The 57,671-nt window shown below is 29.5% G+C and carries 52 protein-coding genes, 3 tRNA genes and 2 riboswitches (1 of these 57 running past the window's edge); of the genes, 1 reads left to right on the top strand and 54 read right to left on the bottom strand.

Annotated features, from left to right (window positions below; all coding sequences use genetic code 11):
• From hpdB to metK, 24 genes are all read right to left on the bottom strand, one after another.
• Positions 1–1,243 carry the 5' portion of a 4-hydroxyphenylacetate decarboxylase large subunit gene (gene hpdB / locus IC213_RS11555; protein WP_227434570.1) on the bottom strand. Its footprint begins 1,466 nt before the window's first position, so 1,243 of the gene's 2,709 nt are visible here — the first part of the coding sequence; it begins with the start codon at positions 1,241–1,243; the stop codon falls past the left edge of the window.
• A gap of 272 nt (positions 1,244–1,515) precedes the next feature.
• The gene (gene tsaD / locus IC213_RS11550; RefSeq protein ID WP_227434569.1) at positions 1,516–2,532 is read right to left on the bottom strand and encodes a tRNA (adenosine(37)-N6)-threonylcarbamoyltransferase complex transferase subunit TsaD; all 1,017 of its coding nucleotides are present in this window, start codon (positions 2,530–2,532) and stop codon (positions 1,516–1,518) included.
• Between the two features lie 5 nt (positions 2,533–2,537).
• Positions 2,538–3,014: a ribosomal protein S18-alanine N-acetyltransferase gene (gene rimI / locus IC213_RS11545; RefSeq protein WP_227824877.1), complete on the bottom strand. Its 477-nt coding sequence runs from the start codon at positions 3,012–3,014 to the stop codon at positions 2,538–2,540.
• Positions 3,004–3,720, bottom strand: coding sequence for a tRNA (adenosine(37)-N6)-threonylcarbamoyltransferase complex dimerization subunit type 1 TsaB (tsaB, locus tag IC213_RS11540; RefSeq protein ID WP_227483550.1), 717 nt, complete (start codon positions 3,718–3,720; stop codon positions 3,004–3,006). Before tsaB ends, rimI begins: the two co-directional genes overlap by 11 nt.
• Positions 3,720–4,172, bottom strand: a complete 453-nt coding sequence (gene tsaE, locus IC213_RS11535; RefSeq protein WP_227434566.1) for a tRNA (adenosine(37)-N6)-threonylcarbamoyltransferase complex ATPase subunit type 1 TsaE — start codon at positions 4,170–4,172, stop codon at positions 3,720–3,722. Before tsaE ends, tsaB begins: the two co-directional genes overlap by 1 nt.
• Before the next feature lie 140 nt (positions 4,173–4,312).
• Entirely contained in the window at positions 4,313–5,353 is a 1,041-nt protein-coding gene (locus tag IC213_RS11530) for a DUF4116 domain-containing protein (RefSeq protein ID WP_227434565.1), read from the bottom strand.
• A 336-nt stretch (positions 5,354–5,689) separates the two neighbouring features.
• The gene (locus IC213_RS11525) at positions 5,690–6,295 is read right to left on the bottom strand and encodes an ECF transporter S component (protein ID WP_227863093.1); all 606 of its coding nucleotides are present in this window, start codon (positions 6,293–6,295) and stop codon (positions 5,690–5,692) included.
• A 125-nt stretch (positions 6,296–6,420) separates the two neighbouring features.
• A riboswitch (FMN riboswitch) is annotated at positions 6,421–6,538 on the bottom strand.
• 59 nt (positions 6,539–6,597) lie between these two features.
• Positions 6,598–7,764 carry an amidohydrolase gene (locus tag IC213_RS11520; protein WP_227846093.1) on the bottom strand — a complete coding sequence of 389 codons (1,167 nt, stop codon included), beginning with the start codon at positions 7,762–7,764 and terminating at the stop codon, positions 6,598–6,600.
• A gap of 147 nt (positions 7,765–7,911) precedes the next feature.
• Positions 7,912–10,053, bottom strand: coding sequence for a Tex family protein (locus IC213_RS11515; protein ID WP_227834966.1), 2,142 nt, complete (start codon positions 10,051–10,053; stop codon positions 7,912–7,914).
• Between the two features lie 146 nt (positions 10,054–10,199).
• Positions 10,200–11,307, bottom strand: a protein-coding gene (prfB, locus tag IC213_RS11510) for a peptide chain release factor 2 (RefSeq protein WP_227434561.1) whose coding sequence is annotated in 2 segments (ribosomal slippage) — positions 10,200–11,231 and positions 11,233–11,307 — 1,107 coding nt in all. Because the reading frame shifts where the segments join, the coding sequence is not laid out codon by codon here.
• 14 nt (positions 11,308–11,321) lie between these two features.
• Entirely contained in the window at positions 11,322–13,997 is a 2,676-nt protein-coding gene (gene secA / locus IC213_RS11505) for a preprotein translocase subunit SecA (RefSeq protein WP_227434560.1), read from the bottom strand.
• Positions 13,998–14,128: 131 nt separating this feature from the next.
• Entirely contained in the window at positions 14,129–14,680 is a 552-nt protein-coding gene (gene hpf / locus IC213_RS11500; RefSeq protein ID WP_227434559.1) for a ribosome hibernation-promoting factor, HPF/YfiA family, read from the bottom strand.
• 564 nt (positions 14,681–15,244) lie between these two features.
• Entirely contained in the window at positions 15,245–15,919 is a 675-nt protein-coding gene (locus IC213_RS11495; protein ID WP_227434558.1) for a copper homeostasis protein CutC, read from the bottom strand.
• 2 nt (positions 15,920–15,921) lie between these two features.
• Positions 15,922–16,974: a Sapep family Mn(2+)-dependent dipeptidase gene (locus IC213_RS11490; protein WP_227831453.1), complete on the bottom strand. Its 1,053-nt coding sequence runs from the start codon at positions 16,972–16,974 to the stop codon at positions 15,922–15,924.
• A gap of 53 nt (positions 16,975–17,027) precedes the next feature.
• Positions 17,028–17,987: a N(4)-(beta-N-acetylglucosaminyl)-L-asparaginase gene (locus IC213_RS11485; RefSeq protein ID WP_227831454.1), complete on the bottom strand. Its 960-nt coding sequence runs from the start codon at positions 17,985–17,987 to the stop codon at positions 17,028–17,030.
• A 93-nt stretch (positions 17,988–18,080) separates the two neighbouring features.
• Positions 18,081–18,599 (bottom strand): GrdB-related putative oxidoreductase, encoded by a 519-nt coding sequence (locus IC213_RS11480; RefSeq protein ID WP_227863092.1) that lies wholly within the window; start codon positions 18,597–18,599, stop codon positions 18,081–18,083.
• 10 nt (positions 18,600–18,609) lie between these two features.
• Positions 18,610–19,944 (bottom strand): PTS cellobiose transporter subunit IIC, encoded by a 1,335-nt coding sequence (celB, locus tag IC213_RS11475; RefSeq protein ID WP_227434554.1) that lies wholly within the window; start codon positions 19,942–19,944, stop codon positions 18,610–18,612.
• A 38-nt stretch (positions 19,945–19,982) separates the two neighbouring features.
• Entirely contained in the window at positions 19,983–20,309 is a 327-nt protein-coding gene (locus tag IC213_RS11470; RefSeq protein ID WP_227434553.1) for a PTS sugar transporter subunit IIB, read from the bottom strand.
• 26 nt (positions 20,310–20,335) lie between these two features.
• Positions 20,336–20,644 carry a PTS lactose/cellobiose transporter subunit IIA gene (locus IC213_RS11465; protein WP_227483559.1) on the bottom strand — a complete coding sequence of 103 codons (309 nt, stop codon included), beginning with the start codon at positions 20,642–20,644 and terminating at the stop codon, positions 20,336–20,338.
• A 139-nt stretch (positions 20,645–20,783) separates the two neighbouring features.
• The gene (locus IC213_RS11460) at positions 20,784–22,688 is read right to left on the bottom strand and encodes a BglG family transcription antiterminator (RefSeq protein WP_227863091.1); all 1,905 of its coding nucleotides are present in this window, start codon (positions 22,686–22,688) and stop codon (positions 20,784–20,786) included.
• A 343-nt stretch (positions 22,689–23,031) separates the two neighbouring features.
• Positions 23,032–23,814 (bottom strand): ComF family protein, encoded by a 783-nt coding sequence (locus tag IC213_RS11455; protein WP_227851676.1) that lies wholly within the window; start codon positions 23,812–23,814, stop codon positions 23,032–23,034.
• Positions 23,815–23,816: 2 nt separating this feature from the next.
• Positions 23,817–26,036, bottom strand: a complete 2,220-nt coding sequence (locus IC213_RS11450) for an ATP-dependent RecD-like DNA helicase (RefSeq protein ID WP_227434549.1) — start codon at positions 26,034–26,036, stop codon at positions 23,817–23,819.
• Positions 26,037–26,307: 271 nt separating this feature from the next.
• Entirely contained in the window at positions 26,308–27,405 is a 1,098-nt protein-coding gene (locus IC213_RS11445) for a hypothetical protein (protein ID WP_227434548.1), read from the bottom strand.
• Positions 27,406–27,739: 334 nt separating this feature from the next.
• Positions 27,740–28,933 (bottom strand): methionine adenosyltransferase, encoded by a 1,194-nt coding sequence (gene metK / locus IC213_RS11440; RefSeq protein WP_227434547.1) that lies wholly within the window; start codon positions 28,931–28,933, stop codon positions 27,740–27,742.
• 136 nt (positions 28,934–29,069) lie between these two features.
• Positions 29,070–29,173, bottom strand: a riboswitch (SAM riboswitch).
• 188 nt (positions 29,174–29,361) lie between these two features.
• Here metK and yyaC point away from each other — a divergent pair.
• A complete protein-coding gene (yyaC, locus tag IC213_RS11435) occupies positions 29,362–29,871 on the top strand; it encodes a spore protease YyaC (RefSeq protein WP_021382545.1) in 510 nt (169 codons plus the stop codon).
• A 148-nt stretch (positions 29,872–30,019) separates the two neighbouring features.
• On the opposite strand, the gene fabZ is transcribed toward yyaC, so the two are convergent.
• The 30 genes from fabZ to IC213_RS11285 all read right to left on the bottom strand — a co-directional run bounded on the left by fabZ (position 30,020) and on the right by IC213_RS11285 (position 57,623).
• A complete protein-coding gene (fabZ, locus tag IC213_RS11430; RefSeq protein WP_227483562.1) occupies positions 30,020–30,448 on the bottom strand; it encodes a 3-hydroxyacyl-ACP dehydratase FabZ in 429 nt (142 codons plus the stop codon).
• A gap of 15 nt (positions 30,449–30,463) precedes the next feature.
• Positions 30,464–31,483, bottom strand: a complete 1,020-nt coding sequence (locus IC213_RS11425; protein ID WP_227434545.1) for a rod shape-determining protein — start codon at positions 31,481–31,483, stop codon at positions 30,464–30,466.
• Between the two features lie 197 nt (positions 31,484–31,680).
• The gene (spoIIID, locus tag IC213_RS11420) at positions 31,681–31,941 is read right to left on the bottom strand and encodes a sporulation transcriptional regulator SpoIIID (RefSeq protein WP_044212029.1); all 261 of its coding nucleotides are present in this window, start codon (positions 31,939–31,941) and stop codon (positions 31,681–31,683) included.
• Between the two features lie 97 nt (positions 31,942–32,038).
• Positions 32,039–32,707: a M23 family metallopeptidase gene (locus tag IC213_RS11415; RefSeq protein ID WP_227434544.1), complete on the bottom strand. Its 669-nt coding sequence runs from the start codon at positions 32,705–32,707 to the stop codon at positions 32,039–32,041.
• A 65-nt stretch (positions 32,708–32,772) separates the two neighbouring features.
• A complete protein-coding gene (gene spoIID / locus IC213_RS11410; RefSeq protein WP_227434543.1) occupies positions 32,773–33,837 on the bottom strand; it encodes a stage II sporulation protein D in 1,065 nt (354 codons plus the stop codon).
• An 86-nt stretch (positions 33,838–33,923) separates the two neighbouring features.
• Positions 33,924–35,177 (bottom strand): UDP-N-acetylglucosamine 1-carboxyvinyltransferase, encoded by a 1,254-nt coding sequence (murA, locus tag IC213_RS11405; protein ID WP_227434542.1) that lies wholly within the window; start codon positions 35,175–35,177, stop codon positions 33,924–33,926.
• A 20-nt stretch (positions 35,178–35,197) separates the two neighbouring features.
• On the bottom strand, positions 35,198–35,935 hold the full coding sequence (locus IC213_RS11400) for a YwmB family TATA-box binding protein (RefSeq protein ID WP_227434541.1): 738 nt from the start codon (positions 35,933–35,935) through the stop codon (positions 35,198–35,200).
• A gap of 85 nt (positions 35,936–36,020) precedes the next feature.
• On the bottom strand, positions 36,021–36,890 hold the full coding sequence (locus IC213_RS11395; protein ID WP_227863090.1) for a 4Fe-4S binding protein: 870 nt from the start codon (positions 36,888–36,890) through the stop codon (positions 36,021–36,023).
• A 185-nt stretch (positions 36,891–37,075) separates the two neighbouring features.
• Entirely contained in the window at positions 37,076–38,377 is a 1,302-nt protein-coding gene (locus IC213_RS11390; RefSeq protein WP_227863089.1) for a rhodanese-like domain-containing protein, read from the bottom strand.
• Positions 38,378–38,420: 43 nt separating this feature from the next.
• Positions 38,421–39,161, bottom strand: a complete 741-nt coding sequence (locus IC213_RS11385) for a rhodanese-like domain-containing protein (protein ID WP_227863088.1) — start codon at positions 39,159–39,161, stop codon at positions 38,421–38,423.
• Between the two features lie 135 nt (positions 39,162–39,296).
• The gene (locus tag IC213_RS11380; protein ID WP_227434537.1) at positions 39,297–40,334 is read right to left on the bottom strand and encodes an ABC transporter ATP-binding protein; all 1,038 of its coding nucleotides are present in this window, start codon (positions 40,332–40,334) and stop codon (positions 39,297–39,299) included.
• 20 nt (positions 40,335–40,354) lie between these two features.
• Positions 40,355–41,149, bottom strand: a complete 795-nt coding sequence (locus tag IC213_RS11375; protein ID WP_227836204.1) for an ABC transporter permease subunit — start codon at positions 41,147–41,149, stop codon at positions 40,355–40,357.
• Between the two features lie 8 nt (positions 41,150–41,157).
• Positions 41,158–42,033 carry an ABC transporter permease subunit gene (locus IC213_RS11370; protein ID WP_227863087.1) on the bottom strand — a complete coding sequence of 292 codons (876 nt, stop codon included), beginning with the start codon at positions 42,031–42,033 and terminating at the stop codon, positions 41,158–41,160.
• The gene (locus IC213_RS11365; RefSeq protein ID WP_227863086.1) at positions 42,014–43,240 is read right to left on the bottom strand and encodes an ABC transporter substrate-binding protein; all 1,227 of its coding nucleotides are present in this window, start codon (positions 43,238–43,240) and stop codon (positions 42,014–42,016) included. Before IC213_RS11365 ends, IC213_RS11370 begins: the two co-directional genes overlap by 20 nt.
• A gap of 23 nt (positions 43,241–43,263) precedes the next feature.
• Complete coding sequence (locus tag IC213_RS11360) at positions 43,264–43,860, bottom strand: CDP-alcohol phosphatidyltransferase family protein (protein ID WP_227853332.1); 597 nt, start codon at positions 43,858–43,860, stop codon at positions 43,264–43,266.
• Between the two features lie 28 nt (positions 43,861–43,888).
• On the bottom strand, positions 43,889–44,965 hold the full coding sequence (locus IC213_RS11355) for a (Fe-S)-binding protein (protein ID WP_227853333.1): 1,077 nt from the start codon (positions 44,963–44,965) through the stop codon (positions 43,889–43,891).
• 186 nt (positions 44,966–45,151) lie between these two features.
• Entirely contained in the window at positions 45,152–46,984 is a 1,833-nt protein-coding gene (glmS, locus tag IC213_RS11350; RefSeq protein WP_227434532.1) for a glutamine--fructose-6-phosphate transaminase (isomerizing), read from the bottom strand.
• A gap of 267 nt (positions 46,985–47,251) precedes the next feature.
• A complete protein-coding gene (gene glmM, locus IC213_RS11345; protein ID WP_227483570.1) occupies positions 47,252–48,598 on the bottom strand; it encodes a phosphoglucosamine mutase in 1,347 nt (448 codons plus the stop codon).
• A 170-nt stretch (positions 48,599–48,768) separates the two neighbouring features.
• Positions 48,769–49,326, bottom strand: a complete 558-nt coding sequence (locus IC213_RS11340; RefSeq protein ID WP_227434530.1) for a 2-oxoacid:acceptor oxidoreductase family protein — start codon at positions 49,324–49,326, stop codon at positions 48,769–48,771.
• Entirely contained in the window at positions 49,327–50,079 is a 753-nt protein-coding gene (locus IC213_RS11335; RefSeq protein WP_003420710.1) for a thiamine pyrophosphate-dependent enzyme, read from the bottom strand.
• Complete coding sequence (locus tag IC213_RS11330) at positions 50,079–51,158, bottom strand: 3-methyl-2-oxobutanoate dehydrogenase subunit VorB (protein WP_227434529.1); 1,080 nt, start codon at positions 51,156–51,158, stop codon at positions 50,079–50,081. Before IC213_RS11330 ends, IC213_RS11335 begins: the two co-directional genes overlap by 1 nt.
• A 29-nt stretch (positions 51,159–51,187) precedes the next feature.
• Complete coding sequence (locus tag IC213_RS11325) at positions 51,188–51,403, bottom strand: 4Fe-4S binding protein (protein WP_227434528.1); 216 nt, start codon at positions 51,401–51,403, stop codon at positions 51,188–51,190.
• A 42-nt stretch (positions 51,404–51,445) separates the two neighbouring features.
• Positions 51,446–52,123 (bottom strand): ATP-binding protein, encoded by a 678-nt coding sequence (locus IC213_RS11320; protein ID WP_227434527.1) that lies wholly within the window; start codon positions 52,121–52,123, stop codon positions 51,446–51,448.
• Positions 52,113–53,192, bottom strand: coding sequence for a butyrate kinase (gene buk, locus IC213_RS11315; RefSeq protein ID WP_227434526.1), 1,080 nt, complete (start codon positions 53,190–53,192; stop codon positions 52,113–52,115). The genes IC213_RS11320 and buk overlap by 11 nt, the downstream gene beginning before the upstream one ends.
• 21 nt (positions 53,193–53,213) lie before the next feature.
• The gene (ptb, locus tag IC213_RS11310) at positions 53,214–54,116 is read right to left on the bottom strand and encodes a phosphate butyryltransferase (RefSeq protein WP_227434525.1); all 903 of its coding nucleotides are present in this window, start codon (positions 54,114–54,116) and stop codon (positions 53,214–53,216) included.
• Positions 54,117–54,419: 303 nt separating this feature from the next.
• A complete protein-coding gene (locus tag IC213_RS11305; protein ID WP_227434524.1) occupies positions 54,420–55,604 on the bottom strand; it encodes a YbbR-like domain-containing protein in 1,185 nt (394 codons plus the stop codon).
• Entirely contained in the window at positions 55,601–56,440 is an 840-nt protein-coding gene (gene cdaA / locus IC213_RS11300) for a diadenylate cyclase CdaA (protein ID WP_227434523.1), read from the bottom strand. The genes IC213_RS11305 and cdaA overlap by 4 nt, the downstream gene beginning before the upstream one ends.
• A gap of 938 nt (positions 56,441–57,378) precedes the next feature.
• A tRNA-Arg gene (locus IC213_RS11295) sits at positions 57,379–57,452 on the bottom strand.
• Positions 57,453–57,461: 9 nt separating this feature from the next.
• Positions 57,462–57,536 (bottom strand) — tRNA-Gly (locus IC213_RS11290).
• 10 nt (positions 57,537–57,546) lie between these two features.
• Positions 57,547–57,623 (bottom strand) — tRNA-Asp (locus IC213_RS11285).
• Positions 57,624–57,671: the final 48 nt, after the last annotated feature.

Below are 57,671 nucleotides of genomic sequence, written 5' to 3'. Positions count from 1 at the left end.
CTATAGATAAAGTATTGAATGTATTTCCTGATAAGACTCCTCCATTTACACCTGCTGAAGCAAAACAGTCAATACAAGTGATTTTTATTCTATAAAGTTCTAATAATTCAATAACTTCTTCTTTTGTAATTAGTCCTTTTTCCATATCCTGTTCATACCAAGGATATAAAATTTGACCAAAACGACCTATAGACATACCAGATATAGCATCTTCATTTACTGATGCTATATGAATTGTATAAGTCAATTGAAGAGCTTCTCTAAATGTACGAGGTTGTTTATGTGCAATATGTTCTAATATCTCTACTAAATCTGAATATTCTTTTTTTGATTCTAAATCTGTTTCTATACTCTCTAAATATTTTGCATGTTTTGCATAGTTTAAAATCCAAGCTTGTAACCCTTCAATGACTTGAATAACAGCTTCATAAAAATATAGACGATCCATTCCGATAAGCCCATCTCCAGATGCATTTCCTGCAACTGCTTTTTTACATTCTTTTGCCATTTCTATAATTCCATCTAATCCATAATTTAAAGGATAAAAATAGTTTATAACTTCTCTACCTTGAGGAAGTGTATATCCTGAATCAAACATACATATAAGCGTACTCATTAAATTTTCTTTTAAATCATAATCTGGCATCATCTTTTCATAGTGAAATCCTAAATCTTCAACTGATTTTCCAACCCATTCCTTTGCCATTTTTACAAGAACAGGTACTTCTTCTTTTCTCATTCCAAATTTACCAGCTATTGAAACAACATTTCCAAAACTTTCAGTTACATTTCCTCCACCAGAACCAAATTTTGTAAGCTCATCTGCTGTATTACTAGCTAATTTCTTTGCTTCTTCTTTCATTTGTTCTCCCTGAGCAACAAAGAAACTTTCACTTACCCAAGGCATTGGGAAAGAACCTCTATAATGGCGTGTTTTTTGCATTACTATCTTCTCACCAGGTATTATATTTGGTGTCATATGAGAAAAAGCAGCTTTAAGAGCTTTAGCTCTTCTAACTACTGCTATATCCCCATCTGATTTTCTATATTCTCTATTGTACCAATATGGAAATTCCATATCAGCTGTAGACAATGTATTGTAATATACATTCAATAAATCATCTGCTCTTTTACTTGCTTTTTTTTCACTAAGTTCATCTAAATTTTCTTGATTTTGAAAATTTGCTTTAATATTTTTTGCTTCTAAAATACTTCTTATTTTATCTTCTTTACTTTGACTCATTTCTTCCCCTCCTTAAACTTTCTATACTTAGTATAAAACTTTTTAAGAAGGGAAAAAAAGAGTCTATTACCCACTTTCTAAAATAATCTTTCTACAAAAAAATAAAACTTAAAACATTTTAGACCATAAATTTACCTTATATCTAAATATCTAAAAACCTACTGATTTATTAAAATATAAAGATTGTCCATTGTCTTGTTTTAAGCTTTAACATATACTATATTTAATTTTATAAAAATACTTGATCAATATATTTTTAAACTTAGTTTATATTACTGGTTTATCTTAAGATTCGGAACTGCATTCAGACTCATATCATGTGTTTTATTGTTTATAAAATTATAATATCCTGCGCAACCTATCATAGCAGCATTATCTGTACATAAAATTAAAGGAGGATATTTAACTATAATTCCACTCTCTTTTGCAAGTTCTGTTATTTTAGCTCTAAGACCAGAGTTGGAAGCAACTCCACCAGAAAGAGTTATAACATCATAACCTTTATCTTTTGTCGCTTTTAATGCTTTAGTAGCTAAAACTTCAACTACTGCTTCTTGAAAAGATGCAGCAACATCTTCAACTACTATTTCTTCGTTTTTCATCCTTTTTCCATTTAAATAATTTAATACAGAAGATTTTAGACCACTAAAACTAAAGTCATAGCTATCATCTTCTAAATAAGCTCTTGGAAATTCTATAGCATGCTTATTCCCTTTTTTAGCTAAATTATCAATAATAGGTCCTCCTGGATACCCCAAATTCATAGCCCTTGAAATCTTATCAAAGGCTTCTCCAGATGCATCATCTCTAGTCTTTCCTAAAATTTCATATTTACCATAATCTTTAACTTCTACTAAGTGAGTATGACCTCCAGATACTATTAATGTTATAAAAGGAGGTTTTAAATCTTTATGCTCTATATAGTTTGCACTTAGATGTCCTTCAATATGATTTACTCCTACAAGAGGAATATCCAATGTATATGCAAGTGCTTTAGCATAAGATAATCCTACTAATAAAGCCCCTACTAGTCCTGGGCCATATGTAACTGCAATGTGGTCTATATCATTAAATCCTATATTTGCCCCATCTAAAGCTTCTTGAACAACTATATCAATATTTTCAACGTGTTTTCTTGAAGCCACCTCTGGTACTACTCCGCCAAACTTTTTATGTGTTTCTATTTGAGTAGAGATTATGTTTGAAAGTACTTCTCTACCATTTTTTAAAACTGATGCAGCTGTTTCATCACAGCTACTCTCTATAGCTAATGTTATTATATCACCCATAAACTCTACACCTCTTTTAATTGATTCCACATTATAATTGCATCTTCTTTGTTATCATTATAGTATTCTTTTCTGATTCCACCCATTTTAAATCCATATTTTCTATATAGATTTTGTGCTATTTTATTTGATGCTCTAACTTCTAATGTCATAGACGCAATATTATTATCTTTACATAAATCAACTAATCTTTTTATTAACTTATCTCCTATTTTTTTGCCTCTATAGTCACTATGAACAGCCACATTATTTATATGACCTTCATCAAGTATAAGCCAAATTCCAACATATCCAACTACTTTTCCATCTAGTTTTGCTACTATATACTTTGCTACTTCATTAGATAACTCTTTTCTAAAAGATTCTTTTGACCAATAATCTTCAAAACAATTTTTTTCCACTTCAAAAACTTCATCTATATCTTTAATAGTCATTTCTTCTATTTTTACATCATCTATTATTTGTTTTGTATTATCTTTCATTATTTATCCTCTTCATTTTTTCGTCATATTGTACTTCGGCCTGAGATTTTCTGATATACATAGGGTTTATTGTATAACAAGTATGTACATCTATATTTTTACTATATTTATTTAGTGCTACAGAACATAAGCTTCCTGCTTTAGATACATTATGAGCTGGTGAAGGTATCTTTATATTTTTTACGTTTTCTAGCTCATCCTTATATTTATAAACAGCTTCTCCAACTATTATAAATTCTTCATCACTTGATTTAATTTCCTTTAGTAAAGTTTCAAATTCTACAACATCGACACTATCTAACTCTATTAACTCTCCATCTTCAAACTTATATTTAGCTGAATACACCTGATTTTTTTGTGCATCTAATATAGAGCATATTTTTCTTTCACATAAATTCATATTACCTGCTAAAGATTCTAAAGAATTTACTGCTATTATTGGTAGATTATTTACATGGGCTATAGCTTTTACTGTAGCCATACCTATTCTAAGACCTGTAAATGAACCAGGGCCTATACATATAGCTAACAAATCCATCTCTTTTATGTTTAAATCACTTATATCCAACATATTTTCTATCATTGGCATAAGCTTTTGTGAATGAGTTTTTTTGTTATTTACTGTAAACTCACAGATTAAATTATCATCTTCAACAACTGCTACACTTGCTGCCATAGAAGATGTATCTATACCTAATATCTTCATTATTTAATCAACTCCTCAACTATACTTTTATAATAATCTCCTTTTGGAGTTAATATCATTTCTCTTCCTTCATCTTTGTACCTTAATTCTATGTTTAAATATTCTTTTGGAAGTATATCTTCTATTAAATTACCCCATTCAATTATACAGATTCCATTTGAATTTATATATTCATCATATCCAATATCATACATTTCATCACTACTACCAATTCTATAAACATCAAAATGATACAAAGGTATTTTTCCTTCATATTCGTTTATTATAGTAAAAGTTGGGCTTGTTATATAATCATTTATACCTAATGAGTCTGCTAAGCTTTGTGTCATTGTGGTCTTTCCAGCTCCTAAATCCCCCACTAAACAAATTACACTACCTTCTTTTAATAATTTACCTAATTTATATCCTATTTCTCTAGTTTTACTTTCATTTTCTAAATATATTTTTGCCATTAATTCATCTCCATCTTGATATAATCGTCGTGTGAATTTATATCACTGCTTAATTAATTATAGTATAAGCCCCAACTATTATAAAGTACTTCTATTTATCTTTTTTGTTTATCTTTCAATATTAATGATTCTATTAAAACTTATATATAATCATCAATAGCAATCCTTACATATTCTTTTGCCTTACAATTTTGTTTCAGGGCTTCTTTACATATTTCCTCTGATTGCTCTTTTACATACTTGAGAGATTTATAATTTTCTTTTACTGCTTCAATGCACATTTTTTCTGTTTGATTCTTTATATACATAAGCATCTTTCCATTTTGTCTTACAATCTCTGTACATATCTCTTCTGTATAGTTATCTATGTAATTTAGTACATCTTTAATATTGTACTTTTTATCCAAGTATCTTATAGCTCTTATACATGTTTCTTCTGTCTTATTATTAACAAATTGTAGGCTTCTTCCATCTTGTTTAACTGCTTCTAAACATATTCTTTCTGTTTGCTGATTTACATATTGTAATGCCATACCATTTTGACTTACAGCTTCAATACACATTTTTTCTGTTTGGTTTTGTACATATTTAAGTGCTTTATAGTTTCGTTTTATTGCTTCTATACATAATTCTTCACTTTGTTCTCTAACATATGCAAGACACCTGCCATCTTTTTTAATTGCTTCTAAACATATTTTTCTTGTTTGAACCTCTAAAGCTTTTAATATACTTACAACATCTATATTAGAAGAACATCTTATTGCTTTTATAATAAGTTCTTCTGTTTGATTTCTTACATACTTAAGTGCATTGCAATCTTTTTTTATTGCTTCAAGGCATATATACTCAGTTTGTTCTTTTACATATTCAAGTGCTCTATAATTGTACCTTATAGCTTCTAAACATAATTCTTCTGTTTGCTCTTTTACATACTTCAAAGCTTTATAATTCTGTCTTATAGCTAAAATACACATACCATCTGTTTGATTATTTATATTTTCTAATTCATGATAGTCATACTTCACTCTTTCCATATTTTCAATATATTCATTCGTAATATACTTTAAAGAATCTCCTAACATTTTACTATCAATGCCTATATGAATATTTTCCCAATCACTATTAAAATAATACCCTTTATCGTCTAAAAATACTTTTTTCATTTTTTTACATACTTTCATAAATCTACTCTCCTATCATCATTAAATTAGTTATTATTAAGAATTACAATTCAAAACATTATTTATTCTTAATAATAACTTTATTTTTTGTCTATTATGAATTCGCTCTGCATATTGTAGATACCTTTTTAGTATTTTAATAGTTAATCGTTTTAATTCTTCCTTTATTTTAAAAATTAAATCTGTCTAAATATTTCTTATTTTAAATACATTTTTTGATAAATTAATAAAGCCATAATGTATTTAATACATCAATCACAACATGAGACTGAAGTTATAAATAAATTATGGCTTTCCAATATATTTAATTTTAAAATTTTATATTTTCTTGTCTGATTATTTTTTTATTACATTTCCCATTTTTTTATAAAGTGGTAATGTTACTAAAGATATTATCACAGCTTTTAGTACATTAAATGGAGCTATCATCCAAATTACAAAAGTAAATAGGTCATGAATCTTAGGATTTATAGCTGAACCTAACCCTATTATAGCATCTAGTCTCATAAATTGACCATAAAGTGGTAACATTACAAAGTAATTTAACACTGAGCCAATTATAGTCATAGCTATTGTTCCTAATACAAATCCAATTAATATGCCTTTTAAATCTTTACTTTTCTTATATGAATAACAAAGTATCATTACATAAGAACCACCAATTAATATATTTGCAAACTCTCCTACTCCTCCAGTTGTTGTTGCTGTAATCGCTTGTAGTATATTTTTTACTACAACTATTCCAAATCCAACTAATGGTCCTAAAGACATCCCTCCAAATATTGCTGGAATATCTGATAAGTCAATTTTTAAGAAATCTGGAAATATACCTGGTATTGGTGCTTGAATAAACATTAGTAAATAAGATATTGCTGATAAAATTGACATTACTACTAAAGTTCTTGTTGAAATCATATTACTTCTTTTTGCTGTACTTTGCATAATTATTATCCTCCTAATAAATATATTTATATTTTTTTAGGAAAAACAAAAAACTCGAAGACCTTATCTTCGAGTTTTTATGGATATAGTTTAAACAAACTAAAATAAACTTATTTATATTCCATAAATATCTTCTCTCATCCAGACTTTACTGTCGGCTTTGGAATTTCACCAAATCAACCACATAAGTAGTTCGCGGGCTATACCGCCGGTAGGGAATCTCACCCTGCCCCGAAGATCTTCTTTGATTTTTTAATTTTCCTTACACTCTTATATTAGTTAATTTTTTAATAATTGTCAAGTTATTTTTTTTCATACACTACTTTCCCATTTATTATAGTGTAAAGTACATTACTTTGAATCTCTAGTGGAGAATTATCCCAAATTACTATATCTGCATCTTTACCAACTTCTATAGAACCTACTCTATCTTCAATTCCTAGAGTCTTAGCTGGATTTATTGTAATGGATTCTATTGCTTTTTCTTCTTTCATTCCATGCTTAACTGCTATCCCTGCACATATTGGAAGATATTGAACTGGTATTACTGGATGGTCTGTCATTATACATACATCAAGTCCTGCATTTGAAAGTATTCCAGCTGTATTAAACGTTAAATTTCTAAGTTCAAATTTAGACCTTTCTGATAATGATGGCCCTACTATTACAGGAAATCCTTCTTCCAATAGCTCCTCCACTATAAGATGACCTTCTGTACAATGGTCTAATGTAAGCTTTAAATTAAACTCTTTTGCAATCCTTATGGCTGTGAACATATCATCAGCTCTATGGGCATGTGCTTTAAAAGGAATTTCTCCTCTTAAAACGGGTATTAAACTTTCCATTTTTATATCATATTCAGGTTTTTCACAATCTTCATCATCATGACTTTCATACAGGTCGACTTCCTCTAAATATTCTTCTGCTTTTTTAAGATTCTCTCTAAGTAATGAAGCTATTGCCATTCTAGTTTGTGGAGATTTATCATCTTGACCATAACAGCTTTTTGGATTTTCTCCAAAGGCTATTTTAGATGCTACTGGATTTTTTATTACCATTTTATCAATTCTTTTCCCATAGGTCTTTATAGCTATACATTGACCTCCCATAACATTTGCACTTCCAGGAGTTGTACATACAGAAGTTATACCACCTTCAAAAGCTTCTTTAAATGTTCTGTCCATTGGATTAATCCCATCTATAGGATTTAATTGTGGTGTTATTGGATCAGTTTCTTCATTTCCATCTGCTCCTTCAAATCCTATACCATCTTCCCACAATCCTAAATGAGTATGGGCATCTATAAACCCTGGAAACACAAATTTACCACTTGCATCTATTACCTCTACATCTAAAGGTGCTATTAAGTCTTTTCCTATCTCTATTATTTTTCCTTGATCTATAAGTATATCTCCCTGAATTATTCCATTTGTTATGGTATTTATACTACCATTTTTTATAAAAACCATTCATTTTCCTCCTGATTTTCAATACTATACTAACTATTTTAAATATTATCTCTTTACAATCTCATTTCATAATTTCTTAAATTTTTTATTATGCTACTTACATTTATAATTGTTACACATAAGTATCATAACTAAACATAAATTAACCTATTTTTTCATTGATAATGCAACTCTTTTTTTATTTAAATCAATTCCAATTACTTTTACATCTACTATATCACCTACTGTAACAATACTCATAGGGTCTTTTACAAAGCTATTACTCATTTCTGATTTGTGAACTAACCCATCATTTTTTATTCCAATATCTACAAATGCTCCAAAATCTACAACATTTCTTATTGTACCTTTTAAAGACATCCCTTCTTGTATATCTTCAATTTTTAGGACATCAGTTCTAAGTATAGGCTTTATTCCTTCTTCTCTTGGGTCTCTTCCTGGTTTTTTAATTTCAGCTATGATATCTCTTAAAGTAACTTGGCCTACTTCCAATTTTTCACTTAATTCTCTCAAACCAATTTCCTTAACTTTTTCATCTATTTCTTCTATATTTTTATTTTTTACATCATCCAAAGAATATCCTATTATTTCAATCATTTTTTTGCATATATCATAACTTTCAGGATGTACACCTGTATTATCTAGAGGATTCTTTCCATCTAAGATTCTCATAAATCCAGCACATTGAGTAAATGCTTGAGGGCCAAGTCTTTTTACTTTTTTCAGTTGTACTCTTGATGTAAAGTCTCCATTTTCTTCTCTATATGCTATTATATTTTTTGCGATAACCTTACTTATTCCTGCAATATGCTCTAATAGAGAATATGATGCAGTATTTAAATCTACTCCAACACTATTTACGGAATCCTCAACAACTCCATTTAATACTTCTTCTAATCTCTTCTTATTTAAGTCATGTTGATATTGGCCTACACCTATACTCTTAGGGTCTATTTTCACAAGTTCTGCTAAGGGGTCTTGTAGTCTTCTCGCTATAGATATAGCTCCTCTTATTGATACATTTATATCTGGATGTTCTTCATTTGCGAGTTCAGATGCTGAGTAAACTGATGCACCAGCTTCGCTGACTATAACATATTGAATGTCTCTATCTATCTCTTTTATCATTTCTGACACAAATGTTTCTGACTCTCTTGATGCTGTCCCATTTCCTATTGAAATTATGTCTATATTATATTTTTCAATTAATTCTTTTAAAGTCTTCTTGGCCCCTTCTACATTATTTTGAGGGTCTGTTGGATATACTGTTGTATAGTCCAATAATTTACCATTTTTATCTACAACCGCTATTTTGCAACCAGTTCTAAATGCAGGGTCAAATCCCATAACTACTTTATCTTTAACTGGTGGTTGAAGTAATAAACTTTTAACATTTTTTCCAAATACACTTATAGCCCTTTCTTGAGCTATTTCTGTCAGATGATTTCTTATTTCTCTTTCTATCGATGGGAAAATTAATCTTTTATATGAATCTTCTATTGAATTTACAATTTCATCTTTATTCTTAAAGTTTTTATCATTTACATATTCATTTACTATATAATTTAAAACTTTATCATTATTTATTTCTAATTTAACTTTTAAAAAATTCTCTTTTTCTCCTCTATTTATTGCTAAAACTCTATGTGGAGCCATACTTTTCACTGCTTCACTATAATCGTAATACATATCATAAACTGATTTCTCATCAGTAGAACTTTTACTAACTATCATTCCTTCTCTTAAAGCAAGCTCTCTTATGTATTTTCTAATCTTCGCATCATCTGAAACTGTTTCTGCAATTATATCTCTTGCACCTTTTAAGGCATCCTCAACAGAAGTTACTTCTTTTTCTTCATTTATATAACTCTTCGCCTCTAAATCTATATTATCTAGATTACTCTCTAGTATTGATACTGCTAGATTTTCTAACCCTTTTTCTTTTGCTATTGTTGCTCTAGTTCTTTTCTTTTGTTTATATGGAGCATATATATCTTCTACTTCTTGTAGTGTTTTTGCTTTTTCTATATTTTGTGTTATCTCATCTGTTAATTTTCCTTGTTCATCTATTAATCTAACTACATCATCTTTTCTACTTTGAAGGTTTCTTAGATACATCAATTTTTCATAGAATTCCCTTAATGTGACATCACTCATCTCACCAGTCATTTCTTTTCTGTATCTAGCTATAAATGGTATTGTATTTCCTTCATCAATAAGCTTTAGCGTATTATTTATTTGTTCATCTTTGAGATTAAATTCATTTTTTAAGATTTGATTTATATCCAATTTTTTTCACTCCTAATGTTAGTTTTTTCATAAGTATAACAAACAGAACGAAGGCTGAGGGTTGTAGTCCTCAGCCTAAGTGCTGTAAAGTGCATAGTAAGCACTAACCTTCTTATATATCTATCCTAATTACTGTACATTGTTTATTAAACTGTCTTATTCATTTTTAAGTATTCGTTGATAAACAAGTCTATATTTCCATTCATCACACTATCTACATTTCCAAACTCAGCATTTGTCCTATGGTCTTTGACTAACTTATATGGTTGGAAAACATAGGACCTAATTTGGCTACCCCACGTTATTTGTGAGTATTTGCCTTGTATATCTTCTATTTTTTCCTTTTGCTCTAATTCTTTTAACTCTATCAATTTTGCCATCAAAAGTCTCATAGCTCTATCTTTATTTAAATGTTGAGACCTTTCATTTTGACACTGAACCACTACACCAGTAGGAATATGTGTTATTCTAACAGCTGAATCAGTTGTGTTTACATGTTGTCCTCCAGCACCAGACGCTCTATATGTGTCTATCTTCAAATCTGATGAATTAATTTCTACTTCTATATTTTCATCTAACTCTGGTGTTACATCTATAGAAGCAAATGAAGTATGTCTCTTTCCTGATGGGTCAAATGGAGATATTCTTACCAATCTATGAACCCCTTTTTCACTTTTTAAATATCCATAAGTGTTGGTTCCTTCTACAAGAATTGTAGCTGTCTTTATTCCCGCTTCAGGGTCTGATATTATATCTAAAAGCTTAACTTTATAACCCTTACCTTCTGCCCATCTTATATACATTCTTAAAAGCATCTGAGCCCAATCTTGAGCATCTAGACCCCCAGTTCCAGCATTTATAGATAATATAGCATTATTTTTATCATACTCGCCATTTAAAAGAGTTTTTATTTTCATCTCAGATAATTTTTCTTCTATTGATTCTATAGACATTTCTATATCCTTTTCAACAGAATCATCCTCTTCTTCTAGGCCTATTTCAATCAATACTTCTACATCTTCTAATAAGTTTTTTAGACTTTCATATTCATCTATAGTTTCTTTTAAAGCTTTGTTTTCTTGAAGTACTTTTTGCGCTACTTCATTGTCATTCCAAAAATCTTGTTTATTTATCTTCTCTTCATTAATTTTTATCTTTTCCATCAATGAAGCTACGTCAAAGAGAAACCCTCAATTCTTCTAAATTTGAAGCTATTTGCTCCACACTATGTCTATACTCTTGTATCTTTAACATTTAATCCTCCAAAACTATCTTCCACAACAGTTTTTATATTTCTTACCACTTCCACAAGGACATAAATCATTTCTTCCAACTTTTTCATCTTTTTTAATAGTTTTGCTTGTTGGAAGAGTTCCATCTGAGGGAGAAGTTAGATTTTCAACATCTACAACTGCTTTTCTTTCTACTGGAGCCTCTATTGTTATATTAAATAAATATCTTACAGTATCTTCTTTAATATGTTTATTCATCTCATCAAACATATCAAAACCTTCCATTTTATAAGCAATAACTGGGTCTTGTTGACCTACAGCACGAAGCCCTATACCTTGACGTAATTGATCCATTGCATCTATATGGTCTATCCAATGATTATCAACAGCTTGAAGTAAGATAACTCTCTCAACTTCTCTCATTCTTTCATAACCTATTTGTTCTTCTTTTGCAGTATATATCTTCATAGCTATTTCATAAACTTTTTCTGTTATTTCAACTGGATTAAGCTTTTCTATCTCTGGGATTTCTATACTACCTTTTGGTAAGAACAGATTATACATATGTTCCTTAAATCCTTCTTCATCAAATCCTTTATCTTTTGTATAAAGAGTCACTGATTCTTCTATTATAGAATGAGTCATTGATTGTACTTGCTCTTGTAAATCTTCACCTTCTAATACACGTTTTCTCTCTGCATATATTATTTCTCTTTGCTTATTCATAACATCATCATATTGAAGTACATGTTTTCTTATTCCAAAGTTTTTACCTTCGACTTTCTTTTGTGCACCTTCAATAGACTTAGATAATATTCTATGTTCTATAGGCATGTCTTCTTCAAGACCTATTTTATTTACGATTCCAGATATTCTATCGCTTCCAAACAATCTCATAAGGTCATCATCAAGACCTATATAAAATCTTGAGCTACCTGGGTCACCTTGACGACCAGCACGACCTCTTAACTGGTTATCTATTCTTCGAGATTCATGTCTTTCTGTACCAATTATAGCAAGTCCACCTGCTTCTACTACTTGTTTTTGTTCGTCTTCTGTTTGTTGCTTAAATTGTTTATATAATCTTTCGTACTCTGCTCTAGCTTCAAACAAAATTTCATTTCCTGCCACAGGTATTCCTTCTATTGGAGTATCAACTCTATTTACTACATCTTCTTTAAATCCATTTCTTCTCATTTCTCTCTTAGTTAAGAAATCTGGATTCCCACCTAAAACTATATCAGTACCACGACCAGCCATGTTAGTAGCTATTGTAACAGCTCCAAGTCTACCTGCTTGAGCTATTATTTCTGCTTCTTTATCATGGTGTTTAGCATTTAATACTTCATGTCTAATACCTTTTTTCTTTAATATTTGTGATAGTAGTTCTGACTTTTCTATCGAAACTGTACCTACAAGTATTGGTTGATTAACTTTATGTCTTTCAATTATTTCTTCAGCTACAGCATTAAATTTACCTATCTCACTTTTATATACACAATCTGGCAAGTCTTCTCTCACCATAAGCTTATTAGTAGGCACTTGGAAGACATCCATTTTATATATTGCTTTAAACTCTTCTTCTTCTGTTTTTGCTGTACCAGTCATACCTGAAAGTTTTTTATACATTCTAAAGTAATTTTGGAATGTTACAGTAGCTAGTGTTTTAGATTCTCTCTGTATTTTAAGACCTTCTTTTGCTTCTATTGCTTGATGCAAGCCTTCTGAATATCTTCTACCAAACATAAGTCTACCAGTAAACTCATCAACTATTACTATTTCTCCATCTTTAGCAACATAATCAACATCTTTTTTCATTATTACATGTGCCCTTAAAGCCTGATTTATATGGTGATATAACTCTGTATGAGATATATCTGTTATATTATCAACATTAAAATATACTTCTGCTTTTTGTATACCTGATGCTGTTAGAGATACAGCCTTATCTTTTTCTTCTAATTCATAGTCATCAGGTTTTAAAGTTAACACAAATGTATTTGCATCTGAGTATAGGTGAGTTGATTTATCTCCAGGACCAGATATAATAAGTGGTGTTCTAGCCTCATCTATAAGTATAGAGTCGACCTCATCCACTATCGCATAATTTAATCCTCTTTGAACTCTTTGCTCTTTGTGTATTACCATATTGTCTTTTAAATAGTCAAATCCATATTCATTATTTGTACCATAAGTTATATCACAATCATATTGTTCTTTTCTAACTTTTGGATTTTGACCATGTACAATAACACCTACACTCATTCCTAAAAACTCATAAACTTTTGCCATTTGGTCTCTATCACGTTTTGCAAGATAATCATTTACCGTTACAACATGTACACCTTTTCCAGTAAGAGCATTCAAATAAACAGGAGCAGTTGCAACCAAAGTTTTACCTTCACCTGTTTTCATCTCAGCTATTCTTCCTTGATGTAATACTATACCTCCAATCATTTGAACTCTGTAGTGTCTAAGACCTAATACTCTTTTAGAAGTCTCTCTGACTACTGCAAATGCTTCTGGAAGTATATCATCTATACTTTCTCCATTTTCTAATCTTTCTTTAAATGTATTTGTCATATTTTTAAGTTCCGAGTCTGCCATAGATTCAAATTTAGGTTCTAATGAATCTATTATATCAACAGTCTTATTGAACTTTTTCAATTCTTTTTTATCTGCCATGTTGAATAAACTATCCATAAAGCTCATATTTTACATCTCTCCTCGTTCTTTATTGTACTATTATTCATTTTACCATAAAAACTATACTTTTAATATTAATTTAAAAAGCTATCGATAAATAATTTATCGATAGCTAATATGATTAAATCTAAATTGCTTTATTCATGTTCTATTATACCATATCCGCCATTATGACGTTTATAAACTACAGCTATTTCATCTGAATCTATATTCTTGAACATATAGAAATCATGTCCTACTAATTCCATTTGTAATACAGCTTCTTCTTCGCTCATTGGCTTAACACTAAATTTCTTACGTCTTTGAATTACTATATCTTGATTTTCATCTTCATAATCTTCTTGTTCATCTGCTAGATTTATCTCTGCATCTTGGAATCTTATACTCTTATTGTCTTGATGCTTATCTTGTAATCTCTTTTTATATTTTTTTAATTGTTTGCTTAATTTATCATATACAACATCTATAGCTGTGTATAAATTCTCCTGCATATCTTCTGCTCTAATTATAGGACCATTTACAGTAGCTATTGTTACTTCTATTTTTTGTCTTGTTTTTTTAGCACTTACTGTAACCTTTACATCAGTGTCTGGATGAATGTAATTATCTAACTTACTTAACTTGCTTTCGATTTTATTTTTTATTGCATCAGTTAATTCGATTTGTTTTCCAGATATAATTATGTTCATAAGTACATCTCCCTTCAATTATGCCAGTATAAGAAAATTTATACTTAATAATATATTCTACACGAAATCTCATAATCCTTCTTTTATTATTAACTTTTGTGATTTTTTCTATTCAATTGATAGAATTATTTTTCATTTTTAATCACCTTAATGCTTATGTGGATTAATATTATAATAATACCCTGTGGATAATGTGGATAAAACTGTTAATAACTCTTGTTCCTGTGTATTTAAAGCTATTTTTATTATCCTTTCTATCCACAAATATCTCCAATAATTGTTTATTAATATGTGAATTCATGTCATAAAGTGGTAATTTTAGGAAATTATATGTATTATATGTTACTTAACTTTTATAAATTTTTCATAGTTATACACCTTCTAAGACCTCCATATTTCATTTTTTCTTTCACTATTTAGTTTAACTTCAAAATTATCTAAAAATAGTAAAGCATCATAACAATAATTTCTTAATCAATACTCATAATATTCATATACCCAAACTACAATTGACTAACACTCTTTATTTAATCTAATAAGTTATATAAATTATATATGTTTATATTATTTCGAAATTATATCCACTAATTGTTTTAGCTTTTGTCTGTCTATATCTTCAAATGGATTTTTATCTATTCTAACAGCTGTACCAAAATGAAAATTATTTGCCTTAGTTACTCCCTTTATTTCAACTATATTATTAAAATTAAGACCTCCACCTAAAAGAATTTTTATATTATTAGAGTTAAGCATCATATCTTTTATAATTTTTATATTCTCTCTTATACTTCCCTTTCCCCCTGACGTTAATATATTTGTAATTCTGTCATAATTCTTTAAAAGATTAACACTTTCTATTGTATTTGATTCATCTATTGCTCTATGAAATGTAACATCAAGATTATCGCAATATTGCAACAAAAAATTTAAATTTTCTTCATCTATATTATTATTCTTGTCTAACATTCCAAATACAACTCCATTAGCTCCAATCTTTTTGACTGTATTTATATCTTTTAACATTATATTTATGTCTTCTTTACTATATACAAAGCTTTTAGCATGTGGTCTTATCATTACGTTCACAGGTATCTTTACACTGTTAACAACACTTTCTATAAGTCCAAAACTTGGTGTTAGCCCTCCTTCAGTTAAAGCACTAACTAATTCTATTCTATCTGCGCCACAATCTTCTATAATCTTAGCGTCTTCTACTGTCATTCCTATTATCTCTAGCATAACTACTCCTTTGCTAATTCATATATTGCATTTGAAAATATCTTTGCATTTAAGATTATATCATCTATATCCATATATTCGTCAGGATTATGTGCTATTCCTTTTTGTCCTGGAAACGAAGGTCCAAATGGAACTATATTTGGCATTACTTTTGCATATGTACCTCCATTAGTTGTTACTGGAGTACCATCTAATGATGTTACTCTTTCATAAGCTATTTGAAGTTTTTTAACAAGCTCACTATCCTTATCAAAATATACAGGATTAAAATTAGAAATTACTTCTATCTCTGTACCATTGGGAAAATTAGATTTTATTTCATCTAAGACATCTTCTAGTTTATAACTAAATTCATATTTTACCTTTATCTCCAGTATTATGTAACTATTCTCTTTATGTAACTCTTGATTTGTGACAATCACCTTTTCAGACATATTTTCTATAAAGCTTAGAAATGTATCTTCCTTATAGTTACAGTTATTTTTGATTATAATTTTCGCCATACCTTTTTCACCATATACAACAGGATATTTACAATCTGGTGTGAACCCCATTATAGGAGGTTTTTCCTTTTTTAAATAATATGGTATATCTTTAAATCCACTTTCTTCATTTGTGCCAAAAATTATCCTAACTTTTTTATCTAACTTTAAACCTAATTCCTTAATAACATATAATCCATATAAAGCACACATTATAGGTCCTTTATTATCTAATACCCCTCTACCATAGATTTTTCCATTATATATTTCTCCTCCATAAGGTTGATATATCCAATTTTCCCCTTCATGTACTACATCTATGTGGCCAATTACACAGATATAATCTTCGCTATCTCCATATTCTGCATAACCAATATAATTGTCTAAGTTTCTAACTTTAAAGCCTAATTTTCTTGAAATTTCTAGTGCTTTATTGAGTGCTTTTCCTACCTTTTCGCCAAAAGGGAAGTCATTTTCTGACTCCCCTTCAACGCTAGGTATTTTTACAATATCTACAATATCACTTAATAAATGTTCTTTTATCTCGTCTACTTTATTGTTTATAATATTCATAAAAATCTCCTTTTAAATATTAAAGACTCTACTTTACTGCATAAATACAAACTTTATTCACTCACTTCTATTGGAGCCTTTATCCTAGCTTCATATGCTTCCATCCACTCGTTTGACACAACCTTATGTATAGTTTTACCATCTATTCTATTTGATATATACACTGTAGGTGCTTCTGCTTTAGTAGCTACTGAGAATGTAAAGTCAGCTATGTTTGTAGCTACTCCCCATTCTCCTTTATTATTCATAGCAACTAATGATAAGTCTCCAGCTTTTCCTCGTCTTTTGATAAGTTGTTCATCTAACTCATTTACTGCTATATCACATGCCTCTTGTGGATGTTTTCCTTCTTTCATAAGTCTAACTATCTCATATGATATACACCCTTTCATCAAATCTTCTCCAAGACCAGTAGCTGTAGCCCCTCCTATGTTACTATCAACGAAAAACCCTGAACCAGATAGTGCAGAATCTCCTATTCTACCTCTTTTCTTCATAAATAGACCACTTGTTGAGGTTGCTGCACACATCTTTCCATCTCTATCTAAAGATATCATCCCAACAGTATCATGACCAGCATATGGGCTTAATCCTTTATCTAAAGTTTCTTTTTTTCTCTTCTTATAATGTAGTTTCGCTCTATCTGTTAACATATTTTTTCTTTCAAATCCATTTTTATGGGCATATTCTTCAGCTCCGATTCCAACTAAGAAATTATTCACTTTCTCATAACTTAGTTTTCTAGCTATGCTGACAGGGTTAGAATAATCTCTTATACCTGCAACTGCTCCTATATCTAGTGTGTTTCCATCCATAAATGCAGCATCAAGTTCTACTTCACAATTTTCATTTGGAAGTCCTCCATATCCAACCGATTTATAGAATGGATAATCTTCGACTCTTCTTACAGCAAGTTCTACAGCATCTCCTGCTTCCATTCCTTTTTCTAAATGTTCTGATGCTTCAGTGATTCCTTCTATAGCCATTCTCCATGTTGCTATCATTCCCCACATATCAGAAAATCCCTCCTTAATTATAGAAACTCTATCCACATACTTTAATGTAAATAATATTTTACTTAAACCTGTCCCCTAGTAAAGTGTTAATTAATAACAAAATTCTTCTTTCATTAAAGTTATGTCTTCTTTATTTGCTATTGAATTTGCTAATTTACATATATTGTTTAGTGAATCATTAAGTCCAATTCCACCTTTTTTAGGTGTCTTAACTATACATATATTATTTTTGTATTCGTTTATTACGTATGTATTTTCTTCTGACATAGCTGCAAAAGCTGGTATATCTGTTTTATTATTTATATTTTTAGATAATATTGCTGACATCTTAGAAAAATTTTCATAGTTAAAACTTGGTCCACAAATTACTACATCAGGATTTAACTTTTTAACCATAGCTATCATTTTATTTGTCACTTCTTCTTCATTGTTTATAAAAAATTCATCCCCACAGAAAAGTGTTGCTATTACTTTAGATTCTTTTAAAAATGGTTCCATCATTACACCTGGACCTAATGGACTTGATTTTCCAGCAGGAGGTATATTGCTTTTTTCTTTCCCACCTGCACCTGCTTGTATTTGATCCAATATCATAACTATTTTCTTCATAATTTTCCTCCTATAATACTAAATCATCAAAAGATATATCATCATCTTCCTCTTCAACATTTGTTTTTTCTTCTTTTAAATATTGTTTATCTAACATCTTTATAAATGGCATGTACATAAATATTCCTAGTACAAGAAGTATTATTTGTAATAAAGCACCTTGCCATCCTGTTGTTAGAAATCCAGAGAATATAATTGGAGTTGTCCATGGTAATTGAACTCCATTTGTAAGTGGTACTAATCCTGCTGACATACAGAAATAAGCTATTATTATGTTTATTGTTGGAACTATTGCAAATGGTATCAATAATATTGGGTTAAGCATTATTGGTAGACCAAATATTAATGGCTCATTTATTCCAAATATCCCTGGTAAAATTGATAATTTACCCATTGATTTTATACGTTTACTTTTGCATATAAGTAACATAGCTATAATTAAGGATAGTGTACTACCTGCCCCACCAAATGTTGCAAACATATCCTGGAATTGACCAGTTATTATGTTTGGTATTTTTGAACCAGCTTGAAAAGCCGCTAAATTTTCAGCTGATAAAATTTTTAATATTGGATTATAGACAGCTCCAACAACACTACTACCATTTATTCCAAAGAACCAGAATAAATGTAAGAATATATAAGCTATTGCCATAGCACCTAAACTATTTCCTAATTTTAATAATGGCATTTGTAAAAACTTAAATATAAATTCATGTATACTTCCATATGGTGTAGCTTCAAAAGCAATCTTAACTAAAAAGAAAACTACCATAACTATTGCACTTGGTATTAATGCAGCAAATGATTTTGAAACAGTTGGAGGAACTCCATCTGGCATCTTCAATGTCCACCCTTTTTTGACAACTACTGCAAATAACTTAACAGATGTTATTGCGGTTATCATTCCTACAAACATTCCCTTAGAACCCATCCAACCTAATGGGATACCAGTTACCATATAGACTGCCTTTGTTCCTTCTGGTGTATATGGTATTACAAATGGTGTAACTATAAAAAAGGCGACTATTGCAACTGCTGCTGATGCAATTGGGTCTACATCTATTTGTTTAGCATAAGAGTAACCAATTCCTAAAACTGCAAGTAAAGTCATTACTTCAAAAGTCGCTATAGTTGGCTGTTGTAATTTTACTGCCCAATCTGGACCAAAAATTTGACCTACAAATTCGTCCCATCCTTTTATTGGGAAGTTTGCTACTAATAAAAATAATGACCCTATTATCAATAATGGTGATGATACTAAAAAACCATCTCTAATTGCAATTAATAATTTATTTTTACCTATTTTTTCAGCCAACGGCATAAGTATTCTTTCCAATTTATTCATCTATCCACCCTCATTTCTCAGTATCTTTTTACTATATTTTAAGCTTGTTTAGATTTTATTAATTTTATAGCAAGCTTTAGTACTTTTTCTCCATTCATAGTTCCATAATCAGTTTCGTTTATTATATCCACAGGTTTTCCTTGAGCTTCAAACTTTGGCTTTAACTCCTTTAGCATGTATTTAACTTGAGGTCCTAACAATATACAATCTGGATTCTTCTCTGCAACTATCTTATCAATTTCTGCTATTGGAAATGCTTCTACTTCTATTGGTAAATTGTGTTCATCTGCTACTTTCTGCATCTTTCCTGCAAGTAAGCTTGTTGACATACCAAAACTACAAAATAAATATACTTTTCTCTTCATTATCTTAAATCCCCCTTAATTACTTTTTATTTTAATTTTTGAATTTCTTTTCTTAGCACTATCATTTCTTTTATAAGGTTTCTTTCACTCATACAAGTCATTAAATGGTCTTGAGAGTGAATTAGTAAAATAGATATATCTGATTTATTTCCTCCTGCTTCCTTTTGTATAAGTTCTGTTTGTACTTTATGTGCTTTTAATATTTCTTCATTTGCACTTTCGATTAATTCATCAGCCTTTTCAAAATCGTTTTCCTTTGCACAATCAAGAGCTTCATAAAGCATAGATTTTGCATTTCCAGCATGAATTATAATCTTTAATACTATTTCTTCCATTTCTTCCTCCTAAATTACTTGTCTACTTTTAACTGATTTCTATCTGATAGATATATAATATCTTATAAAAACAAAAAAACATGCACAACTTTTTCCACTACATGGAAAATTTTGTGCTTATTCACATTTTGATATAAATTTATATAAGAATATTTTTTATATTTTTAATATCACAATTACTTAGCACATCAAGCATATTTTCATCTTCTGTCAATTTAGATATTTCTTTGAATAATTCTCTAAATACTTTTCTATCATCATCTTTTTTATAAGCTAATAAAAGTATAATCTTTATGTATTTTCCATTTCTAATTTTTATTGGTGTTTTCAATCTTGCAAAACATAAGACAGATTGTTTTATATACTTCATATCTCCATGAGGAAATAATATTCCTTTCCCAACATTAGTTGGATATGCCTTTTCTCTCTCTATAATAGAATTTAAATATTCTTTATCTGCATAATGCTTTTCGATTAATAAATTAGTTAAGTATGCTATAGCCTCATAAATATCATTATGTTCTAGCTCTCTTATTAAATAATCAGACATCATTAATCTATTCATAAGTTTATATGATGTATCTTTTTCTTTTATTTTGTTGGTAAATTCTTTGAGTTTATTTTCATCTTCATCAGTAAATAGTGGCGTTGTTATAAAAATTGGCTTTTGTACATTTTCATATTCTTGAAATGCAATTATAAAATCTATCATTTTATTGAAGTTATCTCTTCTTAAATCTTCTTCCCTTAGTGTTTCAACTATTTCTATATTATTAAATCTCTTTTCTATCTTTACTTTTAGTAACATACTTACTCCAAAACTAAATGGGCACACGATACTTGCTTTTTTAGTTGATTCTCTCTTATTACTTTTTCTTTCTAAAGATGTTTGAAAGTGAAGAGTAAGATAACCTATTTCATCTTCAGTTATTTGTGTTCCTTTTTGCTCAATTCCTATTGAATTTGAAATTACTGTAAATAAAAAACAAAATTTATTTTTTATATTATCTAAAAGTGGATTTTCCAAATAAACGTTACTTTGCATTTGGTGCATTGTAACATTTAAGTGACATATTAATTGGTCATAAAGCAATATATCATTATTAAAGTTTATACCCGATTCTTCTGATACCAGATTTATAATTCTTTTTGTATACTCTGATAATTCTTCATTAAGGTATAGTGATTTTTTAGTATCTTTACTATTTATTTGTTTATTCATGCCAAGTATTAGTGATTCTATAAATAATTTTTCTTCATGGTTTAATACTATAGATAGACTGGATTTCAACTCATTTTCTATATCTAATATAAGAATTTCTAACTTTAATTCTTTTTTAATATTTACTATTTCAAAAGAATTCCCCAACCTTATTCGTATGATATTTATAAGTAAAAATAACATCAATTGCCTGAATGAAACATCTGTAAGTCTTATATCCATTTTATCTTCTATTATAGACATTATATTTTTGACAACTATTATGTCTACTATATGGAAATATTCTATTTCATCCATGTTTAGTCTGTATTTATCTATATATTTAAATAAAAATGCCACTAACATTATTCTTATGTCTTTCTCATTTCCCTCAATACATATACCACTGCCCGTTTTAGTTGAAATTTTCAAATTATAATTACTTAATTCTACTGATAATGTATTTATTTCTTCCCTAACAATATTTTTATTTATATACAATTTATTGGACAAATCATTTAAGGTAATCTTCTTATTATTGCAAAGTAATAGATTCAATATCTCAACTTGTTTATGGAGTTCACTATTTACTCTTTTAACTTCACCTCTTAACTTCTGGTTTACTATTATTTTATCTGTATCATCTCCACTAAACTTAATTCCTATTTTAGGCTTTCTTTTAATATAAGCACTACAAAAAGTAGACAACCATTCATCAATGTACTTACAATCATTTCTTATTGTTCTCTCTGAGCACTCAAAATCGTTAGCAATGTCATTGATATTTATAAATTCTTCTTTCAATAGCAATACTGTCAACAAGTTCTCTTGTCTTTTGTTCATATATATCACCTCTTTATGATTCAATCTAAATTTATTATATATAAAAAAGAGCTACACATAAAAACATTATGCTAGCTCTCTTTTAATATGATATTTAGCTGACCTGGTCTTTGACCCCACACTCGCCTACTGGAGGGTTCGCTTGGGTTCGCCGCACTACTACTCTCTCTCGATTTTATTATCGGTAGGTCTTACTTCTAAGCCGCACCATGCTCATTAACCCAATTTTTAGTGTTAACTTACGTGGATCCTTTTGCCTGCGACTGGCTTGGACTTTCAACCACAGACCTAAATATCACTTATTCATTTTAATATTTTAAAGTAAAATTGTCAATATATAAGATTATTCCATAACGTAGTTGTCATTTGCTCTTGTAAGCAACGTCATTACAAAAACCTTATTAACACCAGATAACTTTAAAATCTTAGATATTTCATTTGTTGTCACGCCAGTTGTAAATATATCATCTATCAAAAGTACATTTTTATTATTTATTAATTTAATATTTTCATTAACAGCAAATACATTTTTTAATTCCTTTTTTCTCTCTTGTTTACTTAACTTATAAAGCATCCTTGTATTTTTTTCCCTGGATATACAATCTAACATTGGAACATTGATTATTTTACTCAAACTCAAAGCTATTTTTTGTGCTTGGTTAAATCCTCTTTTATTAAGTCTTTTCTTATGAAGTGGAACAAATAATATATAATCAAATTTCACATTTTCTAAATCCAACTTTTCTTTCATTATTTGCGCTATGTATTTAGCCATAAATGTTTTTTGATTGTACTTTAATCCTAATATTATTTTTTTAGTTATCTCGTTGTATTCAATACAGGAGATTGACTTGTCAAAATAAAAACTTTTATCAAAACAATAGCTACATCCTTCAATAAATTCTTTTTCAAGTGAATGATGTATTATTGGCTTTCCACATTTTATACACCCATTTAGTATAAAATTCATTTCATTAAAACAACTTTTACAGACTGAATAGGTATTAGTTTTTTTTATTGATTTATCACAAATTATGCAATTTATATTTTCAGGATAAATAAAATCCAGACATTTATTAATTAGATTTCTAAGACTCTTAATAAAATTATCATTGCATATTTTCATATTTACTCTATCAACAGCCCTTCTTGTTTGAATTTGTTTAACTTATATCCTAAGTTTGAATATCTTTGATTTACTCTGTTATTTTTTATCATATATTCCAAATATTTCACATCTCCAACTAACACAACTAATTTTTTTGCTCTTGTCACTGCTGTATATAATAAATTACGACTTAGTAACATAGGAGGAGCCCAAGTTATTGGTATCACTACGACTGGGAATTCACTTCCTTGACTTTTATGTATGGTTGTACAAAAACTATGGTCAATCTCATCTAATTCATCATATAAGTATGATACAATTTTAGTTTGGTCAAATAGTACATAAATAGTTTTCTTATCCTTATCTATATGATATACATAGCCTATATCTCCATTATATATACCTTCCCCACTTTCCTTTTGGTCTTCTGTCTCCCACTTTTTTGTATAATTATTTTTTACTTGCATTACCTTGTCACCAACTCTAAACAACCTTTTAGAAAAACTTTCTTCTACTTTAAACTTCTCCTTTTTGTTAAGATACTTTTGTAACTCTATATTAAGATTGGTAACTCCTAGCTCTCCTTTTCTCATTGAAGATAACACTTGTATATCTTTTAGTTTATCGACATTATAAAATTTAGGTAATCTTTCATTTACCAAACCTATTATTTCATTTAATATCTCTTCATTTGTTGATTTTCTTATAAAAAAGAAGTCTTTTCCCTTTGTATTTAAATGAAGTGGTTCTCCATTATTTATCTTATGCGCATTCACAATTATCATACTTTGTTGAGCTTGTCTAAATATTTCATTTAATTTGACTACATTTATAATATTTGAATCTATCATGTCCTTAAGTACATTGCCTGCACCTACAGAAGGTAATTGGTCGCTATCCCCAACTAATATTACTCTTGTTCCTAATTTTATTGCTCTAAGTAAATTATACATTAAGATAATATCTACCATTGATACTTCATCGACTATTATTACATCTGAATTTATTGGGTCTTCTTCATCTTTAAAAAATGTTAAATCATCATCTGTTGAAAATCCCATTTCTAATAATCTATGTATAGTCTTTGCTTCTTTATTAGAAGTTTCACTCATTCTCTTAGCTGCTCTTCCCGTTGGAGCAGCTAAAGTTACACTTTTCCCATTATTTTCAAATATATCTATAATTGCATTAATAGTGGTAGTTTTTCCGGTACCTGGCCCACCAGTTATAATTAATACGCCACTATTCACAGATTCTTTAACTGCTAAAACTTGCTTCTCTGCTAACTTAATATTCTTATCATCTTCTAAAATTTTAATTTCATTTTCTATATCTATATTCAAATCTTCAAATTCATACTGCGACAATTTTACTATTTGACTACATACTCCATTTTCAGACAAATAGTAGGGCATAAGATATATGAGATTTTCATTATTTACTTTTTCTATATGTATTTTTTGATTATATACCAACATCATTACACATTCTTTTACTATGTCTCCACTTAACTCCAACAATTTTTCCGAATCTTGTATTAGAATATGTTCTGGCAAATATGTATGCCCATTACTTAGTGATTTATTTAAGGTATATAATATTCCTTGGCATATTCTATCTTTAGAATTCTTATCTATACCAATTTTATTAGCTATACTATCAGCTACTTTAAACCCTATTCCTCTTATGTCTTCAGCAAGCTGATACGGATTTTTATTTATAATTTCTATTGCACTACTTTTATATTTTTTATATATTTTTAGACAGTAGTTGGGTGTTATTCCAAAAGGAGATAGTTCAATTATTATGTTTCTTAATTCTCTATCTTCTTCATAACTCTTTACTATTTGCTTTACCTTTTTACTACCTATCCCCTCTACTTCTTGTAATTTTTCTGGGTAGTTTTGTATTATATCTAGTGTGTCAACACCAAACTTATCAATTATTCTCTTAGCCATTTTTTCGCCAATTCCATGTATCATACCAGAAGATAAGTAAACATAAATTCCTTCCAAAGATGATGGTGTCACTGGCATAAAACTATTCACTTCAAATTGAGTTCCATAAATTTTGTGGTTTACCCATTTACCTTCAACCTCTATACTCTCTCCCATTGCTAAAGTAGGCATACATCCTACAACAACAATTTCATCATTTTCATTTACCAGATGAGCTATTGTATAGCCATTATCTTCATTTTTAAAGACTATTTCACTTATCATTCCTTCTAATTTTTCCATTTTTATCTCCTAAAAATACTAATAATTGTTCCGTTCGTATGTTAGTATACTTAAATATATTAAGTTCTATGATAGGATTCTATCAGAAAATTTTTCTATATTTTTATACTTAACTTAATTTCTAACTATTATACATTTTATCAGAAACAAAAAAAATCTGCACCCTAAAAATATGGTACCTTAAAGTAAAGGTACCATATATAAATAATTATTTTATTTCAACCAGCTTACTTCTAAAACATAGATTAAATTTCACAAATTTATTTTGATATTAATTTACCTCAGATTTATTTTCCTTGTATCCTTCAGTTTTGGTAATTCTTCGATAAAGCATACATAGTAAAATTAAAATTCCCATATAACCTGTATATGGATATAATGTCCCTACAAGCTTATCAAATGGTAATAATCCTCCTATACATGCTAATATGCTTACTACTACTGTTATTATTTTAAATTTAGGATGGTCATCTTCCACAAATCTATTAGTTACTGACCATAATAATGGTACAGCTGTAGTATATATTCCTAATAAAAGTACTACTGAGAATAAAATACCTATAATTGGAGATATCTTGTCAGCTAAATAAAGAGCTGGTATTTCTTTTGTGTATATATTTCCTACATCTGAAAGTAATGCTAGATTCATCATTATAGCAGCTGCCATAAGGGCTACTCCACCTACTATACCTCCCCATACAGCATCTTTCTTATTTTTTGCTGAAGCTCCCATTCCAGTTAAAAATGTTATTACTATTATTACATTATAGCAAGTATAAAGTACACCTGAGAAATATCCATTTGATGTAGCAGTTTTAACGTTTAGACTATCAATTATAGCTCCTGCATTTGATAAAGCGCCAATATTACTAAATAGACTAATTGCTCCTACTAAAAGTGTAAATATTATTATTATAGGACCTATATTACCTAGTATCTTTGAAAGCCTTGTCAAACCTAGAGATACAGTTATTAGGGAAACGATTGCCATACCAATTCTACCTACATATGGATTTAGACCATAATACTCTGATAATGTAGCTCCTGCTCCTGCAATCATTATTACTAATGTACCAAACAAAAACAATGGTCCAAACCACTCAAAAAATGTACCAAGATATTTTCCACAATATACTTGATAAATCTTTATTGGTTCTTTAAGCTTTAATTCTCTCCCTTTTTCTATAACTTCTGCTCCAAACCATGAGAATAATACCATAGATATTATTCCTCCTATAATTCCAGCATACCCATAAAACGTAAAGAATTGTACTATCTCTTGACCAGTTGCAAATCCAGAACCTATTACAGTCGCTACATATGCTCCAGCAAAACTTATAACCATTTTGATGTTTATTTTATCCGACATACACACTACTCCCTCCTAAATAAAATAAATTTTTTAATAAGTAAAATTTAATTTAAGTTTATTAAGACTATATTAGTTGTATTATTGATGCTTTTCAATATTTTTTGAATTATTTAACATTACTTAACGAAATCTTAACCAATTTTTAACATATGCCTTCTACTATGTATTAATTTAATGCAATATTATATAATGAAATATATTAATCTCACTAAATAATGTTTATTTATTATATGATTTAAAATTAGTATTTATTAAATATATTTAATCATAAAATAAAAAACTGCTAAAACGTAATTTTAAAATTACATTCTAGCAGCTCCTTATCTAAGCATTATTCACCTAATGCGTCTTTTCTTAATTGTTCTACTTTATCAGTTCTTTCCCATGGTAAATCTATATCCGTTCTACCAAAGTGACCATAAGCAGCAACCTTTTTGTAAAGAGGCTTTCTTAAATCTAAATCTCTTATTATTGCTCCTGGTCTTAAATCAAAGTGTTTGTTTACTAGTTCAACAAGCTTCTCTTCTGAAACTTTACCTGTCCCAAAAGTATCTATAAATATAGATAATGGTCTAGCTATACCTATAGCATATGCAAGTTCTATCTCACATTTATCTGCAAGTCCAGCCGCAACAATATTTTTAGCAACATATCTAGCAGCATAAGCAGCAGATCTATCAACTTTTGTAGGGTCTTTTCCTGAAAAAGCTCCTCCACCATGTCTAGAATATCCTCCATAAGTGTCTATTATTATTTTTCTTCCTGTAAGACCTGTATCCCCTTGAGGTCCTCCTATAACGAATCTGCCTGTTGGGTTTATATAAATTTTAGTATCTTCATCAAGTAATTCAGCTGGTATAACTGATTTTATAACATGCTCAATTAAATCTTGTCTTATCTTATCATTTGATACTGTTTCACAATGCTGAGCTGATATAAGAACTGTATGTACTCTTACAGCTTTATTTCCTTCATATTCAACAGTAACTTGAGTTTTTCCATCTGGTCTTAAATAATCAACTAAACCTGTCTTTCTAACTTCTGTAAGTCTTCTTGATAATTTATGAGCTAATGATATTGGAAGTGGCATTAATTCTGGAGTTTCATTACATGCAAATCCAAACATTATACCTTGGTCTCCAGCTCCTACTTTTTCTATTTCTTGCTCTATTTCTTCTCCAGTCTTACTTTCTAGACCTTCATCAACTCCCATAGCTATATCTCCAGATTGTTCATCTATAGAAGTTATAACTGCACAAGTGTCACAGTCAAATCCATATTTTGCTCTTGTATATCCAATTTCTTTTACTGTTTCTCTTACTAATTTAGGTATATCTACATAAGCAGATGTACTTATTTCTCCAGCTACTAAAACTAAGCCTGTTGTTACTGTAGTTTCACAAGCTACTCTAGATTGTGGGTCTTTTTCTAACAATGCATCTAATATTGAATCTGATATTTGGTCACATATCTTATCAGGATGTCCTTCTGTAACTGATTCTGACGTAAATAAATGTCTTGCCATTTTTGTTCCTCCTTATTCATTCTTAATTTTTATTATAGATTTTACCTTATCTTCAATTCTTAGAAATTTTACTCAAAATAAAAAACCTCTCCTTATAAGAAGAGGTTAATAATCGTAATCGCATACTAATTAACTGACCTCATCTTTCAAGACTTTTGTCTTGTAGGAATTAGCACCTTTTCCCATTTGGGTGGTTGCTGGGCTTCACAGGGCCTATCCCTCAGCCGCTCTTGATAAGGTAATCAAGATTTAAGTTTTATTTTACTTTATTAGCTTACTATTTTTTTAAAATTTTGTCAAGATTTTTAGTCATATTTTTGCTATTACTTTTTTTGTGAGACAAATAAAATATTATCTCTATCTGAAATTTAAAGTTAGGTCTTTTTAGTGTTTTTTATTCATATATTTTTTTGAAGGGGGTGTTCCTATTGTATTTAGCTAAAGTAAATTACAGCGATGATGATGTTATACAGATGCTAAGTTCAGTTCTCAAAACCATAATTAATGAAAATACGATTGTTGTTTGCATAGGAACAGACAGGGCTATAGGTGATACTTTAGGCCCTTTAGTTGGAACAATACTTAAAAACAGTAAATTTAAATACCCCGTTTACGGTACACTAGATAACCCTATTCACGCCTTAAATATATATGAGTCTTTAGATACTATAAAAAATACACATATGCAAGGTAACTTCTTGGCTATAGATGCTTGCTTGGGGTCACAGAGTAACATAGGCAATATACAGATTAGAGAAGGACCTATCCTGCCCGGAAAAGGTGTGGGAAAAAAACTACCTCAAATAGGAAATTATTCTATAGTAGGAATTGTAGATAAAATTGATGAAAATAACAGACTTTCATTTAATAATATACGTCTTAGCTTTATACTAGATTTAGCTGAAACAATAGCCTTAGCACTATTGGTATCTACTTAAATCTTATATAAGGTAACTGATAAAAATTTTTGTATTAAAAAGGTAGATACTATAGAGTATTTAATTTAATAAATACTCCAAATTATCTACCTTTTTATTTTGATATTTATTCTTCTATTTTATTTAATGCTTTTCATTCTTAAAAATTTTATTTCTCTACTAGAGCAAACATTAACTCACCTTTACAGACAAGTTCTTCACCAACATAAGCTTTAGCATCTGCTTTTGCTATATTTCTTCTAAGCGTTGTCATTTCAACCTCCATAGTCAATGTATCTCCTGGTCTTACTTCTCTCTTGATTCTAACTTTATCAATACCAGCAAATACACCTAATTTCCCTTTATTTTCTTCCAAAGACATCATTGCTACTCCACACACTTGTGCTAGAGCTTCTACTATCAGCACTCCTGGCATCAATGGGTAATTTGGAAAATGACCTTGAAAAAATGGTTCATTAACTGTTACATTTTTTATACCAACAGCTCTTTTTCCAACTTCTAACTCTGTAATCTTGTCCACTAATAAAAATGGATATCTATGTGGTATTAGTTCTTTTATTTCATCTATATTTAACATTTTAAACTCTCCTAATTATTTTCTTTTGAAAGACCCACCTGTTTCAAGTAAATCTATTGAGCCCAAAGCAATCCCTGTTCCTTTCGCAACACAAGATAGTGGTTCATCTGCTATTGTAACAGTTATTCCTGTTCTCTGTTCTATTATCTTATCTAATCCATATAATAATGAGCCTCCGCCAGTCATTATTATACCAACATCACCTATGTCTGCTGCTAATTCAGGTGGTGTTTTTTCTAAAACAGCATGAGTTGCAACAACTATTTGTTCAACACATTCTCTAAGGGCTTCTAACATTTCTGCTGAGTTTATAGTTATAGAACTAGGAAGACCTGTAATTAGATTTCTTCCTGTTATTTTCATATACTTTTCTTCTTCTCTCTTAAATGCAGAACCAATTTCAAACTTAATTTTTTCTGCGGTTCTTTCTCCAATAAGAAGATTATGTTGTTTTTTCATGTACTTAACTATAGCATCATCAAATCGGTCTCCGCCAACTTTTATAGATTCACTTACAACTGCTCCCCCTAGTGATATTACGGCTATATCTACAGTTCCTCCACCAATATCTATAATCATATTACCATTAGGTTGTGATATGTCTACACCAGCTCCTATAGCTGCTGCTATTGGCTCTTCTATGATATACACTTCTCTAGCCCCAGCTTGTCTAGTAGCATCCTCTACTGCTCTCTTTTCTACTTCTGTAACACCTGTTGGCACACATACCATAATTCTAGGCATGAAAAATCTTCCAAATCCCTTTTTATCAACTATCTTATCTATAAAAGATTTTAACATCTTCTCAGTTACATCATAATCTGAAATTACACCATCTCTTAAAGGTCTTATTGCAACTATATTTCCTGGTGTTCTTCCTATCATTTTTTTAGCCTCTTCTCCTACAGCTAAAACAGAATCTGTTCTGTTGTCTATTGCAACAACAGATGGTTCTTCTAAAACGATTCCCTTACCACTAACATAAACAAGTACATTTGCAGTACCTAAATCTATGCCTATATCAGCTCCAGCCATTTTTTCAACTCCTTCATTTATATATTAGATTATATTATAAGCCTATTTATTAATACTCCTATAATAAAGCATATACAAAAATCTCGCTTTAATCAAGAGAAAATAAATGTTTTGAGAGTATTATTCTTTTGCTATTTATAATTATATAATATATTTCTTACAATAATTTAATGTAATAAAAAAAGTAGGTTTTTAACCTACATTTTTTTATGTTCCTTCTCATACTTTAATTTCGTTGCTAATCCCCCTCTAATATGTCTCTCTGATTTATTTTTGTCTAGCACACTTTTAACTTCTTTGGCAAGGGATGGATTTATTTCCTTTAATCTTTCTGTAACATCCTTGTGAATTGTACTCTTACTTACTCCAAATGTCTTGGCTGTTTGTCTTACTGTAGTGTTTTTTTCAAGTATATATTTTGCTACCACTATGGCTCTTTCCTCTATATGAGATCTCAAAGATTACCCCCCTCACATAATAGCTTTAATGATATATATGTAAAAACACCAAAAAATATAACAAGCTTAACCAAATATGATTAAACTTGTTATACTTTTACTTAATTAGACTCATTGGGTCTATAGATTTTTCTCCATTATATGCTTCTAAATGCACATGTATACCCTCTTCACTTTCTATCTGAGAAGTACTTCCTACAGTCCCTAATGATTGTCCTTCTGTTACTTTCTGATTCTTCTTAACACTAACATTTTCATCTAGATTTGAATATACTACTACAGTATTATTGTCGCTTTTTATTTTTACTGATTTTCCATATTCTTCATCATCAAATACATCTACTACCATTCCGTTTAATAGAGATTTTATTTCTTTACCTTTAGTACAACTAACATCTATACCTTTATGAGTTTCCCAAACATCCAATGTTTTAGAATAACTAGGTTCTTTTTCTGAATATTCTCTTATTATCTTATCACCAATGTAATTTAATTTTGTTGTACTTGACTTATTTTCTTCTTTTGCCTTAGCTTTTTCTAAGTTTTGTTTTGAATCTGTCGCAGTAGGGATAGCATCTTTCTTATCTTTTTCAATTAAATGTATTTCCTCTTCACTATCTTTATTAGATTTTTCTATCATGCCTTTATTAGAAGCTAATTTATCTACATTATTATTTGTAAACCAAACTCCACCTACTGCTAATAAACAAACACATACAAATAAAGATAAATAAAAACCATCTTTTTCTAACAGTTTTTTCTTCATTTCGCACCTCCAAATATATTTCTACATTTGGATTATTGACGTGTTTTTGGTATTTTATACAATTATTAGTATATATCTTTTATTTTTGTATCAGTATAGTAATGTGATAATATATCATAGTATTTATAGCCTTCTTCTGCCATACCTTCAGCTCCCCATTGGCTCATACCAACTCCATGACCATATCCTTTTACTACAAAATCTATGTATCCTTCTCCAAATTTTATATCAAAGTTTGCAGAATTTAAGTTAAAAACAGTCCTCACATCTTTTCCTGTGACTTCTTTGTTTCCTAATTTTATTTTTTCTACAGTTCCAGCATCGCTTCTTTCAGTTATTGCAACTTGTTTACTCAAATTATTTACATCTATCACAATGCTACTATAAGACTTTCTAAGGCTCTTAACAAAATCTGTGTTGCTTATTTTAAGTGTTGATGCAAATTTGGGAGAATACTTATCATATGGGCTTTCTACAGATTTTAAATAAGGATATTTTGATGAAAATACCTCTTCACTATTCTCTGTTTTCCCTGATGAGGTAGAGAAATAAAGAGGAAGTATAGCCTTATCATTGTAAGTTATTATCTGCCCCTTAGTGCCTTTAACTGCGTTTTTAATTTTAGAATACTTATTTTTAATCCATTCTTCACCATTCAACTTTTTAAGAGTCGCATAACTCTTGTATTCTTGACAGTGTTTATAATCAGTACATACCACTGCATTTTTATGTTTACTTGATTTCCCATGTTCTTGCTTATATACTACATACGTTCTAGCTGCTACAGCTTGGGCTTTTAAGGCCTCTATATCAAAATCCGAGGACATCTCACCAGCTAGTACTCCACATAAATAGTTTTCCATGTCCATTTTTTCAACTTTACCTGACATGTGATTATAGACATTTATAACTGGTGTTTTTTTGTCTACAGTTTCATAGTTTACTACCTTTTTATCTTCTTTCTTACCTTCATTTTTAATATCATTTTTTTTAATGGTTTTGTTTATGGAAACTACTTTCTCTGGTTTTTCAGTTAGCTCCACATTTTTGTAAGAAACTAAAGTTATCAATGAAGGGACTAACACAGAGCAAGTTACAAATCCTAACAAAACAACCAATGGGTTCTTCATATACTCTCCTCCTTAGCTTTTAAAACCTTGTATTTAAGTATATGAACAACCCTATCAATTTATAACTTACTTATCTAAACCAATTATTAATCTTCTACTATTTTGATTTGACCACCTAATGCTGTTATCTTTTTATCTATATCAACATAACCTCTTTGAATATGGTATATTTCTCCTATTTGAGTTTCTCCTTCTGCTATAAGACCGCATAAAATAAGCGCTGCTCCTGCTCTTAAATCAGTAGCATTTACTGCTGCACCGTGTAATTCATCTACTCCATTAACAACCGCACTTCTTCCATCTATTTTTATATTAGCACCCATTCTATTGAATTCAGCAACATGCATAAATCTATTTTCAAAAACAGTTTCTATAACTACACCAGTTCCATTAGCTACAGTAAGCATAGCCATAAATTGAGCTTGCACATCTGTAGGAAACCCTGGATGTGGTAAAGTCTTTATGTCTATTGGCTTTAATACCTTTGGACCTACTACTCTAACAGAATTGTCCATCTCTGTAATTTCACAACCAGCTTCTCTTAATTTAGCTACAACTGGCTTTAAATGCTCCATTAAAACATTTTCAACTGTTATATCACCTTTTGTCATAGCTGCTGCAACCATATAAGTTGCTGCTTCTATTCTGTCTGGAATTACATTATGTTCTGCTCCTTTTAACTCCTTAACACCTTTTATCTTTATAGTGTTAGTACCTGCACCTTTAACATCTGCTCCCATTTCATTTAAGAAATTAGCTAAGTCAACTATTTCTGGTTCTTCTGCTGCATTTTCTATTATTGTAGTTCCTTCTGCTAAAGAAGCTGCCATCATTATATTTTCAGTAGCTCCAACAGATGGGAAATCTAAATACAATTTATTTCCTACTAATTTTTCTGTTGCTGCTTCAACAAAACCGTGGTCCATTTCTATTTTTGCACCTAAAGCTTTAAATCCTTTTAAATGTAAATCTATAGGTCTCGTTCCTATAGCACATCCTCCTGGCATAGAAATTTTTGTACTATTAAATCTAGCAAGTAATGGTCCCATAACCAAAAAAGAAGCTCTCATCTTTCTTACAAGCTCATATGGAGCTTCACAAGTTCTTATATTACTTGCGTCAACAGTAAGTGTATTTTCTTTATATTCAACTTCTGCTCCTACATGTCTTAATAAATCTGATATAACATGAACATCTCTTAAATTTGGAACTCCATTTAAAGTTGATTTCCCGTTTGCTAATAAAGTTGCTGCTATTATTGGTAAAACTGCGTTTTTTGCGCCATCTATTTTAACACTACCTTTAAGTGGATTACTCTTTTTTACTATTATCTTAGCCATATTTTCTGATCTCCTCATAATTAATAATCTAATTTTATAATTGGTGTGGCAATATATATGAGTGTTTTTCCATCGTCCTCATTATATTTAATTCCTATATTTAAATTGATTTTTTCCCCTAAATATTCTAAATCATCATCATTTAATACTTTACTATATGCTGTTATAGATAAAAAGTTTACGTCTTTCACTTTATCTATTTGCTTAGCACTCATATTATATAATATTTTTTGTAAAATATCATCATATTTGTGGTTTTGTAACCTTTTTGTGTATTCTCCAACAATACAAGCAGATACATCTACTTGAGATGAATATTTATTTAACACGTTTTCTACACTACTATAAATATCCTCTTTATGTTTATATACTTTGTTGTCCAATATGTCAACTATTATGTAGCTTTCTTTATTATTTTTATTTATTCCTTTTATAGAAATTTCTTTATCGCTATCTTTTATAGTAGCATATAATTGTATTTCATCGCCATACCCTTTTTGGTTCCAATTTATTCCTTTTTCATCTAACTTTAGATTGTTAATTATTTCTAGAAAAATATTATGTAATTCTTTATTTGATAAATTGTAATTTATAACAGAATTAATTTTCATATTATAATATTTAAAATCGGCTTCTGAAGTTTCAAGAGCACTAATTAATTTATTATATCTAGTATTTATATTTGCATCTGCATAAGATATTGTCATGCCTATAGCCATTAACATAAAAAAACTTACAACTAATTTTATTATCTTCATAATAAAAATCCCCCTTAAATTTGTTTTTCTCTATAACAGAATTATTAACAAATTTAAGAGAGATATACTTTATCAATATGTATTTTTATGCATTTTGTAATTTTATATTAAATAAATGTTTTTCAAACTCTTCGATTCCAATTCTCTCTAATACTTTACTTATTCTTTCTCCTGGACTTGCTAATTGTTTATATGTATAAAATACATCTTGCACTAATTCTTCTATATTATCCTCTGTATACAAATTACTAAGTCTATCTCCAAATCTATAGCCTCTTCCCATTCTACCACCAAGATAAACAGCTAGTCCTTTTTTATCAACTTCCATAGCTCCAAATGGACATACTTGAGCACACTTTCCACAATTTACACATTCTTCTTTATTCCACACTAATTTCTTATCTTCCATATAAACTGATTTTTGTCTACAAGATGATGTACACAATCCACAATTTTTACATTTATCTTCATTAAATTTTACGTATACTTGACCTACTATACCCACATCATTAGTATTTGCTTTTGCACAGTTATTTGGACATCCAACTAGTGTAATTTTAGTTTTAGATGGTAAATCATATCCAAAATATGAATCATGTAACTTTCCACATAATTCTTGTGTATCATATATTCCATGTTGACATACAGTACCTTTGCATGCGACTAATGGTCTTACTTTTTTACCCGTACCACCATGCTTTAGCCCTACAGCTTTTAAATCTTCCTTCATTAAATCTATATCTTCATACTTTATCCATGGTATTTCAACAGCTAATCTAGTAGTAACACCTAAATAACCTCTACCATATTTTTCAGATAACTTTGATAAGTTGATAAGCTGTTCTGCTGTAAAGTTTCCCGCTCTACTCAATATTCTTATTGAGAAATACCCTTCTTGGCTTTGGGCTAATATACCTTCAGCTTTTAACCTTGCTTTTTCATCTTTACTAATCATATTTCACACCTCATAATATATAATTTTATAATTCTATATTGCTAATAATATGTTTAAATAAGTGCACATCCATATAAGCATATTCTAACTATGTTTATATTTTAAAACATAACAAAGGTATATTCAACTTAATAAACTGAATATACCTTCATTTTAAACAATTATATTATATTTTTTACAAAATTCTATTTTGAATCTCCTGTTTCAATTGGATTTGAATCATCAAGACTCCATCCCATCCATCCATCACTATAGAGAGAAGTATTTTCAAGTCCCATAACATTTGCATATGTTAATACCTCTGCAGCACGCCATCCACTTCCACACATAAATGCAAGTTGTTTATTAGTATCTATATTTTCTTTATCCCACATTGCCAATATTTCATATTGATTTCTCATTGTGTTATCTATATTACGATACTCTTCTAGTGATACACTGTCACTACCTGCATGACCATATAAGGCTCCTGGTATACGACCTTTTTTATCATAATAGCTATATCCAGATATTTTACCTATATGTTCATCCCAAGAACGATTGTCCACTAATGTAAATTTATTTTTATCTCTTAGTTTTTGCTTTAATTCTGGTATACTAACAATTAGTTGTGGATTAGCTGGTATATTTTCCCCAAAAGTAGTACATGAACTTTTTGGATTACTAGTTAACTCCAGCTCATATCCTTCTGATAACCATGAGTTTATTCCACCATTCAAAACTCTTACATCTCTTACTCCTATATATCGTAATATAATAGCAATTCTATAAGAAGCCATAGATGCGCTACTTGAAACTATCACAGTATCATCTTTTGTAAATCCATAGTCTAAAGCAAATTTGGCCAAATTATCATTGTTAGTAAGCATCCATGTTGGAGGAGGTTCTATAATATCAGTATTTATATGAACACTTGTAGGTATATGCCCTTTTGCATAAGATTCTTTTTCTTCTCCCCAACTTGCTTCAATCATTTTTATATTCTTAGAATATTCAAATGTCTCTGGAATTTTTCCATCCAAGATATCTTTTATTATGGAAGCAGGTACTATCATTTGATAATTTTTATATCTTTCCATTGGAAGATTTTCATTATTTGCCCATTGTTTAATATCATATTTATATAGATTTTTATATCCTTTTTTAGATAAGTAAGTAGCTACAAGTAAAGCATCTTTTCCATTAGCATCATATAGTACTATATTTTTATCTAAATCAATACCTTTTGTTTTTAGTGCTTGTTCTAATACTTTGTCTTTTTTATCTGAGTCTACATATAACCAATTCGCAGAAAAATCTACTGCTCCTCTTATATGTCCACCTCTTTTTACTCCATCTAATTTCCAGCCATTATATGCATCATTTAAACGAGTATCAACTATAACCCAAGATTCATCTTGTACTTTCTCTTTCAAATCTTCTGTAGAAATTGATTTAACATTAGCACAAAAACCTTCTTCTATTTCTTCTCTTAATTTCTTCGACATAATTTGTACTCCGATTTCTAATCAATCTTTTATTATTTTAAATCTATTTAACTAAATCAAAATCATATTCATCCACACCATCAACTGAATTATATACTTTTGTAAATCCATTCTCTGAAAGTATTTTAGCTGCTTGCCCACTTCTATTTCCAGTTCTACAGTATAAAATTATATCCTTATTTTTATCAAGTTCTCCCATTTTCTTTTCTGTGTCTTCTAGTGCTATATTGATAGCTTCTTTTAAATGTCCAGTTTCAAATTCTTTTGACTTTCTAGCATCTATTACTATAGAATCTTTATTTTCGCTTATTAACTTTAACATTTCAGGCGCAGTTATATCATTATATGTAACTAATTCATAATCAAAATCTTTCACACCTTCTACATTATAAACATCTTTAAATCCATTTTTTACTAATATTTCAGCAGCTTTTGCACTTTTTTTACCTGAGTTACAATACGCTAATATAGTTTTATCCTTATATCCTTCTAAAGCACTTAATTTATCTTCTAAATCATCTACTGATATATTTATACCATTTATAATATGACCTTTAGCATAGTCCTCTGCACCTCTTACATCTAATATCAATAATTCTTTATTTTTCTTCATCATTTTTACAGCCTCTTCACCTGTGGCTTCTTTATAACTAGCCTTATCTTGACTTTGAGAAGATTCTTTTGGTTTTTCTGATTCTTTAGAATCACAACCAACTACACTCCCTAATGTTAATACTAAAGTTAAACCAATAGCTAAAACTTTAAATCTTTTACTAAATTTCATAAAATTACCCTCCAAATATTAAAAATATTCCCTTTTTTGATATAAAATCTTATTTTATTATAGTATTCGAATTCATTATAACAAAATTAAAATATATTTGATACTTATTTACTTGTTTACAGCCATAGTTTTTTTCTATAGTTCAACAGGAAAGAATAGAATTTTTCTTTGTTCCATAAACACATCTACCTTTTCATTTATTTCATATAAATTATTGTTGCTACTAGCTTTTAATACCGTTCCATCAATATCTACATCATAGTAAACTTTATCTCCTGCATATCTTTTTTTTAATATAGACCCTTGTCTTCCTACATCATTATCAATCGTTTTTAGGATTATACTTTCTTTTGGTATCATTAACTCTACATTATCTATATTTATATTTTTATATTTATCTAATTTAATAGAAATTATATCATTTACAAATTCTCCATTTCTTATATTTCCGATTAAATAATTTTTTTCTCCAAATATATTTGCAACTTCTTTACTTTTGGGATTTTCATAAAGATTATCAGGTGTGTCGAATTGTTTAACCTCACCATTTAACATAACTGCTATTCTATCACTCATCATTAACGCTTCTTCTTTGTCATGTGTTACTAATATCGTTGTTATCTTTAGATGTTTTTGTAATCCTAATACAAATTCCCTCATTTCATTGCGTAAATTAATATCTAAATTTGAAAATGGCTCATCTAATAACAGTACCTTTGGATTTATTGCTAAAGACCTTGCTATTGCAACACGTTGTTGTTGTCCTCCTGAGAGTTCGTTTGGATATTTATTTTCATATCCTTTTAACTTAACTAAATTTATAAGCTCGTTTACTTTACTTTTTCTTATATTCTTATTTATTTTTTTCATTTTAAGACCAAATTCTATATTTTCATATAAAGTCATATGTGGAAATAATAAATAATCTTGAAAAACTATTACAGTATCTCTTTTTCCTATAGGTATATCTAATACTGATTCATTATTTAAAAGTATATCTCCGCAATCAGGATGTAAAATACCAGCAATTAATTTTAGAGTAGTACTTTTTCCACAACCTGATGGACCTAAAAGAGAAACTATTTCTCCTTCTTTTATATCTAAATTCATATTGTTTAAAACTTTGATTTTGTTAAAACTCTTACATAAATTTATAAGTTTAACTGATGACAATTATTACACCTCCAATCGTACTAAAATAGCCTTGTATTTTGAATATGCTTATAGTTCTTTTTTACATTGTATTCTATTATTATCAAGATAAATAAACTTATTATTAAAAAGAGCATACTATACAAAGATGCGATTGTCCTGTCTCCACTTTGTATATATGGAAACATAATCATTGGATAAGTTATGACACTACCTCCGCCTATAAGAAGAGTCAAAAAATATTGACTAAAGGATATTATGAAAGACATACTTGATGCACCCAATATCCCTGGCAAAATCAAAGGGAAAGTTACATATCTAAATGTATTAAATCTACTTGCTCCAAGTACTTTCGCTTGTATTTCTAAATTATCACCTATTAATTTATAAACATCTGTTATTATTCGAACTGAATATGGTATACATGGAAGTATATTTATAATAATTACTCCCAAAATATTATTGGCCAGACCTATTCTAATAAATGCTATATGTATGCCCATAGCAACAGATATTAGTGGAATTATAATTGGAGACAATATCAGTAACTCACAAAACCTTTTTCCTTTAAAATCGTATAGTGCTAACGCTTTAGATGCTGGTATACTTAATAAAATAGTAACTAAGACTACAGTTATTGATATTATAATACTTCTCAAAATGATATTCAGATTATTTATATCCAAAATATATCTAAATCCTCTTAATGAAAATTCCTTAGGTAAAAGATTTGGAAATGCCCATGTATTTACAACTCCCCATATTGACAATAATATTATAGGAGCTATAATAACTACAAACATGATATTAAGAATTATATTAAATTTTTTACTCATAGATACTCCTATACATTATATTTTGATATTTTATTAAAAAATCTATCATAAATTATTAATAGTATAAAACTTATTCCAGATAATACAACATTGATACACATTGAGATTGGTCTTTGCATTAAATCTGAGCTAGAATAACTCAGATATGCTTGAACTGGTAATGCTTTTGGAGTTGATGCACCTATTAAAAAAGGTACTTCAAAAGAACCAAATGAAAAGGCAAAAATTATTATAAATGAAGAAATTATTGTAGGCATAGCAAGCGGCAACACTATATATCTAAACGTTTGAAGTTTACTTGCACCTAAATTTATAGACACTTGTTGTAGATTATCATTTATATTTTTCAATATATTATAAACCATCAGTGTTATATATGGTATTCCTTTCCACAAATAAACTAAAATTATCCCTATTCCATTTTTATCAGAAACCATTGGTATAAATTCAGATGAATCCTTTATTATATTGAAAAAATAAAATACTCTTGAAACTATACCTGTTTGAGAAAATATTATAAATACCAATAATACAGCTATTATATGTGGAACTACTAGTGGAACATTTAGAATCATATATCTAACTTTAGAAAATTTATTTTGAGACATTATATATGCTAAAAGTATACCTATAATAATAGCCAAAATTGATGACACTAAAGAAATCTTCAAACTAAAGATAAGAGATTCTAAAAAATTAGAATCTCTAAAAATTTCTCTATAATAACTTAATGTAATTTGCTCAAGACCAATCTGAGGAAAAAATCCTAGACTTTGTGAAATGCAATTTATAATTCCTACACCCATTATAAGTATCAAGATGATAGATACAGGTGCTATTAATAAATATGGAATTATTTTATCATTAATTATTTTGCTTTTCACTTTCTAGTACCTCTTGAGTCCATATTTTTTCTATTATTGGAACTATTCCTGCTTTTAATTCTGGAACTGAATTTTTTAATACTATAGTTTCACTAAATTTCTTAACATCTTCACCTGGAATCTTCTTCATATCTAAAACAGATGTATCTCCCCAATTTTTAGTTTCTGTCTTAGAGGATTGTGCATCTATACTCATCAAAAAATCTATTAACGCTATTGCACCTTCTTTATTTTGAGAATTATCTGGTATAGCAACAAAATGTGTGTTACTTATATTTCCTTTTTCAAATTCTATTGCTTTTGTAGATTTGCTAAACTCTCCACTTTCTATCCTTCCTAATAATACATTGGGAGCATAAGTCATTGTAAAATAGGTTTCATTATCTGAATACATATTATCTAACTGAGAAGATGTCGCAGGATAAGTTTTACCTTTATTCCATAAGTATGGTTTTATTTCTTTAAGATACTCCATAGCGGGTTGTATGACTTGTTTTACTTTAGCTTCATCTTCTGGTAAATTTTTTACTTTATCATATCCTACTACATCATATATTATATTTCTAACAAATGCACTTCCTGTAAAATCTGGTGGGGCTGGATAGGTAAATTTTCCAGGATTAGATACAATTACTTTTTTTAGTGTTTTTGCATCAGTTATTTTTGTATTAATCTTAGATGTGTCTGTTACAACTGCAAATTGAGATTTACCCCAAGGAGCTTCCATCCCCTCTACCTTAACTCCAAAATCTGTAGTAATATCTTCAGAAGATGAATCAACATACTTTTCATAATTAGAAAGTTTCTCTACAAAAGGTCCAAATAGCAATTTATTCTCTTTTGCTGTTTTGAAGTTTTCTCCATTTATCCAAACCACATCTATAGTACCCTTAGCATTTCCAGCTTGTTTTTCTGACAATAGTTTATTAAGAATGTTTTCTATATCCATTCCTACTCTTTTTACAGTTATGTCATAGTCTTCTTTCATCTTTGGAATTACATAACTATCAAACCATTTATTCATTACTTCATTTCCACCATATCCATAAAAGTTAACTGTTGTACCTTTTGCAGATTTTAAAATCTCTTCATTGCTACTTTTTAATATATCTTTTTGAGGCTCTTCTTTTTTATCGTTATTTGAACACCCTACCAATCCAAATACGAGCCCTAAACATAATAATATTGTTAATATCCTTTTTTTCATTTTTTCCCCTCTCAAAAATTAATTTATAATATTTTTTTTGCTTCTAGTAGTCTTTGAACTGCTGTAAATAAAACGACTATAGAAAATAGATTTGCTATCGTTCCAATATAACTTTGAAATAAAATCATCAAAGTAAAAAGTATAAATCCCTCACTCCTTTCAGCTACACCAGCTTGATAATAAAATGATTTCATACCTTTTTTATCAGTTAAGGCCCCAACAGTTAAAAATATAGTCATTGACATAAGAATACTACTTAAAAGAATCATTAGATTTAACCTTACATCAATCATCTTCAAGCCAAATACTAAAATCATACTTATTTCTACTATTCTGTCAAAAGTAATATCCATTAATGTTCCAAATAAGGATGTTTTATTACTACTTCTCGCCATATCACCATCTACAGCATCTAGGTATCCTGAAACCCATAATGTAATTATTGCTAGCACTTTCATATCGAGATATATAAATAAAGACGTAGATATTCCAACTATAAGTGCTATTATTGTCACGTTATTTGGAGTTAATTTAAGTTTTAAAAAGAACTCTGCTCCTTTGATTATAAATGGCTCTACATATTTTCTTGCATGTGTATCTAACATATTATTTCCTTTCATTAGCTTATATACTTTTTATGGGAATTTATTAAGTTTCTATATTCATCTTCTTTGCTACTTCTATTCCTTTATACCTTGTACTCCATTTTTTAATAGATGATGTTTTTTTCTGGGTTAATTTATTTTTGTTTATAACATCAACATCAAAAATTAAATCTAATACATGTAGTACTTTTTTATCTGCCATTAACATAGACTCACAACAAGATTGACAGTATGAGATTACATAATCTGTTTTTTCATTATTTGCTCTATTTTTGGTCTGGTTTATAGCAACTTCATTATTAGTAACTCTTACCATACCTCCAGAGCCACAACACTCTGTGTTTTCTCTATTTTTTTCAAATTCAATTATTTTTATTCCCATAAAACCTAGTATATATCTGACTGATTCATGTATATTATGCTCATTTCTTATAGGGCATGGGTCATGTAATAAAAATTCCTGATTTAAATCATCATAATGATTTTTTAGATTTTCTGGAAGTCCATATTCTTTTATCACTTCCCATATTGAAGTCACTTTTATATCACTATTATTTCTTATAGTATTAAAACAATTTGGACAAGTTACGATTACTTCGTCTATATCATTTTCTCTAAATAGCTTGTCTATTTTAGAATAATATTTATCAAATTTATTTGTATCTCCCATAGCTAAAGTTGGCTTGCCACAACATTCAAAAGCTAAGGATATATTTTCTATATGATTTTCTAAATATTTATATGTTGCTAATACTAAGTCACTACTATAGCTAGAAAGGCTACATCCTGGAAAAAAAATCTTTTTGGTGTTTTTTTTAATAAATTTTTTTGAGAATAATGAAGAGAAACTATTAGTTTGATGAAATTTTATTGTTCTATATCCTATATCATTTAATTCTTTTTGATTGCTATGAAATATTTCTTTCCTTACATCAAAAAACATTTCTTTTAAATCTATATCTTTTGGACACTCTACCTTGCATATTCCACATAACATGCAAGAATATGGTATATTTTTATTTATTGATTTATTTTGCAAAATGTCTATCATAAGTTCTCTTGGTGAGTCTCCAAATTCTTTCATCATAGGACATACCTTAAAACATTTTTTGCAATTTATACAATCATTGTTATTTTTTTCGATTTTTTTTAACGTCTCTAATTTTAACTTTACCTCTTTTATACAAATACACCTCCATATTGATTAATAGCTTTTTTCTATAATAAAAAACTCATTCTATAAAATTATAACAAATAGAATGAGTTTTTTCTAATAGATATTATCTATGCACTTTTTAATATATTTTTATTCAACTGTTACTGATTTAGCTAAGTTTCTTGGCTTATCTACATCACAACCTCTTAATACAGAAACATGATAAGCAAGTAATTGCATTGGTACAACTGCTAATATTGGTGATAAAATATCATCTGAGTTTGGTATATAAATTATTTTTTCAGCAGCTTTTTCAACGTCTTTATTATGACTTTGAGCAATTGCTACAACATAAGCTCCTCTTGCTCTTACTTCTTCCATATTAGAAACCATTTTTTCAAATAATTTTTCTTGAGTAGCTATAGCAATTACAGGAGTTCCTTTTTCTATTAATGCTATTGTTCCATGTTTTAATTCTCCTGCTGCAAAAGCTTCTGCATGTATATATGATATTTCTTTTAATTTTAATGAACCTTCCATTGCTAAACTATAGTCTATACCTCTTCCTAAATAGAAAGCATGGTCAGAGCTAACAACTGTTTTAGCAACTTCTTTTATATATTCTTCATTATCTAATATTTCTTGTATTTTTGATGGTATTTCTTTCATCTTAGTAATCATACCATCATAAAACTCTCTAGTTATTGTTCCTTTTTTAATAGCAAAATCTAAAGCTATCATATATAAAGAAGTTATTTGAGTTGTATATGCCTTAGTTGATGCAACTGCTACTTCAGGTCCTGCCCAAGTATAGAAAACATCATCTGATTCTCTTGCTATAGATGAACCTACAACATTAGTTATTGAAAGTATTCTTGCTCCTTTAGCTTTTGAATCTCTTAGTACTGCTAAAGTATCTGCTGTTTCACCAGATTGGCTAACTAATATTACTAATGAGTTTTCATCTACAAATGGGTCACTATATCTAAATTCTGATGCTATATCAGTTATTACTGGTATATTTACAAATTTTTCTATAGCATACTTACCAAGTAATCCAGCATTATATGCCGTTCCACAAGCTACTATATAAACTTTATTTATTTTATCTAAATCTTCTTTAGAAATATTTATACTATCTAAAATTATATTTCCATTATCATCAAGTCTTCTTTCTAGAGTTTCTCTAACTCCTGTCGGTTGCTCATGTATTTCTTTTGACATAAAGTAATCATATCCACCTTTAGATGCAGCTTCTACATCCCATGTTACATGGAATACTTCTTTTTCTACAACATTTCTATTAGAATCATAAATTGTTACATTTTCATCTTTTAGGTGAACTATCTCTCCATTTTCTAAGAAATAAACATCTCTAGTATATTTTAATAAAGCAGGTATATCTGATGCTATAAAGTTTTCGCCTTCACCCACACCAACTACAAGAGGACTATCTTTTCTTACTGCAACTAATTCATTTCCATGTTCTTTACATATAACACCTAATGCATAAGCTCCTCTTAATTTTGATATAGTTTTATATACAGCGTCTAATAAGTTACCTTCATAGTATTTATCTACTAAATGTGCTATTACTTCTGTATCTGTTTGAGATTCAAATTTAACACCTTCAGAAATTAATTCTTCTTTGATTTCCATATAATTTTCTATTATCCCATTATGAACAACTGCTATTGTTTTAGCTTGATTAAAATGAGGATGTGAATTTACATCAGATGGTTCTCCATGAGTTGCCCATCTTGTATGTCCTATTCCCAAATTTCCATCAATAGGATTTTTTTCTAAATCTTCTGCAAGCACAGAAAGTCTACCTTTGAACTTTCTAATATTAAGTTCATCACAATTAGAACCATTAACTGCTACACCTGCTGAGTCATAACCTCTGTACTCTAGCTTAGAAAGCCCCTCTATGATAACTTCTGCTGCCTTTCTACTTCCTAAATATCCAACTATTCCACACATTATTTGTGTCCTCCTAAAAATATTATTTATATATTTTAAGAGTTAGGTCATATAAGTTTACTTTGGCTTCCCTTTGTCCATAGGATTACTCCTATTATTTAAAGAAGTCTTTCGATGGTAAACACACCGCAGAGCATCCGCCGACAATTCGATTAACTCTGACCTCGTCAACTTAGTTCCAATAATACTTAATTCTTGTGCCTATAACTAAGTTCTGGCGCTTAGAAAGGTGTCCTCAGGGTTTATATCTGAGAATACCCTTATAAATTACGATAATTTTTCTTGTATAAGATTAGCTAAATTTGTTGCTAATTCTTTTATTTGACCTTCCTCTTTACCCTCTAACATAACTCTAACTAATGGTTCAGTTCCTGATGGTCTTATTAAGACTCTACCATTTCCATCTAAAATAGATTCTATTCTTTCTATTTCAGCTTTTATTTCTGGATATTCCATATATTTGGTTTTATTTTCATTTTTTATTGTTGCATTCACTAGTACTTGTGGATATTGACTCATTATTGATGCAAGTTCTGATAAAGGTTTCTTTTCTTGCAATATTATATTTGCAAGTATTAAAGAACTAAGAACTCCATCTCCTGTAGTATTGTAATCTAAGAATATCATGTGTCCAGATTGTTCTCCACCAAGATTATATCCATTTTTAGCCATGTCTTCTAAAACATATCTATCTCCAACTGCTGTAGTAGATAATTTTATTCCATTTTCTTTTGCAGCTATTGTTAATCCTATATTACTCATAACTGTAACTACTAAAGTATCTTGTGCTAATTTATTATTTTTCTTTAAATTTAAAGCACTCAATATCATTATATGGTCTCCATCAACAATTTGACCCTCTTCATTTACTGCAATTAATCTATCAGCATCTCCATCATACGCAAGACCTAAGTCAGCATTATGTTCCAAAACAGCCTTTTGAAGTTGTTCTGGATGTGTAGAGCCACATTTATAATTTATATTGTTTCCATCTGGTGAACTATTTATTGAAATTACACTTGCTCCTAATTCATCAAATACTATTGGTGCTACTTTATACGATGCACCATTAGCACAGTCCAAAACCACTTTTAATCCTCTAAAATCAGTGTTAATTATTGATTTTAAATAATCTACATAATCTCTTTGTGCATAATGCTCATGTAATCTTCGTCCTACATTTTCACCAACTGGCATACAATCTACTTTAGCCATGTCATCTATATATTCTTCTATCTTTAATTCTATTTCATCATCCAATTTATATCCATTCTTATTAAAGAATTTAATTCCATTATATTCAACAGGATTATGAGATGCAGATATAACCACACCACAATCAGCACCATATTTTCTAGTTAAATATGCAACTGCAGGGGTTGGTATTATTCCAACAGTAATAACATCACATCCAACAGACATAAGACCTGCTATTAAAGATGCCTCCAGCATATCTCCTGATATTCTAGTATCTTTACCTACTACTACTTTTACTCTATGGTCTCCTTGAGCTAAAACAAATCCACCAGCTCTACCAAGTCTATATGCTAAGTCACATGTTAATTCTGTATTTGCTATTCCTCTAACTCCATCTGTTCCAAAATACTTTCTCACTAAATATTCTCCTTTCATAATTGAAAAGCTTGTAATTTGTATTATATTTTTATAATTCATAAAATACTATTATATTCTTAATTTCAGTCATAAAAATATTTTAATACTTCTCAGCAAAAAAGACAATAGAAATAATTCTATTGTCTTTTTTTTGACATCTTTTTTCTTTATTAGTTAGTTGCTCCGCAACATGTAGCATCCATACCTTTTTGTAAAGCTGCTCTGTTTAATGGAACAAATTTTTCTTTTCTAGGTCCGAAAACTTTTTTAAATGCTTCTAATACAGACTCTATATCTACTGTATCAGCTACTTTTAAGTAAGCTCCTAGCATTATCATATTAGCAACTTTATCATTACCTAATTCAACAGCTAATTCATTTGCTGGGATATAATAAACATCTACATCTGTTCTTTCAACTTTTTCTTTTATTAAAGAGCTATTTACTATTATTTTTCCACCAGGTACAACATCATCTTTAAATTTTTCAAATGCTGGTATATTTAATAATATAGCTGCAGTTGCATCATTTGTTATAAGTGGAGAACCAACTGGTTCACTAGATACAGTTACTGCACAGTTTGCTGTACCTCCACGCATTTCTGGTCCATAAGATGGTAACCAAGAAACTTCTTTACCTTCTAACATTCCTGCATAAGTAAGTAATTGTCCCATAGACATAACACCTTGGCCTCCGAAGCCTGCACATATTACTCTAGCTGTAGACATTTACTTCACCTCCTCAACTTCAACATTTTTGAAATTTCCTAATGGATAGTATGGTATCATATTGTCTCTTAACCATTGTAAAGCATCATTTGGAGCTAGTCCCCAGTTTGTAGGACAAGTAGATAATACTTCTACTATTCCAAATCCTAATCCTGCTTGTTGAACTTGGAATGCTTTCTTTATAGCTTTTTTAGCTTGTCTAACATGAGCTGGAGTATCAACTGCTACTCTTTCTACAAATACAGCTCCTGTTAATGTAGCTAACATTTCACTTACTCTTATTGGATAACCTTGAGTTTCAGCATTTCTTCCTGATTGAGCAGTAGTAGCTCTTTGTCCAACTAATGTAGTTGGAGCCATTTGTCCACCAGTCATACCATATGTTGTATTGTTTACAAATATAGTAGTTATTTTTTCTCCTCTAGCAGCTGCATGAACTATTTCAGCAGTACCGATTGAAGCTAAGTCTCCATCACCTTGATAAGTGAATACTGTGTTTTCAGGATGAACTCTTTTTATTCCTGTAGCAGCAGCTGGTGCTCTACCATGAGCTGCTTCTTGAGTGTCACAGTTAAAATATTTATATCCTAAAACTGAACATCCAACTGGAACAACACCTACAGCATCACCTAATACTCCTAATTCTTCTAATACTTCACCAACTAATCTATGGATTATACCATGTGTACATCCTGGACAGTAGTGAGTTTGAGTATCTTGTAACCCTTCAGTTTTCTTAAATACAACAGCCATTATCTAGCACCTCCTGCAACCAATTCTCCGGCAATAATTTTTTTAGCTTTTTCAACTATTTCTGCTGGTGTTGGAGTCATTCCTCCTGGTCTTCCATGGAAGTAAACTGGTAATTTACCTTCTACTGCCATTTTTACATCTTCCACCATTTGTCCCATACTCATTTCAACAGTTAATATGTTTCTAGCACTAGGGATTTGATCAAATGCTTCAAATGGGAATGGCCATAATACTTTAGGTCTTATAAGACCTGCTTTTATTCCTTCTTCTCTTAATATATCAATTGCGCTTTTCACTATTCTTGAAGTAGTTCCATAAGCTGCAAATATAAATTCAGCGTCTTCTGTTTTGTACATTTCATATTGTACTTCATTTTTTTCCATTTCATTGAATTTAGCTTCTAAGTGCCAACAGTGATCTTCTAATACTTCTGGCTCTAAGTATAAAGAGTTTATTACATTAGGTACTCTTTTTCCTTTAGTTCCAACAGTTGCCCAATCTTTAGGAGGCAATTCTCTTTTCTTTTCAGGAGCTTTGAATTCAACTGGCTCCATCATTTGACCTATCATACCATCTGCAACTACCATAACAGGTGATCTGTAGTAATCTGCAACATCAAAAGCTTCCATTATCATGTCAACAGCTTCTTGAACTGTAGCTGGTGCGAATACTGGAGTTCTGTAGTCTCCATTTCCTCCACCTCTTGTAGACATAAAGTAGTCAGCTTGTGAAGGTTGTATACTTCCAAGTCCTGGACCACCTCTCATTACGTTAAGTACAACACAAGGAACTTCTGCTCCTACTGCATATGTTATACCTTCTTGTTTTAAAGCAACTCCTGGTGAAGATGAAGAAGTCATAACTCTTGCTCCTGCACCTGCTCCACCATAAACCATGTTTATCGCAGAAACTTCTGATTCAGCTTGAACGAACGCTCCACCTATTTTAGGTAACTCTCTTGATAAATATTCTGGTAATTCACTTTGTGGAGTTATTGGGTAACCGAAGAAATATTTGCAACCAGCTTCTATAGCTGCTTTTCCAAATGCTTCGTTACCTTTCATAAGTATCTTAGCCATTAAAATTCCCCCTTAAATATTAATTTAAATTAATCTCTTTCTACTGTTATAACTACATCTGGACACATAGTCGCACAACTTGCACATCCTATGCATTTTTCCATTTCAGAAACAGTTGCTGGGTTATACCCTTTTTTGTTTATTGTGTTTGAGTCTAATTGTATGATTTTTACTGGACATGCTTCAACACATAATCCACAACCTTTACAACGTTCTTGATTAAAAGATACTTTTCCTTTAGCCATTTACCTAAGCCTCCTTAAACTTTCTATATATTTGAGCTCAAACTACATCCAGTCTTCTCTCATATATAATTTTATTGGAAAAATTTCTCCTTCTAAATCTTTTGGTAATTGTTCAACAAGATTTTCTAAGCATGCAACATATCTTATAGGTATATTACACTCCTTAGAAACTTCTTCTGCAACTTTTTGACCTCTTAATACATCATCAATAGTAGTAAATCTAATAAGATGAGTATTATTAATTAGACCTGTTACCTTTAGTTTAGAAGATTTTTCTATTTCCTTTATATATTGGATAACTTCTTCAGAAGTTTGAGTTTTCTCCCTATTTGCATTTATTACAAAAAGCATGTCATAGTCGCCTTCTTTTAATAAATGACTAAATCTTCCTATAACTCTAGCACCTACATTATCTCCGCCTAAGTCTATAACAGAATTGTATGAATGATCAACCATAGGTGACATTACTTCTGCTGATACTGCTGGTAAATCTAATGTTGGAGCATTAATTGAACTATCTATTGGTTGTATACCTAAAGATTTCATTAACTCTTTCTTTTCTCTAGTTCTAAAGTATACATTCACCACATCCAAATCAGCTATAGCAACTTTGCCAGAAACCATATCTCTTAATTTAACAACATAGTTCATCGCAAATTCACTTTTACCACTTCCATAGTGACCTGTTATGATTCTTATTCTTTTATCATTAGTTATCATAAACTTGAGCCTCTTCTTCACCAATTAAAACTCTAAGTCCACCTTGAGCTAATGCAATCATTTCATCTTCACCTGGATAAACTTTTACATCTGCTATAAATTTAACTCTATCTGCAATCATATCTGTAAACATTTTTGAATATGCGATTCCACCAGTTAATAATATTGCTTTTACATCTCCCTTAAGAACTGCTGCATTAGCTCCTATTTCTTTAGAGATTTGATATGCCATAGCTTCATATACTAATTTAGCTTTTTCATCACCAGCTTCAATTCTTTCTTCAACTTCTCTAGCATCATTAGTATTTAAATATGCAACTAATCCACCATTACCTTTTATTTTCTTTTTAATTTCATCTTGAGTATATTCTCCACTGAAGCACATTTTCACTAATGCTCCTACTGGTAATCCACCACTTCTTTCTGGAGAGAAAGGACCTTCTCCATCTAATGCGTTTGCAACATCTACTATTCTACCATTTTTATGAGCTCCAACAGAAACTCCTCCACCCATATGTGCAACTATAAGATTTATATCTTCATATTTTGCGTTTATCTCTTTAGCAAATCTTCTTGCTATTGCCTTTTGATTTAAAGCATGTACTACACTTGCTCTACTTATTTCAGGCATACCAGAAATTCTAGCAACATCTTCTAGTTCATCCACAACAACTGGGTCTACTATGTATGAAGGAACATTAACTTCATCACCTATTTGTTTTGCTATTATACCACCTAAATTTGAAGCATGTTCTCCTAAAACTCCTACTTTTAAATCTTCTATCATAACATCACTTACTGAGTAAGTTCCACCTTTTATAGGCTTAAGAAGACCACCTCTACCTACTACAGCATCTAAGTCAGATGTTTTTACTCCACCCTCTTTTAATGCTTCTTCTATTACTTGTTTACGAAATTCAAATTGGTCTGAAACCTTCTCATACTTTCCTATTTCTTCAGAAGAGTGTCTTAGTGTCTTTTCAAATACTAAATCCTCATTATCAAATACAGCTATTTTAGTTGATGTCGAACCAGGATTTATTGTTAAGATTTTAAATATTTTGCTCATTTGCCTATTTCCCCCTTAAATTTAAGCCTTTGCTGCCATTAAAACGCCCAAGGCTATTGAGTTAAGCTTAGTTTCTTCACTATCTGCTCTAGAAGTTAATATTATTGGTGCTTTAGCTCCAACTATAACTCCTGCATTTTTTGATTTTGAGAAAAATACTAAAGCTTTGTATAATATATTGCCACCTTCGATATCTGGAGCCAATAATATATCAGCTCTTCCTGCTACAGGATGATCTATACCTTTATGTTTAGCTGCTTCTAAAGACACTGCATTATCTATTGCAAAAGGTCCACCAACCATACAACCTTTGATTTCTCCTCTTTCATACATTTCTTCAAGTTCTTTAGCTTCAACTGTATCTTTCATTTTTGGATTTACTTTTTCTTTTGCGCATATTGCAGCAACTTTTGGTTCGCTTATATCTAATGAATGTGCTACTGTGCAAGCATTTTCTATGATTTGCTTTTTAGTATTTGTATCAGGAGCTAAGTTCATAGCTGCATCAGTTACGAAAAATAATCTGTCATACCCCTCTACATCAAATACTGCTACGTGGCTTAATACATTACCAGTTCTAAGACCCACTTCTTTGTTTAAAACTGCTTTTAGTATTATTGATGTGTCTACTAAGCCTTTCATTACCATATCGGCTTTTCCTTGTGAAACTAATTCAACAGATTTTAGAGATGCTTCTGCTAAATCTTTTATATCTATTACTTCATAATTTTCGATATCCATGTCTATGCTTTTTGCAATTTCTTTAGTCTTTTCTATATCACCTATTAAAATGGCATTTGCTATTTTTTCTTTTCTAGCCATTTCAACTGCCATTAAAACTTCTTTATCTTGACAACATGCTACTGATATAGTTTTAGGTCCTCTTTCTTTTGCAAACTTAATTACTTCTTCAAAACTTCTCATGCATTTCCACCTCATCTTGAATTTTTTGAAATAGAACTTTTATATCTCAATTAAATTATAACTCGTTCAGCAACGTTTTCCTAGGGATAATTGAAATATTTAATTCAAAAATATTTATTTAAATCTATTTATCAGTCTTTTTTCATATATCTAACACTTTTTAGATTTAACAAATATCTCATTGTCCTTATTTTATAATATAACTAAAATAAACAAGATGCAACAAAAACATAAAATTAACAAACTTAATTTTATAGATTTTTTTGTCGCATCTTGTAACAACTAAATATTCAAAATATTTGTTCATTCCACTTCAACAATATTAGGTTCTATATTTATTTTTTTAAATTGATATGTTGTTTCATATTTTATTTTATATTTACCATTTTCAGTAGGTGCTTCTGATAAATCGATATATAACGAAATATCTTTTTTATTTAGCTTACTTAAATCTTCTGTTGATTCTACAACAACTTGAATATCTCCAGTAAAAATTATACTCGGATTGTCCATATTTGCTGGAATATTTCTTAACATAATATCTTCTGAACTATATACAAACTCAGCACTTAATTGTTTTGTTTCATTTAGCTTTATAGTTATAGAGCTATCATCAATAGTTATTCCTTCTGGAATCTCTAGACTCACTTCTTTTTCCTCTCCATTAGCTAAATCAACTAAATCAATAGGTTTTGTCTTAATATAATTTATTTTGTCTATACTTTCTTTTTTACCTTTTATGCTAACTTCATCTTTACTTAATTTATAATTTTTCAATGTATTATTATCTTGATTATTATCCTTTAAATCTACTCTTATTGGTACAGTTTTTTCTTTTAATAATTGTACACTTGCTGTTACAGAATTTGAACTTAGTGTCACACCTTCAACCTTAGTTCCATCACTATTTAAAGGTATTAAATCCAATTTTTTAGAGAAATCTTCTGTCTCATTACCTACATTTAGATTAGCTCTTATATTCTTAACTTCCTTAACTAGACTCATTGGACCCGATATATCGACATAATTTTTATTCAGTTCAATTTTATCTATATTTCTTTTAGAATTTCCACTTACTTCTACCTTTATATCTCTTTTTTCTTTTATATTTTTCTCAAGATTTACTATTAAAACATCATGCTTAAATTCTAAAGTAACACCTTGAGGAATATTTGCTTTTAAATATACTTCTTTCTTACCTTGTATTGGGTCTTCAACAGTTCCATATACATGTATATCTTCTTTTTTAACTTTTTGTACCTTTGATAAACTACCTTTTATATACACATCTGCTGTTAATTTTTCGTCTGGATATATAACAAGATTTTTATCATTTAAATCACTCATATTACTTATAGATACAGGTATATCTTCAAACCCTCTAGTTTCTTCAGGGTCAACTACAGCCATGACATACATCCATAAAGCAATTGCACTTAAAAATGATATTATTTTTATTTTGGTATTATTTTTTAGTCTATTTATCATTTAAATATACCACCTTTGAAAAAACTTCTTGTTTCCGTATTCGTTTTTAGATTACTACGTAATATATTCATCATTCTTTCTCTAGAAATATCTCTATATAACTTACCAGCTTTAGCAATTGATACGCCTCCAGTTTCCTCTGATACGATTAGTGTTATACAGTCAGATACTTCACTTACACCTATTCCCGCTCTATGTCTAGTGCCTAAATCTTTACTTAAATCTTTACTCTCTGTCAATGGCAAGAAACATGCAGCTGCCTTTACCTTAGAATCTCTAATTACAACAGCGCCATCATGTAATGGTGTATTTGGTATAAATATATTTATCAATAATTGCCTAGAAATTTCAGCATCAATTATAGTTCCTGTATTTATTATATCACTTATTCTGGTTTCTCTCTCCATTATGATAAGAGCTCCTATTTTTTGTCTAGAAAGTGAATATAAAGCTTCTACAATCTCTTCTATAGTTCTATTAAGAGTTTCTTCTGAAGTATTTACATTTTTTCCAAATAAATTAAACTTTGCTCTTCCTATATGTTCAAGTCCTGCTCTAAATTCTGGCTGAAAAATTATAAGAGCTGCTATAACTCCATAATCCAGAGCCTTAAGAGATATCCAATAAACGGTATGCAATTTAAAAGTGTTACTAAGTTGAGTTGCTAGCAAAAGAAATATTATACCTTTAAATACTTGTTCTGCTCTTGTATCTTTTATAAACATAAATATTTTGTAAAAAATATATGCTACTATGGATATGTCAATTAAATCATATATACTCATTCTTAATATTATATTAAAAAATTCATTTAAAAAAGAATTTATATCTAACACAGTTTTATCCTCCTGTTCGATAACTTCTTAATTATTTACACTATGTATTATACTATATAAATCTAACTCTATACAAACTATTTAACTTTTGTGTAAATAATTCTATTTTTATAGATTGAGATTGTTAAATAATCTCTAAATACATTAAAAATATTGCTCATTAAATATATATTTTTTATTAAAGTTAAATCTAGTTTAAATAATTCAAATCATCAAGGCGCGAATACAAAATAGTACTCGCGCCTTGATGCAATTTTATACTATAAAATCTATTTCAAAATAAATATTATTTTTCAATATATGTTTGCTACAATAAATTTAATAATCTATTTATTAATTATATAAAATTGTAACATTATTTCTATATTTCTATTAATATTATATTAGTAATATTATTTTTATCTTATACTAATAATTTATCTTATAAATAATTTATATCAAGTTCTATTAATATCTTATTATGTATCTTTTCTAGAAATTATCTTTTATTATAAAAATAATTAAAACAACTTATCTATTTCAAAGTCATAGATATATTACTTATAAGTATAATAATTCATTTAATACAATAATCTACAAGCACTATATTATCAAGTATTTAGAATCTCTAGTATTTCATAGTAGATTTCATCGTTCTTTTTCAGTATAAGAAATTAATTTATAAATTTAAATAGTATTCTAATATCTTAGTACTATAAAGTATACAGTATAATGTATATGAGCCTATTTACTAATTAATTAAATCTATGCAATAAATCTTTCTATAAACTTCTTGTAGACTATTATACATTACCATTAATATGATTACAATATTAATGAATATAATGTAACTCTTATATAATTTTATATTGTTTAAAAAGACACAGGTGACATGCATGTATCCTGTGTCTTTTTAAACAATATAAAAGTTTACTATAAATATAGTAAACTTTTCTTAATGAGCGCACAGGGATTCGAACCCCGGACACACGCCTTAGAAGGGCGTTGCTCTATCCAGCTGAGCTATGCACCCAAATCATTATGGAGCGGGAAACGAGATTCGAACTCGCGACTTCAACCTTGGCAAGGTTGCGCTCTACCACTGAACTATTCCCGCTTATTTAATTTGGCGACCTGGAAGGGGTTCGAACCCTCGACCTCCAGCGTGACAGGCTGGCATTCTAACCAACTGAACTACCAGGCCGCAAATGGTGGGACCAGCAGGGCTCGAACCTGCGACCCCCTGCTTGTA

It is taken from the genome of Clostridioides sp. ES-S-0049-02 (assembly GCF_020658465.1).
In the GTDB taxonomy this organism is placed as follows: domain Bacteria; phylum Bacillota; class Clostridia; order Peptostreptococcales; family Peptostreptococcaceae; genus Clostridioides.
Note: the sequence above shows the minus strand (reverse complement) of the source record. Positions and strands in the feature narration are given on the sequence as shown.

Excerpts from the sequence above, each read along its gene's own strand:
- IC213_RS11330 (WP_227434529.1), bottom strand. The coding sequence starts at position 51,158 with ATGGCTAAGATACTTATGAAAGGTAACGAAGCATTTGGAAAAGCAGCT.
- IC213_RS11320 (WP_227434527.1), bottom strand. The coding sequence starts at position 52,123 with ATGATAACTAATGATAAAAGAATAAGAATCATAACAGGTCACTATGGA.
- IC213_RS11520 (WP_227846093.1), bottom strand. The coding sequence starts at position 7,764 with ATGGTTTTTATAAAAAATGGTAGTATAAATACCATAACAAATGGAATA.
- IC213_RS11490 (WP_227831453.1), bottom strand. The coding sequence starts at position 16,974 with ATGAATATTATAAACAATAAAGTAGACGAGATAAAAGAACATTTATTA.
- IC213_RS11335 (WP_003420710.1), bottom strand. The coding sequence starts at position 50,079 with ATGGCTGTTGTATTTAAGAAAACTGAAGGGTTACAAGATACTCAAACT.
- IC213_RS11400 (WP_227434541.1), bottom strand. The coding sequence starts at position 35,935 with ATGAAGATAATAAAATTAGTTGTAAGTTTTTTTATGTTAATGGCTATA.
- glmS (WP_227434532.1), bottom strand. The coding sequence starts at position 46,984 with ATGTGTGGAATAGTTGGATATTTAGGAAGTAGAAAGGCAGCAGAAGTT.
- IC213_RS11395 (WP_227863090.1), bottom strand. The coding sequence starts at position 36,890 with ATGATTAGTAAAGATGAAAAAGCAAGGTTAAAAGCTGAAGGTATATTA.
- IC213_RS11360 (WP_227853332.1), bottom strand. The coding sequence starts at position 43,860 with ATGAAAGGAAATAATATGTTAGATACACATGCAAGAAAATATGTAGAG.
- IC213_RS11365 (WP_227863086.1), bottom strand. The coding sequence starts at position 43,240 with ATGAAAAAAAGGATATTAACAATATTATTATGTTTAGGGCTCGTATTT.
- ptb (WP_227434525.1), bottom strand. The coding sequence starts at position 54,116 with ATGAGAAGTTTTGAAGAAGTAATTAAGTTTGCAAAAGAAAGAGGACCT.
- IC213_RS11305 (WP_227434524.1), bottom strand. The coding sequence starts at position 55,604 with ATGATAAATAGACTAAAAAATAATACCAAAATAAAAATAATATCATTT.
- spoIID (WP_227434543.1), bottom strand. The coding sequence starts at position 33,837 with ATGAAGAACCCATTGGTTGTTTTGTTAGGATTTGTAACTTGCTCTGTG.
- IC213_RS11325 (WP_227434528.1), bottom strand. The coding sequence starts at position 51,403 with ATGGCTAAAGGAAAAGTATCTTTTAATCAAGAACGTTGTAAAGGTTGT.
- buk (WP_227434526.1), bottom strand. The coding sequence starts at position 53,192 with ATGAGCAAAATATTTAAAATCTTAACAATAAATCCTGGTTCGACATCA.
- fabZ (WP_227483562.1), bottom strand. The coding sequence starts at position 30,448 with ATGTTAAATATAGATGAAATAAAAGAACTAATACCACATAGATATCCA.
- hpf (WP_227434559.1), bottom strand. The coding sequence starts at position 14,680 with ATGAACATAATTATATCTGGAAAACAAATCGAATTAACTGATGCAATA.
- metK (WP_227434547.1), bottom strand. The coding sequence starts at position 28,933 with ATGGCAAGACATTTATTTACGTCAGAATCAGTTACAGAAGGACATCCT.
- IC213_RS11480 (WP_227863092.1), bottom strand. The coding sequence starts at position 18,599 with ATGAAGAAAATAGTTATGATATTGGATCAAATACAAGCAGGTGCAGGT.
- secA (WP_227434560.1), bottom strand. The coding sequence starts at position 13,997 with ATGAGCTTTATGGATAGTTTATTCAACATGGCAGATAAAAAAGAATTG.
- celB (WP_227434554.1), bottom strand. The coding sequence starts at position 19,944 with ATGAATAAATTGGAAAGAATACTTATGCCGTTGGCTGAAAAAATAGGT.
- IC213_RS11530 (WP_227434565.1), bottom strand. The coding sequence starts at position 5,353 with ATGAAAGTATGTAAAAAAATGAAAAAAGTATTTTTAGACGATAAAGGG.
- IC213_RS11390 (WP_227863089.1), bottom strand. The coding sequence starts at position 38,377 with ATGTCGAAGAAATTAAGAGAAGAAATAGAAGAAGGTTTTTGTGCTAAT.
- IC213_RS11485 (WP_227831454.1), bottom strand. The coding sequence starts at position 17,987 with ATGTGGGGAATGATAGCAACATGGAGAATGGCTATAGAAGGAATCACT.
- IC213_RS11470 (WP_227434553.1), bottom strand. The coding sequence starts at position 20,309 with ATGAAGAGAAAAGTATATTTATTTTGTAGTTTTGGTATGTCAACAAGC.
- IC213_RS11465 (WP_227483559.1), bottom strand. The coding sequence starts at position 20,644 with ATGGAAGAAATAGTATTAAAGATTATAATTCATGCTGGAAATGCAAAA.
- IC213_RS11460 (WP_227863091.1), bottom strand. The coding sequence starts at position 22,688 with ATGAACAAAAGACAAGAGAACTTGTTGACAGTATTGCTATTGAAAGAA.
- IC213_RS11375 (WP_227836204.1), bottom strand. The coding sequence starts at position 41,149 with ATGAGTAAAAAATTTAATATAATTCTTAATATCATGTTTGTAGTTATT.
- IC213_RS11495 (WP_227434558.1), bottom strand. The coding sequence starts at position 15,919 with ATGCTAGAGATAATAGGAATGACAGTAGAAGACGCTAAGATTATAGAA.
- tsaB (WP_227483550.1), bottom strand. The coding sequence starts at position 3,720 with ATGAAGATATTAGGTATAGATACATCTTCTATGGCAGCAAGTGTAGCA.
- IC213_RS11445 (WP_227434548.1), bottom strand. The coding sequence starts at position 27,405 with ATGTCGGATAAAATAAACATCAAAATGGTTATAAGTTTTGCTGGAGCA.
- murA (WP_227434542.1), bottom strand. The coding sequence starts at position 35,177 with ATGGCTAAGATAATAGTAAAAAAGAGTAATCCACTTAAAGGTAGTGTT.
- IC213_RS11525 (WP_227863093.1), bottom strand. The coding sequence starts at position 6,295 with ATGCAAAGTACAGCAAAAAGAAGTAATATGATTTCAACAAGAACTTTA.
- IC213_RS11340 (WP_227434530.1), bottom strand. The coding sequence starts at position 49,326 with ATGTCTACAGCTAGAGTAATATGTGCAGGCTTCGGAGGCCAAGGTGTT.
- IC213_RS11455 (WP_227851676.1), bottom strand. The coding sequence starts at position 23,814 with ATGAAAATATGCAATGATAATTTTATTAAGAGTCTTAGAAATCTAATT.
- rimI (WP_227824877.1), bottom strand. The coding sequence starts at position 3,014 with ATGAAAGATAATACAAAACAAATAATAGATGATGTAAAAATAGAAGAA.
- IC213_RS11415 (WP_227434544.1), bottom strand. The coding sequence starts at position 32,707 with ATGAAGAAAAAACTGTTAGAAAAAGATGGTTTTTATTTATCTTTATTT.
- tsaD (WP_227434569.1), bottom strand. The coding sequence starts at position 2,532 with ATGGGTGATATAATAACATTAGCTATAGAGAGTAGCTGTGATGAAACA.
- tsaE (WP_227434566.1), bottom strand. The coding sequence starts at position 4,172 with ATGGCAAAAATATATTTAGAAAATGAAAGTAAAACTAGAGAAATAGGA.
- IC213_RS11385 (WP_227863088.1), bottom strand. The coding sequence starts at position 39,161 with ATGAAATTTAGTAAAAGATTTAAAGTTTTAGCTATTGGTTTAACTTTA.
- IC213_RS11425 (WP_227434545.1), bottom strand. The coding sequence starts at position 31,483 with ATGGCTGGAGCTGATATAGGCATAGATTTAGGTACTGCAAATGTACTT.
- IC213_RS11450 (WP_227434549.1), bottom strand. The coding sequence starts at position 26,036 with ATGGAAAAATTAGAAGGAATGATAAGTGAAATAGTCTTTAAAAATGAA.